We start from the raw sequence: 57,008 nt of genomic DNA, 5'->3' as shown, positions 1-57,008 counted from the left end.
CGCTGAACAGAAAACCCTGCACCTCGTTGCAGCCTTCGGCGCGCAGCCAGTCGAGCTGGTCCATGGTCTCGACGCCTTCCGCTGTCGTCGTGATGTTCAAGCTGCGCCCGAGGCCGGAGATAGCGCGTACGATCGCGACACAGTCGGTCCGCTGGGCGAGGTCTTTCACGAATGAGCGATCAATCTTGATCTTGTCGAATGGAAAACTCCGCAAGTAGCTCAGGCTCGAATAACCGGTGCCAAAATCGTCCATGGATATGCTGACGCCGAGCTCGCGAAGCTGATGCAGGATCGCAAGATTGGCTTCGGTCTCGGCCAAAAAGACCGACTCGGTGATTTCGAGTTCGAGCCGCCGCGGCGACAGACCTGAATGCGCCAGCGCCGAAATCACCGCCTGAACCAGGTTGCGGCTGCGGAACTGGACCGGCGACAGGTTGACGGCGACCTTGATGTCTTCCGGCCAGTTCGCAGCTTCGGAACAGGCCTCGCGCAGCACCCACTCGCCCAGCGCCACGATCAATCCGATATCCTCGGCGACCGGAATGAAATCGGCCGGCGAGATCATGCCCTTTTCCGGACTGCGCCAGCGCAACAGCGATTCGAAACCGCTGATACGGTTGGCGGCTATATCCACCAGCGGCTGATAGTGCAGTTCGAATTCGCCACTCGCGAAGGCGCGACGCAGGTCGCGCTCCATGTCGCGGCGCTTCTGTGCCTGGCGGTCCATCTCGCGCTCGAAGAAGCGATGAACGTTGCCGCCATCCGATTTCGCCCGATAGAGCGCCATGTCGGCGTTGCGCATCAATTCCTCGCAGCCTGCACCATCGCCGGGCGACAGCGCGATGCCGACGCTGGCACCGATGACGACCTCGATACCATCGAGGTCGTAGGGCGCGCTCAACACACCGATCAGTCGGTCGGCAAAGTCGCTCACCTCGTTCGGCGACACCTCCGAGACCATCACGATGGCGAACTCGTCGCCGCCGAGCCGGGCGACGAGATTGTCGCCACGAACCTCGGACTTCAGCCGCTCGGCTACCGCCTTCAACAGACGATCGCCCATTGGATGGCCGAATGAATCGTTGACGTTCTTGAACAGGTCGAGATCGACGCACAGCACCGCCACGCGCCTGTTGCCGGACGCCGCCCGTTCGAGCGCCCGGCGGAGGCGCTCCTGATAGAAGTCGCGGTTCGGCAGGTTGGTCAGGCCGTCGTGATGGGCCATGTGGGCGATCCGCGCCTCCGCCGCGCGGCGCTCTGTAATATCAACCGCGGCCACCAGATAGCCGTCGTGTCCGTCGAAGGCGACGCGCCGTCCGAACGTCAGCACGTGGATTTCGCTGCCGTCGGCCTTGAGATGCCGCCAGTCGCGGCTCGAATTGTAGATGTCGCCGAGCTGCCGCAGCGCCTGGCTGTGGCTGGCCCATTCGTCCTCCGGCCAGATCTGGCGAAGCTGCATCTGCAGGAACGTCTCGCGCGGGTAGCCGTAATGGCGCACGGCCGCGTCGTTGACATTCAAGAACCGGGTCGTTTCGGCGTCAAACACCCACATCGGCATCGGATTGTTGTCAAACAGCAGGCGGAACGAAACCTCGCGTCGCTTCAGCGCCGTGACGTCGGAGACCGTCAACGAAAGCATGTCGCCGAACGCCGTCACGCCCAGTCGCAGGCAGCGCTCCCCACCATCGATTTCGATCTGATCGCCATTGCCGCTGACGACGATGTCGCGCAGACGCTCGGTCACCTCCGGCGCGCATAACAGGTTTCCGCCCACGGCAAGCCGTCGCCATAACAACTCCGTCGACGGCTGCCGCAGCAGTCGCGCGGCGCCCTGATTAAGATGGACGATCTGGAAATCGGACGGCTGCCCGTCCGCATCGCGAACAGCCGCCAGCGATAGCACGCCCTCGTCGGTCGCTGAGAAGATCGTGTCCAGCAGATTGAATTGCGCATCGCGCTCGTTGACATAGGTCCCGATCAGGGTACCGCCCCAGCGCGACAACGTCGGCAGCGCCAGCACATCATAGGTCCGAACCAGACCGTCGCGCACGCAATGCGCCGTGGCGAGGTACGGGCGGCAGTTCTGCAGCGCGTTGGATGCCGCCTCGCCGAGCGCGGTCGCGCAATCCGGCGGCAATGCACTTAAGGAAATGTCCCAGCGATCATCATTCAGCCATTGCTGGACGTAGCGGCCGGTGTGCGAGACGGAGAGCGTGTCGTTGTCGTTCCGAAGCAGCACGACGTGATCCGCCAGCCGGCCGAGGCTGCCGAGCATGACGTCTTCATAGCGTGGCAGCTTCTCGCCCGGACGCAATGCAGCCTGCCATTTGCGCTTCAGGACCGGGACGTCGGCGAACATCTCGGTGTTGAATTTTTCTGACGACTTTTTCGATGATCTGTTGGCCGCAACCATAACCTGCCCCGCTACGCGCACTCAGTCCCAGGGCATCCAATGCAGCCGGGTTTAAGGCTATATAAAAATGGCGGCGGCGGTACGCCGATATGGCGATTATGACAGTTCTAAGTTGTGCGATGGTTAGTGCGCATTAGAGACTATGACAGCCAAATGCGCAGGCCTGCTTAACTGCCGCGTTTCTTCACGCGAACCGGAAATACCTTCGGATCAAGTCCGAGGGTATGCTTCGCTCGAAAAGGCTATGGTCTAGCGCGCCACGACCTCGACCTCGCCGTCGACGCCGTTGACGACGTTGAAGGAGCGCTCGAACACCTTGCCTTCGTTTTTGGCAATCGCCCGGTACTCGCCTTCGGACAGCACCACGCGCGGAAACGCGCCGATCGATTCCTTGATGACGTCGCCGCCTGGCGTGATCACCGACCATGCGGTGTTGGCGAGAGCCTCGCCGCCCCTGTCGCTGACCAGCTTCAGCGTAATCACCGCCGCGCGGTGGGAGACGGTCACGTCCGTCAGCTTGCTGGCCTGGACGCGGATGTCGGAACGCACCACCGAATTGGCATCGCCATAGTTGGAGATGATGTAGTAGGTGCCCTCCGGCAGCAGCGCGACGTCGCCCGCGGCGACGTTCGGAAGCAGTGGGGTGCGTTCGGAGCCTTCGAATTGGCTGCCCTTGTAGATCGCGAACGAGATCTGGTTCGGGGGAATCTTGCTGGTGCCGACGCGGCCTTCGATGCGCAGTCCGCCGGCCGGAAGCACGAAAGCCACGCGGGTCCGTCTCTGCTTTCAGGCTCACCGCCCGCACCGCGCTGACCAGGCCGAGAGCCACATGGACGACGTAATTGCCGGGCGGCAGCACGATGTTCGGAGTTGCGCCGCGCTCCTCGCGGATCAGCTTGAACGTGCCGGTATCGTCGGGCTTGTCGGCAAATACCCGCCACACCAGTCCGCCGTTGATGACAGGCAGATCCTTGCCGTAGCGCGCCGTCAGCGATAGCACCCCCTGACCTGCAGTGGCCGCACCCGGCGGCGGTACCACCGGCGGCACGGCGGTGACTTGTGGCTGAACGATGGTCGGCTGGTTCAGCGGAGCGGGAAGCGGTGGAATCGCCCCCGTCCCCGATGGCGGCGCCAGATTCATGGCAGGCCCGGTCTGAGTGTCCGGAACCACGGCGGGCGGCACCGGTGGCGGGCGGTCCGAGAACCACTGGGCCGAAACCGGGGCTGGAAGAAGCAAAGCAACCAGCGTGAAGGCGACGCCCAGCGCCGGAAAAGGCCATCTGCCCCGCCCGTATCCTGCGATACCGTTGCCGCCCGAAATCATCGCCATGCTTTTCACTGAAAACGCGGCAAATTCAAGCCTTCGTGGCCGAAGTTTGGCGAGGCGCTCGCTAGCGGAACCCGCACCGGCACCCGATGTTAATGCAGCGGTCGTGGTCCAGTCACATTCCCTGCCTAGGCCGGCATTCGCCGGGCATAAACCATGCATCCGGAATTGGAATGGACAATTCTGGCGCGGCAGCGCCGCGGCGGTTATCGTTGAAGCCGGAGGGCTTGCGTGTTGGATAGCTGGATGGGCCGCGGCCAAAAAGGCTCCGGTGCCGACGACAAGGTAGGGCTCGGCAGTATCCGCCGGCCGGTGATCGGACTGGCGCTGGGTGGCGGCGCCGCACGCGGCTTTGCCCATATCGGCATCGTCCGGACGCTGGTGGCTCACGGAATCATGCCCAACGTCGTGGTGGGAACCTCGATCGGGGCCGTAGTCGGCGGCGCTTTTGCTGCCGGACATCTCGACACGCTGGAAGAATGGGCACGCAGCCTGCAGCCGCGAACGGTCCTCTCCTATCTCGATATCCGCCTGAACGGTTCGGGCCTGATCGGCGGCGCCAAGCTTGCGGCCCAATTGGAGGCGGCGCTCGGCCAAAGCCTGATCGAGGATCTGCCGGTGAAATTTGCCACCGTCGCGACCGAAGTGCGCACCGGCCACGAAATCTGGCTGACCCATGGCCCAATGGTGGACGCGATGCGTGCCTCCTACGCGCTGCCGGGAATATTCTCGCCGATCCTGGTTGGCGACCGCTGGCTGGTTGACGGTGCCCTGGTCAATCCGGTGCCGGTGTCGGCGGCGCGCGCGCTCGGCGCGGAAATCGTGATCGCTGCCAATCTCTCCAGCGATGTCTTCGCGCACGCCACGACGATCTATTCCCACGGCCAGACGGCTGGCGTTTCGGTATCGGTGATGCCGGAAGCGCTGCCCGAACCCGGGCCGCGCAAACGCGGCATCGGAAAGTTCTTCTCCGCCGAGCGCACGATGAAGCGTGAATTCTTCGGTGGCGGCGGACGGCCGGGCATCTCCTCGGTCATGGTCGATGCTTTCAACATCATGCAGGACCGCATCACCCGCGCTCGGCTTGCCGGCGATCCGCCGGACCTCCTGATCTCGCCCCGCGTCGGCAAGATCGGCTGGTTCGATTTTCATCGCGCTGACGATCTAATCGCCCACGGCGTGAAAGCGGCCGAGCGGGCGATCGATTCGATCCAGGAGGCGATCCATATCCTCGCGCCGCCGCAGATCGAAGCCGAGAAGGCGCTCGAAAAGCCTGACAAGGAATAGCGTAGCGTTCTCAAGCGAAGCTTGCCCGCGGACGTGATCCGAGGGTCACGCCAACGCGTCAAAAAAGCTCACGCCGTCTTGATGTAGTCGCGTAGCGCTTCCTGCTCGGCCTCATATTCCTGGACACGGCGCTTGACGATGTCGCCGATCGATATCAGGCCAACCACCTTGCCGTCCTCGATAACGGGCAGATGCCTGAACTTACCGAGCGTCATCATTTCCATGATCCCCGCGACGGTGTCGGACTGCCGGCAACTCACGACCTTGCTCGTCATGACCTCGCTGACCGGCTCCTCGAGCACCCTGGCGCCGCGCTCGCCCAACACGCGGACAATGTCGCGCTCCGAAAGGATCCCCTCCACGCGTCCCTGGTTCATCACCAGCACGGCGCCGATCTTGCGTTCGCCAAGGATCTTGATCGCGGCCGAAAGCTTGGCATCCGGCTCGATGCTCGTGATCTGATGGCCCTTGGTGTCGAGAATTGAACGTACCGTCATTGTCGCCTCCCTGAATCCGTTCGTGCCCAAGGGGCCGGACTTGTTCGTGAGTCTTCAATCAACAGTTCCGCGCCGTTTCGTTTCAGGGCGCAGTTTGCAAGCGCGGCTGTCATCCATGGCAGCGGCATTGGCTTGCGTTACAACCAGTGCGGATGATGAATGAAATCGGCCCTCGCCGCAAGCGGCGATCAGACGCGGCCAGACTCGTCCGGCCATGAAGCATCCGCGGCATGCGGCGTCGCACGCGGTACCGGATCGAACAGCGAAAACAGCATCAAGCCGGCGAGAAATCCGCCGATATGCGCCTGCCAGGCAACGCTGGCGCCTTCGGCGCCGATCGAAATCGACCCAAGGCCGAAGATGATGTTGACGCCGAACCACACCGCCAGAAATCCGAGCACGCGCGCGTTGCGCAACGCCCGGGAAAGCGACAACGCCGGAACCTTCGCGGCGGCGTCCGCATCGCCCCGGTGGAACGAAAGAAAACTTCCCCGCACGAAGGCAAAGCGGATGGCGGCGGCCATCGCGCCGGATACCGAGGCCGAGGCGCCGATCATTGGCGCGATCGTGTGTTCATGGGTGACGAGATGCGCCAGGGCGCCCGCCGCGGCCGTCACCGCCATGAAGACGAAGAACCTGACGGCACCGAACCGGCGCGCCAGCGCGCTACCGAACGGCAACAGCCACAACAGGTTGAACCCGATATGGCTGAGATTGGCATGCAGCAGCGAATAGGTGACGAAGGTCCATATCTTGGCGCCGGCCCCGCCGGGAAAGGTGATGTTGAGTAAGGTGGAATCGTAGCGCTTCGGAATGAAGCCGAAGACGTCGATGGTCCAGTTCTCCAGTTCAACCGGCAGCAGCACCCGCAAATGAATCGCAGCGATCAGCGCGATATAGGCCGTGAGCGCGCCTGGTAGCGTCAAGATCGGCTCGTGCGGGGCGTCCGGCGGCCCGACCGGGGATGAGTAAGACTGGGATTCCAAGGGGTCCAGGACCTTAGCTGGCGGCTTCGAGTCGTATGGGCCCAGATAGGCGGCTTTGCCCGCCCTGTGCAAGTGCACAATCGCAGCTATCCGTGTCCCGGACGCGGCGCGGCGCCCCTCGGAGGTGCGACGCAGAGCCGGGACCCACCATGCAGTCTGTTTGGGTCCTGGCCCTGAGGCGCACCGCTAAAGGGGCGCTGCGTTGCGTCCGGGACACGAGACTGCAAAAAGAAAAAAGGGAGAGCTCTGAGAAAGCTCTCCCTTGTCTTGCTGGCCTTTTCGCGCCTGGAGCCGGGATCACATCCCCCGCCCCTCCCCGCGCGATGACCAAACTGTTTGATGCCACCTGTGTACCAACCGCGCCGAACAGATAAGTCGGCGCCGCCTGATGCGTTCCACATTACGCGCGCCGCAGCGCCACCGCCAACCTCATAGTTAATTTAACGTTAACAACGCAAAGCCGCGCCCCACGCGGCCGAATCGCGTCCCCGGCATGGACGCTGCACAGCCTGTCCTGCACAACGAACAAGGGAAGGCGTGTTGCGCAAAAGCGGGACAGATGTGTCCCGCCAAGGCAAGCCGGGGAAGGTAAGCATGAAACACCCATCGAGCCGCGAGTTCTTCGCCTATTGGGACGCGAAACGCGGCGACGCGCGGGCACCGGACCGTAGCGAGATCGAACCCGGCGCGGTGCGCGAGCTGCTCGGCGACATCTTCGTGCTGTCCTATGACAACGAGGCCGGCTATCCGTTTCGTGTCGCCGGAACACGGGTCTGCGCCCTGCTCGGCCGCGACATGAAGGACACGAGTTTCTCGGCGCTGTTCACTCCGGACAGCCGCCGCGAGATCGAGGACATCATCAGCTACGTCGCCGAAGAAATGCTGGCGGCCATTGCCGGCATCACCGCGACTTCGCAAGATGGTACGACGGCGCATCTGGAGTTGCTGCTACTGCCATTCAACAACCGCGCGCATGCGCCGATCAGCCTGACCGGATTGCTGGCGCCGTTCGAAAGCGATCTCGGCACGATCAGGGATTTCAAGGTGACGTCGTGGCGCTATCTGCATCGGCCGCAAAAATTCGTCCCGCGCGCCTTGCGCAAGCTCGCGATCGCGCGCGGCTTCATGGTGTATGAGGGCCTGCGGTAGTCACGAACCGTTGGGTATGTCGAACGCCGCAGCCCAACGCATGGTCGCGTGATCATGCTCGAAATCGACCCACAAAGAGCCTCCAAAAAAGCACGGCCAAGCATTGCCTAAATGCGAGGCGTCAGGCAGGGTCGAACCGCGACGTGGAGCCGGGCCACATCCGCTGAATGAGACGCACCGAGAGAAAATCTCGGAGGCGCGTCTTCGCCGTAACCTCGGAGATCCTAAGTATGCTGTTCAAGAGATTGATGCTTGCCGCAGCAATTGCCACTGCCGCGGTGGCGACGCAGGCCCATGCCGACGCTCTCGATTCGATCATGAAGTCCAAGGTGATCAAGATCGCTGTGCCGCAGGATTTTGCGCCGTTCGGCTCCGCCGGGCTCGATCTCAAGCCGCAGGGCTACGACATCGACATGGCCAATCTGATCGGCAAGGAACTCGGGGTGAAGACCGAAATCATTCCGGTGACCAGCGCCAACCGCATTCCATATTTGCAGACCAACAAGGCCGACCTGGTGATTTCCAGCGCTCGGCAAGAACGAGGAGCGCGAAAAGGTCATCGACTTCTCGATCGCCTATGCTCCGTTCTTCTCCGGCGTGTTCGGCACCAAGGCGATCGCGGTGACGAGCGCAGCCGACCTCAAGGGCAAGACCATCGGCGCCACCCGCGGCGCGATCGAGGAGCAGGCGCTGACCGCCTCGGCGCCGGATGCGACCGTCAAGCGTTTCGAGGACAACAACGCGACCATCGCGGCCTTCGTGTCCGGCCAGGTCGACCTGATTGCCACCGGCAACACGGTCGCGGCTGCGATCGCCGAGAAGGTCCCTGCCCGCGCACCGACGCTGAAATTCGTGATCAAGGACAGCCCCTGCTACGTCGGGCTCAACAAGAACGAGCCGGCGCTGCTCGCCAGGGTCAACGAGATCATCACCAAGGCGAAAGCATCGGGCGAGATCGGAAAACTGTCGGAGAAGTGGCTGAAGGCACCGCTGCCCCCCGGCTTCTAGGTGTAACGCTGGGACGCCCGCAGTGTCTTACAAGCTGCAATTCGCCGAGCTGCTGCCTTACTGGAACGTGCTTCTGTACGGGCTGGCCTTCACGATCGTACTGACGATCGTGTCGACGGTCGTCGGCATCGCGGTCGGCACTGCGGGCGCCGCGGCGCGCACCTTCGGTCCCGGCTGGCTGGGCCGTATCGTCGCTGTGTACGTGGAATTGATCCGCAACACGCCGTTCATCGTGCAGTTGTTCTTCATCTTCTTCGGCCTGCCGGCGCTCGGGCTGAAACTCAGCGAGACCACCGCCGCCTTCCTCGCCATGGTGATCAATCTCGGCGCCTACTCGACCGAGATCATCCGCGCCGGCATCGAGGCGGTTCCGAAAGGCCATATCGAGGCCGGCCTGAGCCTTGCGATGAGCAAATGGGAGGTGCTGCGCCACATCGTGCTGAACCAGGCGTTCCGAAAAATCTATCCGGCGCTGTCGTCGCAGATCATCATCGTGATGCTTGGCTCGGCGGTGGTGTCGCAGATCTCGGCGGAAGACCTCACCTATGCCGCGAACTACATCGCCTCGCGAAACTTCCGCAACTTTGAAGTCTACCTGTTCGTCGCGCTGGCCTACCTCCTGCTGGCGATGCTGACGCGCTCGCTCTTGCGGGCGCTCGGCCGCGTCATCTTCAAGGCGAGATGAACCATGCTGCAGTTCAGCTTCTGGGACATCCTCTCCAACCTCTTGATCGCCACGCAATGGACCATCGTGCTGTCGCTGATCGCCTTTTTCTGCGGCGGCATCGTCGGACTGGTGCTGCTGTTCATGCGCACCTCGCGGATCGCGCCGCTGGAATGGTTCACCAAGATCTACATCGAGTTTTTCCAGGGCACGCCGCTATTGATGCAGTTGTTCCTGTTCTTCTTCGGCATCGCGCTGTTTGGCGTCGAGGTTTCGCCGTGGATGGCCGCGACGCTGGCGCTGACGTTCTGGACCAGCGCGTTCCTGACCGAGATCTGGCGCGGCTGCGTCGAAGCGATCCCGAAGGGCCAATGGGAGGCTTCCTCCAGCCTCGCCCTTAGCTACATCGAACAGATGCGCTACGTCATCCTGCCACAGGCCTCGCGCATCGCGGTGGCGCCGACGGTCGGGTTTTCGGTACAGGTGATCAAGGGCACCGCGCTCGCTTCGATCATCGGTTTCGTCGAACTGACCAAGGCCGGCACCATGCTCAACAACGCGACCTTCCGCCCGTTCCTGGTCTACTCGCTGGTCGCGCTGATCTATTTCTGTCTGTGTTTCCCGCTGTCCTGGTGGGCGAAGAAAATCGAAGGCCGCCTCAATGTCGCTCGTTAGCATCCGTGACGTCAGGAAGAGTTTTGGCCCGAATGAGGTGCTGAAAGGCGTCTCGCTCGACATCGCCAAGGGCGACGTGGTGGCGATCATCGGGCGCTCCGGCTCCGGCAAGAGCACCCTGCTCCGCTGCATCAACGGCCTGGAGACCTATCAATCCGGCAGCATCGTCGCTGACGGCATCGAGGTCGCCGGCGCCAACACCAACCTGCGCGAACTGCGCCGCCATGTCGGCATGGTGTTCCAGCAGTTCAATCTGTTTCCGCACCTGACGGCCGCCGAGAACGTGATGCTGGCGCCCACCGTCGTCAATAAGGTATCGAAGGCCGAAGCGCGCGCCACCGCCGCCGAGGTGTTGGCGAAGGTGGGATTGTCGGAAAAGATGGACGCCTATCCGAGCGAGCTTTCCGGCGGCCAGCAGCAGCGCGTCGCGATCGCGCGATCGCTGGCGATGCGGCCGAAGGTGTTGCTGTGCGATGAGATCACGTCCGCCCTCGACCCCGAACTGGTCAACGAGGTGCTGCGCGTAGTCGAGCAATTGGCGCGCGAGGGTATGACGCTCATTCTGGTGACGCATGAGATGCGCTTCGCCCGCGACGTCGGCACCAAGCTCGTCTTCATGCATCACGGCAAGGTGCATGAGGAAGGCGTGCCGAAAGAGGTCTTCGCCGCCCCGCGAACCCCGGAACTGCAGCAGTTCGTCGGCCAGGTCGGTTGAGTTTCGGCCTCAGCGTCCGGTAAACACCGCCGCACGTTTCTCGAGGAAGGCCTTGCGCCCTTCCACCGCGTCCGCACTCAGGCGAATTTCCGCCTGCGTTTCGATCTCGCGGCGGAACTGGTCGGCATAGCTGGCGTGTTCGCTCTCGTCGATCAGGCGGCGCGTCGCGACCAGCGCCCGCGTCGGGCCATCAGCGAGCCGGCGCGCCAGCTCAAGCGCCCCGTCACGAAGCGCCGCATCGTCGAACACTTCGCGGACCAATCCCCATTCCTTTGCCAGGTCGGCAGACAGCGGCTCGTTGGTCATCATCAATTCGAGCGCACGTTGCCGGCCGACGAGGCGCGGCAACAGCCAGGTCGAACCGAGATCGGGGACCAGCGCGATGCGGCTGAACACCTGAATGAAGCGAGCTGAACGTGCGGCAACAATCATGTCGCCCGCCATCGCAAGGCTGAATCCGCCGCCCGCCGCCACGCCGTTGACCGCGACCACGACCGGCACGCGGCATTCGCGTAGCGCCTTGAACGCCGGCCAGTAATATTTCATCACGCCGGCCGCGATGTCGTCGCCCAGGATTTCCGCCGCCTTGAGGTTCTGGCCCGAGCAGAAGCCGCGCCCGGCGCCCGTCAGCACCAACGCCCTCACCTGCGAATCATCGTTGGCTTCACCAATGGCAACGGCGAGGTCCCCCAGGAGAGCGGGCGTCATCGCGTTCAGGGTGTCGGGCTCGTCCAGTATCAGCACGTGGACGTTGCCGTCGCGCTCTCGCTTCACTCCGGGCATCTATTCCTCCGCTGCTGACGTTTTGGGCCGGCCCGGCCGGGCGCGACGCGTGCCATAATCCAAACATCACTTTCCGCGCGCGCCAAGCGCGCCGCAGCGCGCCAAATTGTCCGCCCCTAAATCTTGAGCGCTTCATGCAACCGGCGCTAACACATCGTTAACCCTGTCGGCCTTAGGGTCTTCCTGACGCCGAAGGACCGGCTGTCTGGTGGCGAAGATGTCGTTTGCGCAAAAGAAAACTACCACTGTGCCGTCCGCGGAGGAGCGGCGGCGCTTTCAGCGCGTCAAGGTTCACTTGCTCGGCCGCTACATGCTGCCGGATCGCCGCGAATTTCCTTGCCAGATTATTAACATGTCACCGGGGGGACTGGCGCTGCTCGCGCCGGGCATCGGCAATGTCGGCGACCGCGTGATCGCCTATCTCGACCATATCGGCCGGGTCGAGGGCAAAATCACCCGCATCATCGACAACGGCTTTGCCATGACGGTCGGCGCCACCGCGCGCAAGCGCGACAAGCTCGCCGCCCAGCTCACCTGGCTCGCCAACCGCGATATCCTCAATCTGCCCGAAGACCGCCGCCACGACCGCATCGTGCCGCGCAACCCGATCGCGCTACTGACCCTCGAGGACGGCAGCAAGATGACTTGCCGCATCATCGACCTGTCACTGTCGGGCGCGGCGATCGCCGCGGAGAACCGCCCGCCGCTGAAGTCGCTGGTCATGCTCGGCAAGGTGCAGTCCCGCGTGGTGCGAAACCTCGAAGAAGGCTTTGCGCTCGAGTTCGTCCACGAGCAAGTCGCCGAGGCGCTCGAAGACGCGGTTACCGCGCGGTAAAGCGTCAGCCGCCAAAAATCCCTGATTTTTCAGCGTCCAAAGGCGGTATCCGGGTTGCCGGATGCCGGCTTTTCGCTGTCCGGCCCCCGCCAAAGTCGGTTAACGGGGGGCGCTTTTGCCCGCGCATTCCCCTGCTACTGCAGCGCCACAGACGTTAATCCGTACAATTTGAATCAATTGCAGTTGTTTCAAATTTTATTCGAAATCTATTCAAGTATAGATCGAATTCGCCGCTAGCTTTACTAGTATTCGCGTTAAATGTACTTGCCCGACTTAGCGCCGGCGCAAATCCTTCGTGCGAAACGTGGTCCCAACAAGAAACGGGGGCCACGATGTTGTTCAGGGGACAGGGGAAGGGACTGGCGGTGATCGCCGTCCTGATAGGGATGAACGCTTCGATGAGCGTCTCGGCGAAAGCCGGCGACGCGCTCTATGCCAGCCTGGGCGATACCGCGCGTTCGCCGATCGGCTGGGTCGAATTCTGCGCTGAAAACGTGGGCGAGTGCCGCGGCGGCGCTTCACAGCCGCGCGACATCGTGATGTCGCAGACGGCGTGGCGGGATCTGCTGCGGGTCAACAAGTGGGTCAACGAGACCGTCAAGCCGATCACCGACATGGATCATTGGGGCGTGATCGAGAAATGGTCGTTGCCGACGGACGGTTACGGTGACTGCGAGGACTATGTGCTTCTGAAGCGCAAGATGTTGATCGACGCCGGATGGCCGCGCGAGGCGCTGCTGATCACGGTGGTGCGCGACAAGAAGGGCGAAGGCCACGCAGTGCTGACGGTGAAGACCGACAAGGGTGAGTTCGTTCTCGACAACCAGAACGAAAACGTCCTGGCCTGGACCGAGACCGGCTACCGCTTCGTCAAGCGTCAGTCGCAGAGCGACGCGAACGTATGGGTCTCGCTCGGTGACAGCCGCCCGGCGGTCGCCACTGCCTCGTCACGCGATCGATAACGAGAGAAGGAATTTACCAACCCGCGACCCGGTCACATCCCCACCCCTCCCCGTCCCAGACCGGTTCGCGCGCGGCCACCCTTCCCCCAAAGGGTGGCCGCAACTTTTTTGCGGCCTTTCACTCGCAGCTTTGCACCTGATTCTAGTACTGGTCGCCGAGCAGCGCGCGATCATGCGAGTTGACGGTGTCGTAGCATTCGCAGGCCGCCTCCCGCAGCGCTTCCAGATCGAGGATATGGATTTTGCCGCGGGTGTATTTGATGATGCCATCCCACCATGGCGGCCTCGACGATCTCTCCGGTGGGCAGCGCGACGACCAGCGAAATGACGGCGCCCGTCGGAAAGTACACGGTGCAGATCGGGTCGCCCGCTCATGCAGGGTTTGCATTTGCTGCAGGCTGACTGGTTTCAACCGAGGCTCAAGCGCGGCAGCGGCGCCGCATGGGTATTTTGATAAGGGATGACCTTAGGCCTGCGGCTGCAAGTTGCGAGCATTTAAATCCCTTATATGACCACTGGCAGACAGACAGGACCGACGGCTTGTCGCTCAAATTGGTCCTCTATTTTCGTCGGCTTGGAGGCCCAAGATGATCCATGTGGACGACCGTACCGCGGCAAATCTGGATGTGGTTCTGGAAGAAGCCTGCAGGGGATTGAAACACGGTGGCGACCACGAAACCCGAAAAAAGATTGCCATGAAACTCATTCAAGCTGCCAGGAAAGGAAATACCACTCTTGGCGGCCTGAAGGCTGTGGCTGATCGCGTGCTGGCGGAGGTGGTCCACCGCAAATCGGCCTGACGGCGATTTCGACGGGGCGCAAATGAACGGCGACGGCCTTTAGGCCGCCGCGCATTGTCGTGTTTGATCTGACGACTACGCCGCCAGCGCCACGCGCGAGGTCGATTTTTGCCGCATCGGCTTGCCGCCGGGCGATCCCGGCGGTTTGCGGTCGAGCATCGAAAGCGCTTCGAGTACCTCATCGATGGTCACGAGGCGCCTCGTGCCCGCCAGCTCGCGCAGCGCGGGATTCGAAGTCAGGGCCGCCACATCCGACGCCCACGAGGCGAGGATCGCGCGCTTTTCGCTCAGCGAAAGTGTCGCGTCGGCGACCACATCGCGCGGATGGTCGAACACGGTCGCCGGATGCAGAACGGCATTCAGGTCAAAGACATTGTCCGTCTGACCGATCATCGGTTCATCCTCCCTAAAGGTAGAAGGCGCTTCTCGCCCGCAATGCTCGGCGGAAGCCTTTCCCTTCGCCGGGCGCGACGGCCTTAGGCCGCCTTCGCCTCGATCTGCTGGATGTTGCTCGGCGCCGCGCCGTTGATGGCGATGCGACGTGGCTTCATCGCTTCCGGGACCTCCCGGAACAGCTCAATCCGAAGCAAACCGTCCTCAAACGATGCGCTCTTCACCTGCACATGATCGGCAAGGCTGAACTGGCGCTTGAAGGGACGCGCGGAGATGCCCTGATAGAGATATTCGCGCTGGTCCTTCTCGGCCTTGCGGCCTTCGATCGTCACCGTGTTCTGCTCGGCGGTCACGGAGATCTCGTCGACTGCGAAGCCGGCGACGGCCAGCGAAATCTGATAGCGGTCTTCGCCCAGCCGCTCGATGTTGTAGGGAGGATAATTATCCTCGCCGGCGCGTTGCGCGGTTTCGACGAGATCGAAGAGGCGGTCGAAGCCGATGGTCGAGCGCCAAAGGGGTGAGAAATCGTATGTGCGCATAGCCAAATCCTCCATGGAGCAAGTTGGATACGAGCGGCACCGGACACGACCGGTGCCCGTCTCAAGGCCGGACCCATCAGGCGCCCGGACCGCCGCCCAGCGGCGGCAGCAAAAAAATTAGAAAACCGCCTTTTGGTTTCAATGCCGCCGACAAAAATTTTTAGGCGGCCTAGCTGCCGGGCCGTCCCGCCCTCAGCGGCCTTTTGCACCGCGCGACCGATGTGCGATGATGGCTCTGGCAGCGGGGAGAACGCACCTTGGCACACAGCCACGTCCTCCGCCCGGCTCAAACCGATTGGCTGGTCGGCGCACAGGAACGACTGACGTCTCACTTGCCCGCGCACGTTGCACCGGCCTAGCCCTCCGGCATCCAGAACGCGAGCATGCGTTTGGTTTCGCCGGTCTTTCGACGCCGTTGCCAATTTGGGTTGCGCGAGAGAAATTGAAACGGGTCCCTGTGCTCTCTCGCGGCCTCTTCGAGATAGGCCCGCCAGCGATAGTGACTGTAGGTCTGCATCGCGTTGATCGAATAGTGCATCGCGATCTCGCGATGGCCGCGAATGACCAGAAAATTCTCATCGTTCTTGCCGCTCGCAGCCTTCGAGAAATTGTGCGAGCCCGTGACGACGATGGGATCGTCGCCGAACGGGTCGATCACAATCATCTTTGAATGTGTAATGGCGTGGCCGATATTTGCCCGGAACTCTGCCGCCGTGCCCTCCACCGCCCATTCACCAACCGTCTTTCTGACTCCTGTTGCCTGCGCGGAATCGAGGAAGAAATCCTCGGGGTTCTGTTTCAGCAGCTTGAACTCCTCCGCGCCCGCGCCGGTGAATTGCGTCGCCACACCGCGGACGTACAAATTCTTTTCCTCCTGCATCCGAAGCAGCGTACGTACGGGCTCATTGCCCGGCTGGAACATCACGAAGAGCACACCTTGCTTTGCGTTCGTCACGAGATCGACGAGTTCCTCGATATCGATCTCTCCGCTCAATTTGGTGAACCAGCTATCGACTGTGGCGTCGCCGAGCGGGATTCCTCGTTTCGGCTGGTTGTTTGAGGCGAGCAGTTCGTTGGACACGACATCGCCCGCTTCTGCCAGTAGCTGGAACTGAGCCTCGAATCGCTCCGCCAGCTCTTCGTGAATCAGCATGATTCCGTTGTTGAGCTGAGTACAGAGACCGGTCGGCGTCCAATTGGTGCTGCCGGTCCAGACCTTTTCCGGCTTGAACCCGCCCGCTGTCCGGCGGCCCAGAACCACGAACTTGTTGTGCGCCAGGGCTTTCGGTGCGAGGAAACGATCGTGAACCACGGCGCCAGCGTCGTTCAGCCGGGTTCGGGCCTCTTCATTCTCGTCCTCTCCCTCCACCTCAACGCTGCCGTTGGCCAGCACGACATGCGCGCGCTCGCCTATCGCAACGAGACCATCCACCAGTTCCTCGTCGCTCAGCTCGTATAATGCGGCATGGAGTTCAAGCCCGTCATCATCCGCCACTTCGGCCATCATCTGCAGCATGGTCTCGCGCAGCGTTCCGCCGAGGAAGGCTCGGGCTTCGCGGTCAACCTCCTGGCTGACAATGACGGCCGTCTCTTTCAGCTCCGCAAGGGTGATGCCCTTGCGCTTCATGTAGCGCGCCATGAATTGCGACAGCACGTAACCACGGTTGAAGTGCACGCTCACGCCGTCGCCGCAGTCCGCGCTGAGGGTCAGCGTTCTCGACCATTCACTCGACGGCCCGTCATGCAGCTTGCCATCGGCGCCCACCACCCTGGCAACCACGCGATATGCGATCACATCCCCCAGATCGGCTGCGTGATCGGTCCAATCATAGCGCTGAAACGGCCATATCTGAGAAGAGCGTGAGGTAAACTGACTGCCGTCGCCGTCGACTTCCACATCGTCTTCGAAGCCGACGCGGTTCGACAGATATTTGGGCTCCGCGTCGCCCCGCCGGCATTCGATGGCGAACCCCCGGGCATCCCGGAATGTCATCCGCGTGCGTCCAGACAAGGTGCACGTCGTCGGCATTCGAAAACACTTTGAGATGGATCTCCGACATTCCCGCCCCCATTGAAGCAAATTGGCGCTGAAGGAATTCGCCTGACTTGCGATCCAGCTACATGGATTGGCTACTGTCATTCGCCTCCAGTGCATCTGTATCGCATACGGATACAACGGCTGGATGAAGGTTGTTTTGGAATGTATCACATCGCTTGCGTGTGTTATGCATGAAATAGGGATGCCGCCGCCATTTCGGGGGTTTCACGCGCGGCAAGTTCGGCTATCGCCTTTTGCGTTGCCGGGCCGGCGTGCGATGATGGCCGGCGCCCCGGGGAGAACGCACCTTGGCTCACAGCGAGATCGACGCCATCCGCGCATTGCTGGGTTCGAAGCCGCGGCCGGTCGGGTGGTCGGAGCGGCGGCAGCGGCTCGACGAAGTTGGATCGACCTGGCCGGTGGCATTCGACGTGGAATGCGAGGCGGTCGATTGCGACGGCGTTGCCGGCGAGTGGTCGATCGTGCCCGGCAGCGAGAAGTCACGTGTATTGCTGTACTTCCATGGCGGCGGATACTGCTCCGGCTCGATTGTCAGTCACCGCCGCCTGGTGACGGAAGCCGGGCGCGCCGCGGGCATGCGGACGCTTGCGATCGACTACCGGCTTGCCCCTGAACATCCCTACCCCGCCGCCAATGAAGACGCGCTGACGGCGTGGCGTTTCCTGCGCCGGCAAGGCATTGCGGTGACGAGCATCGCGGTCGGCGGCGACAGCGCCGGCGGCAACCTGACGCTCGGGCTGATCAACCGGCTGCGCGCGGCAGGAGAACCGCTGCCCGCCTGCGCCTGGCTGCTTTCGCCGTGGACTGATCTCACCATGTCCGGCGAAACGCTGGCCACCAAGGACGCCATCGATCCGCTGATTCACAAGGCCTATCTGGCTGAACTTGCGGACGCCTATGCGCCACCACCCATCGACCGCCGCGATCCACTGATCTCGCCGCTATTCGTCGATCTCACCGGCTTTCCCCCGGTCCTGATTCAGGTTGGATCGGCTGAGACGTTGCTGGCGGACGCCACGCGGCTTGCCGAGGCCGCGGGGGCGGCCGATGTCGATGCGACGCTGCAGATCTGGCCACACATGATCCACGCTTGGCCGGTCTGGAATGCCAAACTCGAAGACGGGCGCCGCGCGCTGGCCTGCGCCGGGCAATTCATCAAGTCGCACATCCGATAGCACTGAACATCCAGCTCCCGCTGGTCGACGCCAGAAGAGCCTGATTCTCAAGGACTTGGCCGGAATTCCTCACCGGCCCGGCAAATCCCGGGTTTGTACGGCAGCGCGGCTGTGCTATTTGGGGACTTTGAAATCACGTCCGGATTTGGAGTCGCATGCTCGAACTCGCCCCCCGGAGTGCCAGCCCCGTCGCGCGTTTCGGCGGTCAGCCGATTGCGATCGCCGCTGCGGCTCTCGTCATTGTCGTGCTTGGAGTAGGCTTTATCGCCCTGTGGCGCGCCTATACGGGCAGCGCCCCCGAGACCGATCGCGCGGCCGCGACCCGCCAATTACAGGCGCGCGCCGCGCAAGCGTCCGAGCAACTGGTCGAGAAGACCAAGGGCTTGGAAGCGACCCAGCAGGAATCGATCGACCAGTTGCAGGTGGTGCAGGACCAACTGCTCACCGTGCGCCGCCTGCTGGCCGCGCAGCAGGCCGATACCAGAAAGCTTTCCGAGCAGGTCGGAACGCTGACGGATGCGATCGACGGCTTGCGGCAATCCTTTGCCAGCGCGCAGGCCTCCGAACCCACCGCCGCTCCGGCGCCGCGCAAGCGATCAGCCAAGGCCAAGCCCCGCTCGAACAGGACGGCGAACCGCAGCCGCGCCAAAGGGCGCGGCTGATAGGACTGGACGACGGTTGGCGATGATGCCCCGCTCAGGGGGCTGATGCCAGCACGCCCTTGCCGGAACTTTTTTCCACCTTTGTGAACTGGTTCACATATCTCCGGGTGAATCCCGGGCATCCTGTAGCTCACCGGATGGCGTGAGCCGATTTCATATCCGGGGCTGGCAAGGTCGTTGACGGTATACTGCGTCGACGGCCTTGTTTTTTGTGCCCCCTTGAGCGGCCGCGGTTGCAAGCCCTCAATAGCTGACCGACGCCTGCAATGAGACGCGCCAGGATCCGGCCCGGCTGTGCAGCCCGTCGGTCAGCGCCCTCACCGCCAGCAGCTTGGAGTTGAAGTTCGATCCGGCCGCCAAGTCGAATCCGGCCCCGATTGACGACAGTGTGATGTCGCGCCGGAAAAACAGATCGCGCCCCCAGCCGACATCGGCCAGCAGGAACGGCGCCAGCGTGCCCGGCATCCAGGAGGGCATGCTGGGCATCGAGGCGTAGAGCGAATTGCGCAGGATCAGGGCCTGGTCGACAACGCCGTCTTCGGTCACATAACCGCGCACGGCGCTCATCCCGCCGAGTGCGATGCGTTCGGTATCCGGTAGCGGCCTGGACGAAGCGAGCACGGAGACTTCCGATTTCAGCGACAGGCCCTTCGGCAGCGGCGTCACGCGGCCATACTCGAGGGTCACGAGGTTGGTTTGCACATCGGTGACGCGTCCATTGGTGAAGGCGCTCCAGGCGCCCGAATTATTACCGGACAGAATGCCGCCGGGATTGAACTTGAAACGGACATCGAGATTGTTGGTGCCGAGATTGTCCGACCAGCGCCCATTCCATCCCACCACCAATTGCGCGACGTCGGCGCTGCCCTCGGCGACCGGTGTCCCATCGAAGATGGTGGTGCGTAGCTGATGTTTGAGTTCGACGCCGCCGAGTAGATCGCCGGTCGTCGGCGGCAGCAGATCGGACAGCGCGGTGCGAACGATCGCCGAGGCCTGGCTGGTTTGAGTCTTGATCCGGAACAGGTTGTTGGGCCGCTCATTGGTCAGCACATGGTCGCCGACGACTTCGAGACTCGTGCGCAATCCGAGCGGCGTGAACAGCCGCCCCGCCTGGCTGACATACTTGGCATCGTCGGGCCGGTTGAACAGCCCATCATTGACCCAGAAATTGCTGCTGCCGGTGAGCTGATAGGAGGCGAAGATATCGGCGGACGGTGCCCCGCTGGCGCCGACATAGTAGCGATTCCGGTCGGTCAGCAGCGTGCCGCTGTTGGCATAGCCGGAGTAAGCCTGCCAGGGCTTGCGATCCGTCACCTGGATGTTGACGTCGGTCATGCCGAGGTCCTTGCCGGGACCGAACACCGCTTCGACCTGCCGAAACGGATTGCGGTTGGCCCAGTCGAGATCGGTCTCGAGTTTGCGCGCATCAATTTCCTGTCCGGGCACGAGCCGGATGCGGCTTGGCGGATAGCTCTCGGGTGCGGCTCCTGTCACCTTGATGCTCGCGACCCTGAAGGCGATCACGCGCAACTGAAGTACGCCGGACGAGACTTCCTGCGGCGGCAGCGTGATCGATACGAACGGCCGCCCGGCCTCGCGATAGACCGTAGCCACTGCCGCTTGCACTTCGGCGATCAGCTTGCGGCTGAGCGGTCGATCGAGAAACGGCGTGAGTGGCTCGCGGACCGCGGCAGCGTCGATGCCGCTGACCTGATCGACATCGACACCCTTCGCGCTGGTCCGCGGCTTCACGCTGGCATTTGGGCCAATCAGGACGATGGCACGAACGTCCACGCCGAGCGGCGTTGCATCATCGCTCCTGAGCAGATCGTTGGTATCGAGCTTGATCGCCGGTGCGCGACGCGGCGGCTCCGGCGGCAGATTGCGCTCCACCACCTGCGCCTGCGCGACGCCGCCAGATGCAATTGCAAGAACGCAGACCATCAGCAGCGCGCAACGCCTGCCGACTCTGTGCTCATGACGCGCGGACGTTCGCACTTGTGTCGTGTGCGGCCCGAAATGTTTGGGGAGTGCCAGCTTCATGACGACCGGAGCCTGTCAGAGCTTCGGGATATCGACATGTAAGTTCGCATGAGGCTGCACGTTCCGACGTTCTGTCGCACACGGCGAACAATGAATAAGTCAACCAATATGGTTTATGGATTAAGGACGGTTTAAGGTTGAGTTCCACGTGTGGCAGAACTGCAGCGTGTACGGTTGAATCGACCGCGCCATCATCAACTTCCGCGTGTATCGACGCCGTCGAAGATGTGCAGCGTCGCGCGGCCCCACGCGATCAACATCAATTGTCGACGAAGGCAGGCAGGCGATCGCGATCTGCCATCGCGCCGACGAATCTGGCGCGTGCGCCAATCCGCCGGTTGTCGGGATGAGGAAGCTCGAGGCATCGCCTGGATTTGCAGATGATGGCGGGAGATGATGGCTCGGCGCTTACGGGCTCACGCATCTGCTCGGGCGGCTGCGGCGCCGGCAAAGATACGCGTGACTTCACATAGGAGCCGAGCTCTGCGGTCGGCACGCGAGCGGGCGCTGGCGTAGCGGCCGCCGGCGCAACCGTGAGGTTCGCGCCGACAAAGGCGAAGGCGTAGTTCGATGAGGCCGCCAGCGTTCCCTGCGTGATGCCGTAGACGCCAGCAGCGCTGGAAGTCGTCGCCGACGTTGCCAGTGCGCCCGATAGCGTATCGCCATTGACGAGGCCGAAGCCGCCGACCTGATAAGTGAGAACGGGATTGGCGTCGCCATAGACGCGGCTCTTGGCGTCGGCCGTGACCGTGATCGCGCGCGGCGCGACCGTCAACGTGCCGGGTGCATCGATAAAGCGATAGACCTGGCCGGAGACGCTCACGGCGCTGCCGCCACTTGCGCTGATCGCGTAGGTGCCGACACTCGAAGTCGCCGTCGCCGCCGTCGATACCGAGAGGCCGTTGACGATCGCGGCCGTATCGCCGGCATGGAAGCCGTAGATCGAATAGGTGAACGCCGGATTGGCTTCACCATAGACCCGCGACGCATTGGCCGGATCGACACGCAGCACATAGTTGACGCCGTAGAGCTGCGGATAATAGCCGGCGCTCGGCGCCGACCAGACGGTGGCGAAATCCCAGCCCACGTAGGTCGATGCATAGTTCGTCGGATTCTGCATCTGGCTGGTGGTAAGACCCGCAATGCCGGCGCTGGCGCCGCTGCCGACGCCATTCATCGTACCGGATGTGTCGGTGTCCCAGTAGGACGACGTGACGGCCCCGGTGCCGGTGACCGATCCGATCAGGCCGCCCATCACTGCGGTGCCAGAACCCGAGACGGCGCTCGTCGCAGCGCCGATCGCGTAGGTCTGTATGATGGTGCCCGAGCCGGCGTGATGGCCGATTAGTCCGCCCGCCATTGCGGTCCCGGCAGCGGCGGTGGCGGTGGCCGCGCCGGTTGCGTAGGACTGTCGAACGGTGGCTGCGCCGACGTTCCTGCCGATCAATCCACCCGCCGTTGACGTGCCGGAAACCGAGATCACGCTAACCGCGGCACCGGTTGCGTAGGACTGTGTGACTGTGCCTGTGCTGGAGTTGGTGCCGATCAACCCGCCGGCCGCTACCGTTGTAGCCGCGAGCGCGGACGTGGCGCTGACGGCCCCGGTCGCATGGGACCTAGTGACGGCTCCGGAGTTGCTGCCGATCAGTCCCCCGGCTGTCGATGCGGTGGCGGCCGCCGTGGCTGTGACCGTTCCAGTCGCGTAGGACTTGCTGACGGAAGCTCCCACGGTGTTGATGCCGACCAGTCCGCCTGCGAAAGCTGTGGCGGTCACGGCTCCGGTTGCATAGGACTCGACGATGGTTGCGGCCGGCGAGCCACTGCTGTTGTAGCCGACCAGGCCGCCGACTCCTTGGCTGCCACCGCTGACTGCCCCAGTGGCATAGCTCCTGAGGATGCTGCCGTTGTTGTTACCGGCGAGGCCGCCGGCGCGCGTGCCTGCGGTGCCCGCTGTCACGTTGCCGGTCGCGTAGCTGTCCTGGATGGTGCCGCCCGCGTTGTTCCATCCGATGAGGCCGCCCATCGACGAACTGGTGGTGGTTGTTCCAGCGACCGTAACGGCCGCCCAGCTACCGGCAACGCTACCCGAGGATTCGCCTGCCAGTCCGCCGCCGTAGCCTCTCGCCGTGACGGCACCGGTCGCCCAGGCATTGCTGATGGTCCCCCTCGACATGCCGGCCAGGATGCCGACGCGATCCTGTCCAATGATGGATGCGGCTTGCAAGCTGACATTGCTCAGCGCGGCTTCGGCTCCGGTATATCCGAAAAGTCCGACATAGTTGGTTGTTGGCAGGTTGATCGCGAGGTTCGAGATTACATGGTTCTGCCCGTCGAAACTCCCAGTGAACTGGCTGGACAAATCGCCGATCGGCGAGAAGCCGTTCGACGACCACATGCCGGGATATTTTCCGCCGACCGCCGCAAGCGCGGGACCAAGGTCGATGTCGCGGGCCAGCGTGTAGTTCGCGCCGAGATCCATCGCCATCAACTGGAGCTGATGCGCGTTGGTAATGGTGGTTTGGTATTCCCAGCGGCCGAACGGCCGGGTCCGGCCGTCGACCATGAACCAGCCGGTCGTGCCCGTACCCGGAAAGCTGAAGCTGCCGTAGGCGCTCTGCTTGAAGGCGTAATTGGCCGCGGCGGATTGCGCGGGGTCGCTGGTCACGGCCACTACGCTACCCGAACCGCTGCCGATGCCAAGCGTCTGCCGCTCGTGTAGCTGTCCCAGTAGGACGCCGTGACAGAGCCGCCGTTGAAGCCGACCAGCCCGCCGACATAGCTCGGGCCGCTTACGGCGCCCGTCGCATAGACCTGTGATATCGAGCCTGCGGTGAAGAGGCCGCCGCCGAGACTGGCGATATTGTTCAGCCCAATGGCACCGCCAACGTAGAGTGGTCCGCTCACGGTGCTGTTCGAATAGGCATTCGACACGGTCTGAAAGTTGTAGCCGACGAGACCGCCGGCGCCGGCTTCGATGGCGGTGACCGATCCGCTCGAATAGACATTCGAGATCGCCCCGTAGTTCGTGCCGGCGACCGCGCCGACAGCCGTCCTGCCGGTGACGGTCGCACCGATGATGCCGAGGTTGCTTACCGTGGCGCCGGTGCCGAGATAGCTGATCAGCCCGACGTTTTGGGTTATTCGATTGAGGAAGAGGCCGGAGATCGTGTGGCCCTGGCCGTCCAAGTTTCCGGTGAAGCTGGTCCCGGCGCCGATCGGCTCGAACCCGGCGCCGCTGTTCCAGGCGGACGTGATGCCGGCATCGATGTCGCGGCCGAGCGCATAGGTGCCGGCCTTGTTGTTGTTCATGTTCTGCAGGTCATAGACGGTGTTGACCAGCATGTACGTCTTGAGCGTGGCGCCGCCGGTGACGTTGCCGCTGAAATTCGCCTGCGTCGGTGCAGAGTATTTGGTAGCATTGATGGTCGAATTGCTGCCGGTCGGATTGTAGAAGATCGAGACCGTCCCCGCCGTCGATATCTGCCCGCCGCCGAACGTCACGGTGCCGGTGCCTGTGCCGGCATTGTCGGCGCGCAGCACGACACCGCCGCCGCCGGTGCTCGCGATATTGGCGTTGACCGCGATGTTGCGATAGGCGCTGAGCGTCAGCGTCGCATCGCTCGCCCAAGCTATGCCGCTTGCCACGGTGATATCGCCATAGCCGCCGCTGCCGGACGCGTTCGTCTCCTGGGTAACGTTGCTGCCCGCGTTGAGCGTGGTCGCGATGGTACCGGCAAGCGTCGCATCGATTGTCAGATCGACGGGATCGAGCAGCCAGGTGCCGCCTCGGCCGGCATTGATGCTGCCGCCATTGAAGTTGAGCGTATGCCCCGAGGTCTCGATGAAGCCGCCGCGCAGGCCCTGGGTGCTGATGGCGCCGGCAAACGACGTCGTGCCGTCCGACCACACCACCACATTGCCGCCGGCGCCCGATATGCCGTCGGCGGTAATCGTCGCACCTGCCTCGATCGTCGTGGTCTGCGCGTTGGCGATCGCCTGCGGCAGAAACTTCAGCGCGGCGTCCGATCCGCCGGCGCGATCGCCGCCGATCAACGCGGTGCCTCCCGACGTTCCGCTGGCGTCGATCCTTGCACCTGACGTCTGCGTGACGTCCTTTCCAGTCGCCACGACGGTGCCACCTGCACCGCCGCGGCCTTTTGCAGTGATGGCGCCGCCGACCACGACCTTGTCAGCGCTGACGATAACGTCGCCGCCGGTGAACGAGCGACGTGCGGCGACGCCTGCGCGCGCTGGTGCAGCGTCTGCCTGAATGCGCCGCGCTACCACCTTCTGCGTCAGGTTGACCGATCCGCCCTCGGCCGTAAGAAAGATTCGTCCGCCCTTGCTGGCAAAACCCGTTGCCGAGATCGCTCGCCCGGTGTTGCCCGCGAGCGCATAGATGTTGCCGCCATTGGCGCGCAATTCCACTTCCGCGGCGCGGATCGCGCCGCTGTTGCGGATCTCGCCATTCTGCGCCGGACGCCGCACCAGCACCTTGCCATTGCCGAGCGATCCGTCGCTCAGCACCACCTCGCTGCCGGCCGCCATCGCGGCGGTGCCGTTGCGCGCGGTCAGCGAGCCGTCGTTGCGAACCTGGCGCGCGACCAAAACGACGTCGCCGTTCGAAGCGCCGATCTTGCCGAGATTAACGACCGAGGCGTTGCTGTTGCCGCTGAAGGTCAGCGATCCGCCGGCGCGGAAGTCCGCGTCCCTGACATCGAGCGTCGAGGCGACGAAACTTCCGCCGGTCTTGACCACGCCCGTCGGTCCGACCACGATTCCCGACGGATTGACGAGATAGACCGAGCCGGTCGCAGACACCACGCCGTTAATCGACGACGGCACATTACCGGTCACACGGTTGAGTGTCGCGCCGCTACCGTTGTTGAATTGGACCTGGTTGCCCTGCCCGACCGAAAAGCTTGACCAGTTGACGATGCCGGTGCGGCTCGATTGGGTAACCGTCAGATTGGTCGGCGACGTCGAGCCGATCGCAATGTTCCCACTCACCACCGTTCCGCCGGCGGGCAGCGATTCCGCTATCGACGGCTGCGCGCAACCCAGGCCCCACAACAGTGCGATCGAGCAGGCGGAAGTTCGAAACTCTCCAGTGCACGATTTGATCGCCGGCGAGAGACACGACGTGGATGAGACGATCATGAACCAAACATCCGCTTACGGCCGGCCACATTTCAAAGCTGCTCGTCTCCACAAATTCTTTGTCAAACATGCGCGGGTTCCGCGCGCGGAACCGCAACGTGGCAGGGAACCACCTAAGGGTGTATCAAAGAACAAACGCCGTTTTTCGGAAAATTGCGCATAATGACGCCGCCGGCAGATTCCGGCTATTGCGCGGATCATGACCGTGCGCGGGTAGCGGGTCGCCTACCCGAACCAATCGCCCCTGCGATGTGGTCTCGGCATCCGACGCGGCCTGGACTTCATCTGTTCGATCTCCCAGAACATCCAGACGAAAGCTGCACCAAGAGCAGTCACGACAATCAAAAACATCAATGTCAACGCAGGTGCTGTGAGCATGTTCAACATCCCCGATGTGACGCGAACGGCATTCCTCCAAACAGCGATCTCGGTAACATCGCGGCGCAGCATTTCCCGCCGTGGCCTTGGCCTCGACGAAGTCGGCGCATTCGCCGCCGGACCCGCGAGGATCCGGCGTCAAGTCTAGATCGATTTCTCGGAGATGGCTTGAGCTATTTTGGGCTGTTTGCGCTCTTCCGTGAGCGAGCCGGAAAGCGATGTCAGCAGCCGCGGCAGATGCCCTTGAGCTTGCGGTCGACTTGCTTGTTCTCTTCATCGATCTCGGCGTCGCCGGTCGTCGTTCGTGATCTGCCCATGCCGGTCGTTGCGCCGCCGCCTGACGACTGCGCGGTGCCGGCACTGTTGGTGCCCGGCGGAGGCGGCGACGCGAGCCCGGAGGGGTTCGCCGTGCCACCTGGACCTTGACCGGCATTGGGAGCGGCAGGCCCGGGAACGCCGGTGGCACCTTGCGTGCCCGCACCGACCGAACCTGCGCTCGGCGAGCCCGCGGCGGCGCCGCCGCTGCTACCGGCTGATGACCCGCCGCCCGTGGATCCGCTCACGCTCTGAGCAAACGACGCGACCGGGGATACCAGGATTGTGATCGCCGCGACAGCGGCGGCTGCAGACGCCAGCTTCATCGGAAATCTCCTTTTTCAGAAGCAACGACAGCGCCCCGGCCTTGTTCCTGCCGGAACGATTCCACTGCCAGATCATTCATTCACATCCGCTCGACGGCCGGAGTGGCCACGCTTTGCGCAAATTGATCGCCTTCGACGATGACACGTTCGACAAGCTCAAACAGCTTGCACGTGACCGGATGGCGACCTTTCAGGAACTGGCTGACGAAGCCTTTGCGGACCTCTTGAAGAAGCACGGCATCCCCATCGACCTCAAGGACGCGCTGCGGAAAAGCGCAGCCGCTTCCAACGAAGCGACGCCAAAAAGATCGAAAACCCGAAAGGCGGCATCATGAATTCCGACCCCGACCCTTTCGAGCAAGGCCAGCGCGCCGCGCGCCAGCACATTCCGGCGGAAGCCAATCCATATCGGGATGGCAGCGAGGAGCATGCGCTCTGGGCCGCCGGCCATGAAAGGGTCGCCGGTCCCCCTCGCGAGGCGAACGAAAATGAAGGCGGCTGAGCCGCCTGCGATCGTTACGCCGCAGCTTCGGTCGGGGCCGCAACATCGGTCTGGCCGGTCCGGTCCTCGACCATGCTCACGAACAAATGGGATTTGCGTTCGGGCCCGCCGATCTGAAGCCGCCGCACCGCAATGGTGCGCCGGCCCTTGACGGGGTTATCGACGGTATCGACGATCGCTTCGAGCTGCTGCTTGCGCTCCAGCAACTGCCGATCGCGCCGTTCGATCAATTCGGCAGCCCACTCCGGAAACAGCTCGCGGGGTGTTTTCCCCATGATGAGCGCCCGAGACGAAACCAAAGAAGGCTGCCTTCAGCCGATCTTCTTCAGTCCGTTTTTGAATCGCGGCCCGTTGAGCGCGTAGAATTTCGCAGCACTCCCCATCGCCGTCACCTGCTCGGGCGACAAGGTGCGGACCACGCGCGCGGGCGAGCCGATGATCAGGGAATATTCGGGATATTCCTTGCCTTCTGTGATGACCGATCCCGCACCGACGATGCTGCCGCGTCGTATCTTCGCGCCGTTCATGACGATCGAGCCCATGCCGACCAGCGCGTCGTCTTCGAGCGTGCAGCCATGCAGGATGACATTGTGACCGACGGTGCAGTTCTTGCCGATCGTGAGCGGAAAGCCGCGGTCGGTATGGCAGGTGGAATTGTCCTGCACGTTGGAGCCCTCGCCGATCTCGATCCACTCATTGTCGCCGCGCAGCACCGCGCCGAACCATACGCTGGCCGAATTGAGAAGGCGCACCTTGCCGATCACGACGGCAGTGTCTGCGATGAAATAGTTTCCATTTGTGGGGAGTTCAGGCCCCTGTCCGTCGAGTTCGTAGATCGCCATAACAAAAGATCTCCGTTGGCGGAGACCTTGGCACAGCCCCAGGCAGCGGATCAAGCGAACAGGCCGCCAGCCTCAGGCCAGCACGCCCGCGGCTCGCAGCGTCATCAGGAAGAACGTGCCGGACATCATGCTCCAGAAGCCTGAAAGCACGGTCGCCATCATCACGAATTCGAAGCGACGGCGCTCGATCTTCGCGCCGCGTAACGTGTTGCGCATGATGATGAAGGGCGCGGCGAAAACCAGAAACGGCACGGCCGCAAATGTCTTCGGCGCCACGCCTTCCCCAAGCAGCCCGAATCCCGCCGGCCGCGCTGCCATCGCCTGATAGCCGCTGGCGAGCGCGCCTGCGAGCGCAAAGCCGATGCACAGGGAGAACAGGGAATTCAACGCATCGGGCGACATGACAACTTCTCGTACTCGACGAACCGTGCCCTGCTTTCGCAAAATTGGCCGGCCGCCGCCACAGTGTCCTTAAGGAAGGGTTAACAACGAACCGCAGGGACCTCGTTTGCGCATGGCTGCAGGGCCGGAACTCCCGTGAAATCATGCGGAAATCACGCTGCCCATGGCATATTCGCGGGATGATTCGCCTTAGCTCTCGGGATCGTGCCCGAGCCTTGAAACCCGACCGATGCCTCGTTCATGACCCTGCTTTCGACGGCCCAGCACCTCGCCCGCGACACCCGCAGGGATCCGCGCTCGCACATGATGCTCATCATGGTCGCGGTAACCATCACCGCGGGCGCCATTGCCCTCGTCGCTTATTTGCTGTGGCCAACCTGGGCGGCGCGGCCCGCCAGCGCTCCGGGCCGGTTGCCGGTCAGCGTCGGTGCCACGCTCTTCAACGTGCCGACAGCAGCGATCCGCCGCAAGATCCAGCGCCACTCCGGGCCGCAGGAACGGGTCGATCTCAGTTTCGTCTTCCCGTCGCTTGAACCGCCGGATGCGCCAAAGCACGTCAGCGCCGATACGATCGAGGAGAAGGTGCAGCCGATCGACCGGATATTCCTGTCGATATCGGCCCACCACGACTCGCTGCCGCCGGACACGCGGGTGCGTACGATCTATCCGCGCTACCTCGAACAGAAGGCAACACCGATCGACGACGGATTGACGATGCGCGCGTTCCGCGACGGCTCGCCCTACGCCAACGAGGACCTGCTCTCCGCCGGCGCACCGAGCCTCAACGCGCGCTGCACCCGCGACGGCCTGACTCCGGGCATGTGCCTGAGCGAGCGTCGCGTCGACGGCGCCGACCTGACGTTCCGCTTTCCGCGGAGCTGGCTGTCGCAATGGCGCGACGTTGCGAATGCGATGGATAGCCTGACGGCGCAAATGCGCGGACCGAAGACCTAGCGACCGGCACGTAGCCGTCTAGAGTGGGCAAAGCCACCGGGTCGCACGAATGCGCGCCCGATGACAGGCTCCGCGTGCCCACTAATTATCTTTCTTGTATTGTGAGTGGCAACGGTGGGCACGGCGCAATTGCGCCTTTGCCCACCCTACGACGTCGCGGCACGCGCCTCACCCGACGTCGGCCAGATCTTCCTCGAGGATCGCCATTTGAAACTGGAACGAGCGATCGTCGTCCTCGTCATCGACGAACAGCACACCGATGAACTCCTCGCCGATATAGACTTCGGCGGAGTCGTCTTTTTTCGGCCGCGGCACGACGCGGATCTTTGGATTGCCGAATACGCGCTTGAGATAGGCGTCGAGCTTCCTGACTTCCTGAACGTCCACGGCGGTCTCCAATCGGATTCTTTGAATTTCCGGGAGGTTTTTAGGACGAGACGGCGCAGACTACCAGCCGTAACTTCACAAATGCGGCTGCCAGAAAGTGTGGAAAATCAAAGCCCGATCGCGCCGAGCATCTGATCCATGGTGCGCGATGGCTCCGCGCAGCCCGCCTCGCCGACGATCTTCGCGGGAACGCCGGCGACCGTGACATTGTGCGGCACCGGCTTGACCACCACCGAGCCCGCGGCAATGCGCGCGCAATGGCCGATTTCGATATTGCCGAGAATTTTGGCGCCTGCCCCGATCAGCACGCCGCGCCTGATCTTCGGATGACGATCCTCGTTCTCCTTGCCGGTGCCTCCCAGCGTGACGCCGTGCAGGATCGAAACGTCGTCATCGATCACTGCGGTCTCGCCGCAGACGAAGCCGGTCGCGTGATCGAGGAAAATGCCGCGGCCGATTTTGGCGGCGGGGTTGATATCGGTCTGAAACACCGCCGACGAGCGGCTCTGCAGATAATAGGCAAAATCCTTGCGGCCCTTTTGATAGAGCCAGTGCGCCAGGCGATGGGTTTGCAGCGCGTGAAAACCCTTGAAGTAGAGCAACGGATCAATGAAGCGCGAGGTTGCGGGATCGCGGTCGTAGACCGCGACCAGATCGGCGCGGAACGCATTGCCGAGATCGGGCTCGTCACGCAGCGCCTCGTCATAGGTCTGCCGGATCAAGTCGCCCGATAGCGCCGAGTGATCGAGCCGCTCCGCGAGACGATGCACCACCGATTCCTCCAGGCGCTCGTGATGCAGCACGGTCGAGTAGAGGAAGGAAGCAAGCTCCGGCTCGCGGCGGACGATGTCCTCCGCCTCGCCCCGGATGCGGTCCCAGATCGGATCGAGTGCGGCGAGCTTCGACGCTTGCGGATTGACCTGATGCACTGCCATGATTGCTCTCGCAAATTCCCTGATTACGTTGCTACTATAGCACGGCGGGCGGACTTCTGTCCCGGGCAGGCGCAGGCTAGCGTAAACCGCCTCCGAATGCCGTGGGGGTCAGTTCAAGGTGGTCAGCGAAATCAGGAAATCAAGCCGGCGGGCCTGCGACTATTGGTGAATTTCGGCGGACCTGCCATTCGGCGGATGCTGCCCGGATGGGGGGAAGCCACATCAGCACGCAGATATTGCGGGCGCGTACCGCTGCGAATTCGCGCTCGGCCTGGATCGCCGCCATCGCCATCCCATTGATGTTGCTGGCGCCCGCCCTGTGGAATGGCTATCCCCTGCTCCAGTGGGACACCGGCGGCTATCTGGCCCGGTGGTACGAGGGCTACCTGGTCCCCAGCCGCTCCACCACGTTCGGCCTCTATCTTCATTTCGGCGAGGATTCGAGCTTCTGGATCAACCTCGGGATCAACGCACTGGCGACGCTGTGGATCCTGCAGCTAACGCTGCGCGTGCTCGGTATCTCCGAGCCGTTGCGGCTGCTGGCCATGAGCTTCGTGCTGGCCCTGACCACCTCGTTGCCTTTTCTTGCCAGCACGCTCCTGACCGACATTTTCGCCGGGTTGTCGGTGCTTTCGCTGTTCATCCTGGTCGTGCTTGGCGAGCGGACTTCGATCCCGGAAAAATGCCTGCTGTTCGGCCTCACCGCTTTCGCCGCGGCGACCCACAGCGCGACGCTCGCGGTGCTGCTCGGACTGTGCTGCATAGGCTGGATCGCGCGTCCCTTTCTGCGCGGGCGGATTTCCATTTCCGGACTGACGCAGGGCAGCCTGACCATCGTCGCGGGAGCTGCGCTGTTGCTGTCGACCAATTTCGCCTTATCCGGGAAGTTGGCGTGGACGCCGGGCGGTTACGGCGTGGCATTCGCACGGATGCTGCAGGACGGCATCGTCGCGCAGTATTTGCGCGATCATTGCCCGAAGCAGAATTTCAAGCTCTGCCCCTATCGAGACAATCTGCCGGCCACTGCCGACCAGTTTCTGTGGAGCAACAGCATGTTCAACACGCTTGGCCGCTTTCAGGGACTGAACGACGAGATGGGCTTTATCGTGTTGCATTCGCTGGCCGAGTATCCGGCCTGGCAGGCCAAGGCGGCGGCCATCGCCACTGCGCAGCAATTCGTCTACGTCGGGACCGGCGAAGGCACCGACGGCTGGCTCGGCCATACCTACGGCATCATCGAGCACTTTCTTCCCGCACAGGTGAAGCCGATGCGTGCGGCGCAACAGCAGCTCTGGCACTTCGACTTCACCGCGATCAACCGGATTCACATTCCCGTTGCGCTGACGTCGATGCTGCTGGCCGTCATCCTGTTCGGCCGCGGCGTGCTGCGCCGACCGTTCGACGATCTCACCTTGCTCGCCGGCACGGTCTCGTTCGCGCTGCTCGGCAATGCTTTCGTCTGCGCCGTGATATCCGGCCCGCACGATCGCTACGGCGCGCGGCTGGCGTGGCTTGCGACCACGGTGGTGCTGATCGCGGCTATCAGGCAATTCGCCGGTGAAGAAGCGCGCGACCGCTCATTGCCGTCGCGACAGGAAATCGATGACACCGACTTTGTAGACCTTGTCGCCGACCGCGCGCATATGATCGCGGTTCGGAATGTCGAGCACCTCGGCACCCGGAATGATCCTTCCGAGTGCCGCGGCTGAGCCGGCGATTTCATCCCTGGTGCCGACCGCAATCAGGACCGGCACGCGGATCTCGGCGGCTTCATCCGATGTCATCAGCCGCCGCGAGCCGCGCAGGCAGGCGGCAAGAGCGCGGTGGTCGGATCGGGTCTGATCGGCGAAGGCGCGAAAGGTGCGGCCGACCGGATCGGTGACGTCCTCCAGCGACGGCGCTTCCAGCGCGATCGCCACGTTCTCGCCGGGACCGCCGCCCTCGATCAGTCCGATCCCGATGCCGCCGAGAATCGCCGAGCGCAGCCGCTGCGGCTGCTCGCGCGCCAGGATCGCCGTCATGCGCGATCCCAGCGAATAGCCCATGATGTCGGCGCGCTCGATTCCCAGATGATCCAGCAGCGCAATGACGTCGCTTGCCATGATCGCAATTTCGTAAGCAGCGGAATCGTACAGCTTTTCGGAATCGCCATGGCCGCGATTGTCGAGCGCGATCACGCGGCGGCCGTCTTTCCTCAAATCGGAAACCCAGGTCGGATAAACCCAGTTCACGTTCTTGCTGGAGGCAAAGCCATGCACGAGGACGATCGGATCGCCCTCGCCTTCGTCGAGATAAGCAATTTCGACAGCGCCGTTGTGAAAGCTCGGCATCATCAGTTCCATTTTTCGGGGGATCGGAAATGGACGGCCTTGCAAGGACTGCAAGTCTAGCCGTGTGCGGCAGCGCCCGCCAGCACCGGGGCGGCCGGCAAGCATGCTGCCGCCGCCTCCTTTCTCAAGCGCCGCGCTTTCTTGCGGCGAAGCCACGCTTGGGTTGCCCGCTCGGTGGTCGCCTTGATCGACGACAGAAATCCGAACAGCGCCAATAGCGCACCGAACACCCACATCGTCAGATTGAAAGCGCCGGTTGCGAGCAGGAGCGCGCCGCGGCCGAGCACCTTCAGGATCGCGCGGGTCTGGCCGCCCTTGGATTCGGCAAGCCGCGCGGCGCGGGCGATGTCCTTCGGGCCTTGCGCAATACGCAATGCATCGAGCGCGCCACGCGTGCCGGCCTTTTCGCCGACGCGTCCGACATCTTTCGCCAGCCGCACCAGCGCGCCGGCTTTCTCGGCGCGGAACGCCGCCTTGATTGCGCTGATGGTCTGGCCGGGTCGCAGCACCGAACCCTTCGCGACCGCCTGCTGCAGGACCGGTGCATCGACGACCTCGCGCGCCGAGCGGCCTGCCCATTGCGTCAGCCCCTCGCCCAGCCGTCCGACCTTGCGGGCACTCTTGACCATGGAAAGGCCGGCGCGCAGCGGAGCAACACCCCCGACGGAGACGTAGGTCGCGGCGGTCACCGCGAGCCCGACCGTCGCCAGGCCCAGCACCAGCCGGTCCACGTCCTCGCCCGTCGCGAGGTGCTTGCCTTCGCGAACAACGTCCCTGATATCGCCGTAGACGAAGAGATCGCCGGCAACCGTACCCGACAGGCTTGCGACATCGTCGGCATTGCCGACCACGAAACCCGTGGCAAAGCGCTTGGCAAAATGCGACGCCGAACCTGCGTCGGCAACGGCATCGCTGACGCGCTTCGATAGTTCGTCGCTGACGGCAATGCCTTTGTCGCGGGCGAGTTCGACGAAGCTGTTGGCGAGATCGGAATCGCCCTCCGCGAGCGCTGCCTCGATATGGCTGGCGACCAGCGCCTGGTTGGCCCGCAACGCGGAGTTGATCTGGATGTCGGACAGTGTCGCGGGATCGTCCTGCGCGGCCAGAATGGCGCCGGCCTCGCGGGCGTGCGGCCACAACGCCGCGCACACCGCCGCGCTGAGCGCCAAGCATCCTAGCGCCCCTGCCAGAGCCGAACCGAACCGCAATCGCCTCATCCAAAAAAGTCCAATGTTTTCGTCTTTCTCAAGATGGTATGCCGTTTTTAAGACACAACTGCCCCGACGAAAGAAGGGCTTTTCTCCGACGACAGAATTGTGTCGAATTTGCATGAGCAAATGTGCGGCGGGGACATCCCGAATCGGCTCTAGGAATCATCGGCACCCCCCACTATGGTGCGCGGCATTTCGAAGCTGCCGCGTCGCGTTGATTGCGTGCGCTCATCGTTGAAATCCAAGGTGAAGCTGATGTCCGACCATGTCGTCCCGCATTTCCATAACGACGCCGGAGTCTCGGTAATCGAGATCGGCTCGCAGGAATTCATGTGCGTGGGCGCCAGGCCGCCGTTCGATCATCCCCACGTGTTTCTCGACCTTGGCAACGACAACGAAATCATCTGCCCCTATTGCTCGACGCTGTACCGCTTTGCCCCCGACCTCGCCGCAGGCGAAGCCCGCCCGCCCGAATGCGTCCTGAGGGACAAGGTCGCCTGACCTTTCGGTGGCCGCCGCGCGCACCATCATCGTTGCTGGTGCCGGGATCGGGGGACTGACGGCAGCGCTTTCGCTCGCAGCCAAAGGCTTTCGCGTCATCATTCTGGAAAAGGCCGAGCGGCTGGAGGAAGCCGGCGCCGGCCTGCAGCTTTCGCCCAACGCCAGCCGGATCCTGGTCGACCTTGGCCTGCGGTCACGGCTTGCGCCACGCGCCGTGACGCCTGAAGCCATTAGTATCGTGAGCGCGCGTGCGGGCGGTGAGATCGCCCGCCTGCCGCTCGGCGAGGCCGCCGGCCTTCGCGCCGGCGCGCCCTATTGGGTGATGCACCGCGCCGACCTGCAAGGCGCCCTGCAGGCGGCGGTCAACGACCATCCGGACATCGACCTGCGGCTTGGTTGCCAGTTCGAAGACGTGACCTCGCACGCCAAGGGGCTGACTGTCGTGCAGCGCCGCGGCAATGCACGCCAACAGGAGTTGGCGGTGGCGCTGGTCGGCGCCGACGGCATCTGGTCCGCGGTGCGGAACCATTTGTTCCCGGAGGTGCAACCGCAATTTTCCGGCCTGATCGCCTGGCGCGGGACCCTCGATGCGACCACGCTGCCGCGCGAATATACCGCTGCCCGGGTGCAGCTCTGGATGGGGCCTGGCGCACATCTGGTCGCCTACCCGATCTCGGCCGCGCGGCAGATCAACGTGGTCGCTATCGTGCCGGGAACCTGGAACAGGCCGGGCTGGAGCGCGCCTGGCGATGCCAATGAACTGAAAAACGCATTCGCCTCGCAGCGCTGGCCCGCGACTGCGCGGATGCTGATTGGGGCCGTCGACGAGTGGCGGCGCTGGGCGCTGTTCACCCTACCCGATGTCGGCGAATGGACCGACGGCGCAATCGCGCTGCTCGGCGACGCCGCGCATGCGATGCTGCCGTTTGCCGCGCAAGGCGCGGGAATGGCGATCGAGGACGCCGCCGTGCTCGGCAAATGCTTGAGCGAAAACCCGGGCGATTCTATCGCGGGCATCCCGGCGGCACTGAAGCGCTATGGCCGGCAGCGGCGCGGCCGCGTACTGCGGGTGCAGCGTGCGGCCCGACAACAGGGACGCATCTATCATCTCACCGGACCGCTGGCGCTGGCGCGCGACCTCGCGATCAAAGCCATGGGCCCGGAGCGGATGCTGGCGCGGCAGGATTGGATTTATAATTGGCGTCTGTAGAGCGAAGTTCGAGGCCGCACCCGACAACGTTCTAATTTGCCGGCCGGCTTGCCTTCGTACGACTCTTGGCAACGGGAGCTGGCGCGATCGATGGCGGGACCGGCGCCGGCCTGGCTTCCGGTTTCGGTTCCTGACACCTGTTCTTCTGCCAGGCTTCATCGGCCAGCTTCGACTGTCCGCGCAACGCGATGTAGTCGTTGCGATAGGCAAGCTCCGCCACCACGGGACCGGCGACGCCAGTTTCGGCCTTGGTCATCAGCCCCTGCAACTCCGCGGTGCGCGTCGCGAGGCTCTTGCGCTCGGTCTCGAGCTGCTTGCAATCGTAGAGATCGTATTTGGCGGGATCGGCAAAGGCCGGCGAAATGGTGTCGCTCATGCCGGCACATCCGGACAGGCCCGCACCGAGCGCAACCAGCGCCAACGCCGCGAGGCTGCGCGAGAGTAACCGGCGATGGGACAGCGAGTTGGGCATCGGACCTTCGTTACGTGGATTATCTTGAGATTGCCTAAAGCTCGCCGCAGGTAAACACCCCAAGTGTCCGCATTGAGGCTTTGCTTCTGCGCCGCGCTCACTTAAAGGTGGGGAGCGTTTGGGCCGGAGATTTATCCCAATTCCACTTCTCCGGAAAACACGCTAAGTATCTGATCTTCTGGTGAAAGCGGGCGTGGCGAAATGGTAGACGCAAGGGACTTAAACGCTTGAGTGCTCTTGGGGAAACCCAAGCTGTAGAACTGCTCAAATTCGGGGAAACCTTTCATATGGCAATCCCGAGCCAAGCGCCCGAACCTAACGGTTAGTGCGAAGGTGTAGAGACTAGACGGGCAGCACCTAAAGGCACGAACGCGCCAATGGTGAAGGTATAGTCCAGACCACAAACGAGCCAGCGCGGATGTCTGGCGAGGCGGCGAAAGCCGTAGCTGGTAAGAAAATCCCTCGGAGGGTGACCTCTGTGCCGGTTCGAGTCCGGCCGCCCGCACCAGCCTTCGCTCGCGAAGCGAGTGAGGGCTGCCGCGCCGAAGCCGACAGGCGAAGGCGGCCTTTGTGTCCGCGAGCTACGGCTTGGCAAGCCACCCTGGCGAGCGAAGCGAAAGCGTGGACCGATCAGGGGAGACTGGGGGATCACATTGCCGCAAATCCATCTGTTCGAAATGCGCCGGCTGGAGATGCTGAGCAACACCATCTTCGGCGTTGCGATGACGCTGCTCGCCTATGATTTGCCGAAGGCCTCCAGTTTCACGCAAGCGCCCGACTGGCACGACGTGCTTCGTGTTTATGCCCAGCCCGTCATCGCGCTGACGATCAGTTTTGTAGTCGCCGGCCTGTTCTGGTTCAGCCATCACCGGCGGCTGGCGGTGGCACCGGAAGCCGGGCGCGGCGTGGTGTTCCTCAATCTGTTCTTTCTGCTGTCGATCATCGTCCTGCCGGTGACCAACGGCCTCTACGGCGTCTACCGGCTCGATGGCGTCGTCGCGGTGATCTACGGCTTTCACCTGCTGGTGATCGCGGCGCTGAACGCGGTATTGTGGGTTCTGGCGCTGCGGGGCCGCCACGATCCGCAATTGCTGGCGACGGCGCTGTTTCCGGTTTTCGTTTTCGCGCTTGGGATCGTTGCGGCGTTCGCCGCGCCGCGGGTTGCGCAGTTTGTCTGGTGCCTGGCGTTTCTGGCGCCACTCGCGGGCTGGGTTGCCGCGCGTCGCTCCGCCTAGCGCACCTTCGCCTCGCTCAGCGTAAGCAGCCGGCTCGCCTCCTCCGCAATCATCCGCTCCATCTTTTCCTGAAATTCCTTGCGCGGCAGGCCCGGCGCGATCGGCGGCAGGAAGGACAGCGTGACGGTGCCGGAGTGCATGATCAGCGTCTTCTTGCCCCAGAACAGTCCGGAATTGCACGCCGCGGGAACGACTGATACTTCGAGGTTGGTGTAGAGCGCCGAGATGCCAGCGGACTGGAATCTCATCGGTTCATCGATCGCCTGGCGGGTGCCTTGCGGAAACAGCAAGACTTGACGGCCCTCGCCGGTCGCGCGCCTGGCTTCATCGACCATCTGGCGCAGCGCATGGCGGCCCGCCGAGCGATCGACCAGAATCATCGGATAGCGCTCCAGGAACCACCCGACGAACGGCACCTTGCGCAGCTCTTTCTTGGCGACGATGCTGGCGTCCGGGAAAAGCGCGCAAAGCGCCGCGGTTTCCCATAGCGACTGATGATTGCAGGCGATGATGCAGGGACCGTCGGGCACGTTCTCGCGCCCCTGCACGGTGTAATCGAGGCCTACGACATGCTTCATCAGAAACATGATGCCGTTGACCCAGACCTGCGAAACCGCACGCACCGTCGCGCCGCTGGCATTGAACAGCCACATCAGCGGCACCGTCAGCGACACGGCAAGCGTCAGGATTACCACCGCCGTATCGAAAATGATCGATCTCAAATAGTGCAACGATTGTCCCCTTGGGCATCCGGTCGCGCCTCCCAATACAGCACTTTTCAGCCGTTGCACAATTCCGTCATCGGCCGGCCGGAATTGGCTCGTTAGGTTCGCCGCATGCCGGCGTCAGAGCAAATCACCATCGCCCCGCATCTCATCTTCGACACCATCAGCGCCGGCACGCCCGGCGCGCCGCTGGTGCTGCTGCTGCACGGCTTTGCGGAATCGATGCATTGCTGGCGTGCGCAGGTGACGGCCCTCGGCGACATGGGCTATCGCGCGGTGGCGCCGAGCCAGCGCGGCTACTCGCCGGGCGCACGGCCCGATCCGCGGGAATTTTCGCACTACCTGATCGACCGCCTGATGGACGACGCCATGGCGATTGTGGCGGCTGCCGGCTATGGCAACGCGCGGTTTCATCTGGTCGGCCATGACTGGGGCGGCAGCATCGCCTGGGGCATCGCCGAGCGCCATCCCGAGCGGCTGGCGTCGCTCACCATTCTCTCGCGGCCGCACCCGAACGCGTTCAACCGCGCGCTGGCAACCGACGGCGAGCAGGCGCAGCGCTCAAAGCATCACAAGGCGTTTTTGGAGCCGGATGCCGCCGATATCGTGCTCGCGAACGATGCCAAATGGCTGCGCGAGCGTCTCGCCGCCAATGGCGTTCCCCCTGATGGGATCGAGAGGCATCTTGCCGTGCTTGGCAACAAGGACGCGATGGAAGCGGCGCTCGCCTGGTATCGCGCACGCGGCGCGATCCGCGGCCCGCTCGGTCCGATCCGCGTGCCGACACTCTATATCTGGGGCGACGCTGACGACACCGTCGGTCGCGCCGCCGCCGAAGGTACGGTGGATTTCATCGCTGCGCCCTATCGTTTCGAGGTGCTGTCCGGCGTCGGGCATTTTGCGGCGGATCAGGCGCCGGAACGGGTGGGCGAATTGCTGCTGGAACATCTGGCCGCGCATCCTGCGTGAGGAACGCAACGCCCGCAAAAATGTTGTCGTGCACAAAATGGAGTACGACAATATGACCAGTGAAAAAGATCGGGAAAAGGCTGCAGCCGAGCGCAAGCAAGCGCGGGATCAGCGCTCTCCGTCGCCGCCACCGCCGCAAGTCTCTCCGCCGCTTGAGAATGACGGCCCGGAACTGGTACGCGATACCCACTGCTGACGATGAAAACAAAAACGCGACGGAGGAACAGTCCTCCGTCGCGATTGCTTGATGTTCGACTTAAAGCGAACCGCCTACTCGCTCTTGTCAATATTCCAGAAGACCGGCGTCGCCGGGCCGTCGAGCACACCGTTGAGCGATTTGCGCCAGCCGCTCGCGATCAGATACTGGCCGAGCGGGATGTAGATCACCTGCTCATAGGCCTGCTTCTGGATTTCCGCAGCGATCTTCTTCTGCTCGTCCGGAGAGGCGGAGCGCGCAAACTTGTCGCGGAGCTCTTCGATCTTGGCGTCTTCGGCCCAACCGAACCAGCCGCCATTCTTGCCGCGGCCGCCGACCGAAGCATTGACCACGGGATTGGAGACATCGGCGGCGACCCAGTTGGTGAAGAACATGTTCCAGCCACCTTCCTTCGGCGGCTTCTGGCTGGCGCGGCGGGTCACCACGGTCTGCCAGTCGGTGGCCTGCACATCGACCTTGAATCCGGCTTCACGTAGCAACTGCGCCGCGACGATCGGCTGCGCCTTCAGCGTCACGACATCGCCGGGAGCCATGATCACGACAGGCGTGCCATCATAACCGGACTCGGCGAGCAGCTTCTTCGCCTCCGCCATGCCGTTGCCCTTCACCAAGGTCTCGGCGCCGACATCAGTCTCCAGCGGCGTGTGTTGCACACAAAGAGCGCGCCACAGATCTTTTGGTACTTGGGATTGCCGACCAGGGCATCGAGCACGTCCTTCTGCTTCATCGCCAGGAAGGCGGCTCGGCGAACCTTAACGTTATCAAATGGCGGATAGAGGAAGTTCATCCGCCCCAGCGTCTGGAAACCGAACTTGTTGAGGACGTCGACCTTGAGTTCCTTGTTCGCCTCCAGCACCGGCAGCAAGTCGAACGGCAGATTTTCCATGAAGTCGATATCGCCCGACTGCAGCGCGTTCACCGCGGTCTGCGCATCCGGCATCGTGATCCATTCGACGCGATCGACCTTCACCACCTTACCGCCTGCGGTCCAGCTCGGCGGCTCCTTGCGCGGCACGTAGTCGGCGTTCTTTTCATAGACCGCCTTCACGCCCGGCTGGAATTCAGCTTGCACGAACTTGAAGGGACCGGATCCCACCTGCTCCTTGATCTGCTGGCCGGCGGGCGTTTCCGCGAGCCGCTTCGGCATCATGAACGGCGTGTAGGACGACGGCTTGCCGATCGATTCCAGCACCAGGCCGTAGGGCTCCTTTAGTTTCAGCGCAAAGCTCTTGGCGTCGATCGGCTCGATGCTGGCGGTAAAGTCCATCAGCTTCTGGCCCATATTGTCGTTCTTGCCCCAGCGCTTCAGCGAGGCGACGCAATCCTCCGCCGTCACCGGCGTGCCGTCATGCCACTTCAGGCCGTCGCGCAAGGTGAAGGTGTAAGTCAGCTTGTCGTCTGAGACTTTCCAGTCCGCCATCTGCGGCTGGACCTTGAAATTGGAATCGGTCGCCAGCAGCGTGTCGTAGACCATGTAGCCATGATCGCGCGTGATGTAGGCGGTGGTGAAGCCGGGATCGATGACGCGCAGGTCCGAATGCATCACGGCGGTGATGGTCTTCTTGCTGGCGGCAGTGGCCTGCGAGGTCGGGCCTAGCGACGTCAGCGCCGCCGACAGCGCAAGCACCGACAAAGCAGTCGCTATCGTGGGACGTTTCCAACGCATGATGTGGAACATTCGATCTCTCCTGACGTGAAACTGTTCAATGTCCGCTGATTCATTATGCATGCGGTTCGTTATTTGGGCGAACTAACACGCTGTAAATCCTGACTATTTGAAGACTTGCATCAAGCGCGTGGCACGTCAATCCGCTTTGAGGCGGCTACCGCGCTGCGGATACCGCAGGACGCGCGTTCATGTTTCGCTTTACAAATCCGCGCGAGATCATTCTCGTACGCGGCGGGCCGGTACCCTATCGGTCGAAACCCAAAATTAAGAAAACCAAGAGAAGCCCATGAACCCAGCCAATCTTCCCTTTGATTCCGAGGCCATGCTGCAGGGGTTGCGCGGCTGGGTGGAGTGCGAAAGCCCGACCTGGGACAAGGCTGCGGTGGAACGCATGCTCGACCTCGCCGCGCGCGACATGGCCATTATGGGTGCGACCATCGAGCGCATCGCCGGCCGCCAGGGATTTGCCGGCTGTGTCCGCGCCCGCTTTCCGCATCCGAAGCAAGGCGAGCCCGGCATCCTGATCGCCGGCCACTTGGATACCGTCCATCCCGTCGGCACCATCGAAAAGCTGCGATGGCGGCGCGAAGGCAACAAATGCTTCGGTCCCGGCATCTTCGACATGAAGGGCGGCAATTACCTCTCGCTGGAAGCGATCCGGCAACTGGCCCGCGCCGCGTTCACGACGCCGCTGCCGATTACGGTGCTGTTCACCCCCGACGAGGAAGTCGGTACGCCCTCGACCCGCGACATCATCGAGGCAGAAGCCGCGCGCAACAAATACGTGCTGGTGCCGGAGCCCGGACGGCCCAACAATGGCGTCGTCACCGGACGCTATGCGATTGCGCGCTTCAATCTGGAGGCCGTCGGCAAGCCGAGCCATGCCGGCGCCACGCTTTCTTCCGGCCGTTCCGCGATCCGCGAAATGGCACGCCAGATTATCGCGATCGACGGCATGACGACCGAAGATTGTACGTTCTCGGTCGGCATCGTGCATGGCGGCCAGTGGGTCAATTGCGTCGCCACCACCTGCACCGGCGAAGCGCTGAGCATGGCCAAGCGCCAAGCCGATCTCGACCGCGGCGTCGAGCGCATGCTGGCGCTGTCAGGCACCAGCAACGACGTCACGTTCACGGTAACCCGCGGCGTCACCCGCCCGGTGTGGGAACCAGATGCCGGCACCATGGCGTTATACGAAAAGGTGCGCGGGATTGCCGCGCAGCTGGGCCTCGAACTGCCCCATGGCAGCGCCGGTGGCGGATCCGACGGCAACTTTACCGGCGCCATGGGCATCCCGACGCTGGACGGGCTAGGCGTCCGCGGCGCCGATGCGCATACGCTGAACGAGCATATCGAGGTCGACAGCCTCGCCGAACGCGGCCGCCTGATGGCGGGATTGCTGGCGACGCTGGAGTGATGGCGGCGGTCTCTCCGCCGTCATTGCGAGGAGCGAAGCGACGAAGCAATCCATACTTCCTCGCGGCCCGATGGATTGCTTCGCTTCGCTCGCAGTGACGACCACGGCTGCGGCTTTCCGAACCGATTAGCTGCATCGCAAAAAACGCAGGCGCAATGGCACGGGACTTGCTGAAATGCTACGCTGGTGGCGCGGAAACCAAGTCTAAGGGCGACGCTGCCCAGTTCACCTACAACTAACGGATCAAGATGCTCGGATATCTGCTTCGTCGCATTCTCGCCGCCATTCCCGTCATGGGCGTGGTGGCGCTGTTTGTGTTTCTTCTGCTGCGGCTGACGCCCGGCGATCCCGCCGCGATTCTCGCCGGCGACAATGCAACGCCCGAACAGCTCGAGCGCATCCGCACGTCGCTCGGCCTCAACGAGCCGCTCTACACCCAATTCTTCACCTGGATCGGCAAGCTGCTGCAAGGCGACCTCGGCGTCTCCTTGATCTCGAACGTGCCGGTCTTGAAGATGATCAGTCAGCGCGTCGAGCCGTCGATCTCGATTGCCCTTTCCACGATCATTCTGGCTATCGTCGTTGCGGTGCCGCTCGGCGTGATTGCGGCGTGGAAGCACGGCACCTGGATCGATCGCTTCGTAATGGGATTGTCGGTGGTCGGCTTCTCCGTGCCGGTATTCGTGATCGGCTACGTCCTGATCCAGATCTTTGCGATCGACCTGCGCTGGGTGCCGGTGCAGGGTTTCCGCAGCATCACGGCCGGCTTCGGTCCGTTCTTCGAGCGCATCATCCTGCCGACCTGCACGCTATCCTTTATCTATGTCGCGCTGATCGCGCGCATGACGCGGGCCGCAATGCTCGATGTGCTCGGCGAGGATTACGTCCGTACCGCGCGCGCCAAAGGCATCAGCGAGACCGGCGTGCTGCTGCGCCATGCCCTGCGCAACGCCGCCGTGCCCGTCATCACCGTGATAGGTACAGGATTCGCGCTGCTGATTTCCGGCGTCGTGGTCACCGAGAGCGTGTTCAACCTGCCCGGCATCGGCCGCCTCACGGTCGATGCGGTGCTGGCGCGCGATTATCCCGTCATCCAGGCGATGATCCTGCTGACGTCGCTGATCTATGTCACCGTCAATCTCCTGATCGACGTCGCCTACACCCTGCTTGATCCCAGAATTCGTTATTGAGGCTGGCTACTGATGGCGATCGAAACCCTTCCCGGACCGTCAATCCCTGTCACCACGCCGTTCCGGCCGCGACTTGGATTCCTCACGGCGACGCCGATCATCGCGACCGCGACCGTCTGCCTCGCACTCGTCATCGCGATGGCGATCGCAGCCCCCCTGCTCGCGCCCCACGATCCGCAATTGCTGGCGCCGGCACAGCGGCTGAAACCATCAAGCGCGCAGTTCCTGCTCGGCACCGACGCGTACGGCCGCGACGTGCTCTCGCGCATCATCTATGGCGGGCGGATTTCGCTCCTGATCGGCCTGGGTGCTGCGGTCTTCTCGATCGGCATCGGCCTCGTGATCGGCCTCGTCTCCGGCTTCTTCAAATGGGTCGACGCCGTGATGATGCGGGTGATGGACGGCTTGATGGCGATCCCTTCCATCCTGCTCGCGATTGCCGTGGTGTCGCTGTCGGGCGCCAGCCTGATGACCGTGCTGGTCGCGATCACGATTCCCGAAATTCCGCGCGTGGCGCGGCTGGTGCGCTCGGTCGTGCTGTCGGCGCGCGAAGAGCCTTATGTGGAGGCCGCGATCTCGGTCGGCACCAGCCTGCCCAAGATCATGTGGCGGCATTTGATGCCGAACACCATTGCACCGCTGATCGTGCAAGGCACCTACGTCTGCGCCTCCGCCATTCTCACCGAGGCGATCCTGTCGTTCCTCGGCGCCGGCATCAGCCCGGAAACGCCGACCTGGGGCAACATCATGGCCGAGGGCCGCGCCTACTTCCAGGTCAAGCCGTCGCTGATCTTCTGGCCGGGGCTATTGCTGTCGATCGCGATCCTCAGCGTCAACCTGATCGGCGACGCCGCCCGCGACGCGCTCGATCCGCGCATGAAACAACGGGAGGCGGGGAAGTGACGAAGACCTCACCCCGTCATTGCGAGCGAAGCGAAGCAATCCATCTCGCCGCGCAAAGGAGGAATGGATTGCTTCGTCGCGGAGCCTGTCATCGGGCGCGCATTCGCGCGGCCCGTTGGCTCCTCGCAATGACGGCTGAAAGACCTGCATGACCAACATCATCCTCGATATCGACAACCTTGTCGTCGGCCTCGGCAAAAATCCTTCCGGCCAGCGCATCATTGACGGCGTCTCGCTGCAGGTGCACGAAGGCGAAACCCTCTGCGTTGTCGGCGAAAGCGGCTCCGGCAAATCGGTGACGTCGCTGACCGTGATGGGGCTGTTGCAGAAAGGCGCGCTGGTGCCCTCCGGCGGCAGCGTCAAGCTGGTCGGCGAGGAACTGCTCACCGCCACCGACAAGCGCCTGCGACAGTTGCGCGCCACGAGGATGGCGATGATCTTTCAGGAGCCGATGACGGCGCTCAATCCGGTGGTGCCGGTCGGCCGCCAGATCGACGAAGTCTTGCGCGCCCACACCGATCTCGACGCCCGCGCCCGCCGCCAGAAGATTTTGGCAATGATGGAGCATGTCCGGTTGCCCGACGTGGAGCGCATCTTTGCCTCCTACCCGCACCGGCTGTCGGGCGGACAGCGCCAGCGCATCATGATCGCGATGGCGCTGGTACTGGAACCGAAACTTCTGATCGCGGATGAGCCGACGACGGCGCTCGATGTCACCACGCAGAAGCAGATCCTCACCCTCATCCGCGACCTGCAGCGCGATCACGGCACCGCCGTGCTGTTCATCACCCATGACATGGGCGTGGTCGCCGAGATCGCTGATCGCGTCGCGGTGATGCGCTACGGCCGGCTCGTCGAGACTGGCACGCTCGACAGCATTTTGCGCACGCCGACCATGGAGTACACCCGCAACCTGCTCTCCTCGGTGCCGAGCCTGGTGCCGCGGGCGCCCCGCGTGGAGACCGACGAACCGGTGGTGCTGGAAGCCAATGAGCTGGGCAAGGTCTATCGCGAGCGTTCCTTCCTCGGAAAGGCGCGCGAAGTCGCCGCCGCCAGGGACGTCACCCTCATTTTGCGCAAGGGCCGCACGCTCGGCATCGTCGGCGAAAGCGGCTCCGGGAAGTCAACGGTGGCGCGCTGCATCGTCCGCCTGATCGATCCGACTTCCGGCGGCGTGCGGCTCGCGGGCCGCGAAATCTCCGAGCTGTCGCGCCGGCTCTTGCAGCCACACCGCAAGAAGATCCAGATCATCTTCCAGGACCCCTACCGCTCGCTCAATCCGCGCGTGACCGTCGGCGAAACCATTGCCGAGGGTCCGATCAATTACGGCATGCCGCGTGCGGAAGCGCTGGCAAAGGCGCGCGATCTGCTCGAACTGGTCGATCTGCCGGCCGATGCAGTGTCGCGCTACCCGCATCAGTTCTCCGGCGGACAGCGTCAGCGCATCGCGATTGCGCGCGCGCTCGCGCTCGACCCCGACGTGCTGGTTGCGGACGAAGCGGTCTCGGCGCTCGACGTCTCCGTGCAGGCGCAGGTGCTCGAACTGCTCGACGAGATCCAGAAGCGGCTCGGCATTGCGTTGTTGTTCATCACCCATGATCTTCGCGTCGCGGCGCAAATCTGCGACGACGTCGCTGTGATGCAGCATGGCCGGATCGTCGAACAGGGCCCGGCCGCGCAGGTGCTGACCCACCCGCAGCAGGCCTATACCAGGGCATTGCTCGATGCCGCCCCCGGCCGCGGCTGGGATTTTGCCAATTTCCGGCCTGTGGAAGTGGCGGCGGAGTAGCGACGGCCCCTCCCCGTCATTGCGAGGAGCGAAAGCGACGACTTGTCCGCCGTAGCTCGAAGAGCGAAGGCGGAAGCAATCCATCCCTCCGCACGCGGTGAAATGGATTGCTTCCGCCCTTCGCTCGCAATGACGGTGGGGCGGCATGCAAAACGGAATTGCTTCACTCCTTGCGCTGGCCACGATGTCCCGCTTAACGTCCCCCAAAACACTTGCTGAGGCACTATGACACGCATCGCCGTCGGCGGCTTTCTGCACGAGACCAACACTTTCGCGCCGACCAAGGCGACCTATGCTGATTTTGTTCATGGCGGCGGTTGGCCGGCGATGGCGCATGGGCCTGATGTCCTCAAGGTCATGCGCAAGATCAATGTCGGCCTTGCCGGCTTCGTCGAAGCGGCCGAGGCCAATGGCTGGGAGCTGGTCCCGACCATCTCCGCAGCCGCCAGCCCGTCGGCGCATGTCACGACCGATGCCTTCGAGCGCGTCATGAAGGAGATGGTCGACGGCATCGCCAAAGCCGGGCCGATCGATGCCGTCTATCTCGATCTGCACGGCGCCATGGTGACCGAGCAGCATGACGATGGCGAAGGTGAAATCCTCGCGCGCGTGCGCAAGGTGATCGGCCCCGATCTACCGCTGGTCGCAAGCCTCGATCTCCATGCCAACGTCTCGCCTGAGATGATCGCGCATGCCGATGCGCTGATTGCCTACCGCACCTATCCCCACGTCGATATGGCCGCCACCGGCCGCGCCTGTGCCAAACACCTCGCGCTGCTGCTGAAGACCGGGCAGCGCCTTGCAAAAGCGTTCCGGCAACTGCCATTCCTGATTCCGATCTCCTGGCAATGCACCAACGACCAGCCGACCAGGAGTATTTACGAACAGCTCGCAGCGTTCGAAAGCGACGCGGTGCCGACGCTGTCCTTTGCACCGGGTTTCCCGGCTGCGGATTTTCCCCATTGCGGGCCGAGCGTGTTCGCCTATGGAAGGACGCAGGCCGACGCGGACGCCGCCGCCGACAGGATCGTCGCGCTCGTCGAGAGCCATGAAGACGATTTCGACGGCCGCATCTATTCGCCCGATGACGGCGTGCGCCTCGCCATCGAGCTTGCGAAAACGGCGAAGAAGCCGATCATCATCGCCGACACCCAGGACAATCCCGGCGCCGGCGGCGATTCCGACACCACCGGCATGCTGCGCGCCCTGGTGCGCAACAACGCGTCCGGCGCCGCCACCGGCGTGATCTACGATCCGGAGTCGGCCAAGGCGGCGCATGCGGCGGGCGTCGGCGCCACCGTGATGCTGGCGCTCGGCGGCAAATCGGGCATCCCGGGCGATGCGCCATACAAGGAAACGTTCGTCGTCGAAAAATTGTCGGACGGAAAATTCGTGGCGCCAGGCCCCTATTACGGCGGCCGCGACATGGACATGGGCCCCTCGGCCTGCCTGCGCATCGGTGATGTCAGGGTCGTCGTCGGCTCCTACAAGGCGCAGCTCGCCGATCAAGCGATGTATCGCTATGTCGGCATCGAGCCGACCGAACAGAAAATCCTCGTCAACAAGAGTTCGGTGCATTTCCGCGCCGATTTCGAACCGATCGCCGAAGAGCTTTTGATCTGCGCCGCCCCAGGCGCGATGCCGGCGGACACCACAGCGCTGCCCTGGACGCGGCTGCGTCCGGGCATCCGCCTCAAGCCGAACGGCCCCGCCTTTGTCCCATTCGCTCCCTCACGCTCAAAATCCTCAGTCACGGGATAACCGACATGCCCATCATCGAACGCATCGGCGGCTATGCCGAGGAACTCACCGCCATCCGCCGCGATCTGCATGCCCATCCCGAGATCGGCTTCGAGGAAGTGCGCACCTCGGGCATCGTCGCCGAGAAGCTGAAGGGTTGGGGCATCGAGGTCCATCGCGGCCTCGGCGGTACCGGCGTGATCGGCGTGCTCAAGGGCAAGGGCGATGGCGGCAAGCGCATCGGCCTGCGCGCCGACATGGACGCGCTGCCGATGGAAGAAAATACCAACCTGAAATGGCGCTCGACCATTCCGGGCCGCTTTCATGGCTGCGGCCATGACGGTCATACCACGATACTGCTCGGCACCGCGCGCTATCTGGCCGAGACGAAGAATTTTGACGGCACCGTGCATTTCATCTTCCAGCCCGCCGAGGAAGGCCTCGGCGGCGCGCGCGCCATGATCAAGGATGGGCTGTTCGAAAAGTTTCCCTGCGACGAGGTCTATGGCCTGCACAACGCGCCGGATCTCAATCACGGCGAGATCGCGATCCTGCCCGGACCGGCGATGGCAGGCGCCGATTTCTTCGACATCACGATCCAGGGCTATGGCGCGCATGGCGCGATGCCGGAGCGCTCCAAGGATGCGGTGGTGATCGCGACCACGCTGGCGCAGGCCCTGCAGACCATCGTCAGCCGCAACGTCGATCCCTTGAAGTCTGCGGTGCTGTCGGTCACGCAGATCCATGCCGGCTCCGCCAACAACGTGATCCCCGGCGAGGCGAAGCTCGGCGGCACGGTGCGCGCCTTCGACGACGGCGTGCGCGCGCTGATCCGCGATCGCATGCGCAAGATCTGCGCCGGCGTTGCCACCACGTTCGAGTGCGAGATCACGGTCGACATTCGCGACACGTTCAGCGTCCTCGTCAACGAGGAAGAACAATCCAGGGTCGTCGAAGCGGTGGCGAAGACCGTGGTCGATCCGTCCAAGGTGCTCACGCGCTCGCAGCCGAAGATGGGGAGCGAGGATTTCGCCGACATGATGCACGTGGTGCCCGGCGCCTATTTCTGGATCGGCCACGACGGCTCGGTGCCCGTGCACAATGCCGGCTATGTCCTCGACGACAAGATCCTGCCGATCGGCGCCAGCATGTTCGCCCGCATCATCGAAACGCGACTCCCGGTAGGTTAGCATGCATAAACCAGCCCCCGAGGAAGAGGTCACCTCGCTGCATGACCTCTCCGCCACCGACCTGATCGCCGGCTATCGCGCCAGGCAGTTCTCGCCGTCGGAAGTGCTGGACGAAGTGATCGAGCATGTCGCGGCGTGGGAGCCGCACATCAAGGCGCTCTATTTGTTCGATCCCGACGGCGCCCGCGCTGCCGCGAAGGCTTCGACCGACCGCTGGCAGAGGGAAGAGCCCGCAGGCGCGCTCGACGGCGTGCCTGTTACCATCAAGGACAATATCGCGACCAAGGGCCAGCCGATCCCGCTGGGCGCCGCCAGTGTCAGGTTGGTACCGGCAGAGAAGGATGCGCCGCCCGCCGCGCGGTTGCGTGAATCCGGCGCCATCATATTCTCCAAGACGACGATGCCGGACTACGGCATGCTGTCGTCGGGCCTCTCCAGCTTCCACCCCCTCACCCGCAACCCCTGGGATATCAGCAAGAACCCGGGCGGCTCTTCTTCCGGCGCGGGCGCGGCGGGCGCGGCCGGCTACGGCCCGCTGCATCTGGGCACCGACATTGGCGGCTCGGTGCGGCTGCCGGCCTGTTGGTGCGGTCTTGTCGCGCTGAAGCCGAGCCTCGGGCGCGTTCCGATCGATCCACCCTATGTCGGCCGGGTCGCAGGTCCCATCACCCGCACCGTCGATGACGCCGCGCTGATGATGTGCGTGTTGGCGAAGCCGGATCGCCGCGACGGCATGAGTCTGCCGGCTGACAGCAGCATCCACTGGAAGACGCTCGACAAGTCGCCGCGCAAGCTGCGCATCGGCCTGATGCTCGATCCCGGCGCCGGCCAGCCGCTTGAGCAGGAAGTGCGTGACGCAGCCGTCAACGCCGCCAAGGCGCTCGAATCCGCCGGCGCGATCGTCACCGAGGTCGAAGGCATCCTGACGCGCGAGATGGTCGACGGGCTCGATAATTTCTGGCGGGCCCGGTTGTGGGACGATCTCTCAAAGCTTTCGCCCGAGGAGCGCGGCAAGACGCTGCCTTACATCCACAAATGGGCAGAAGCCGGCGCAAAGCTTTCCGGCGTCGACGTCGTCAGGGGTTTTAACGCCACCATGGCGATCCGCGCCGCGGCAGCTAAGCTATTCCACGAACTCGACTACGTGATCTCCCCGGTGTCGCCGGTGGTGAACTTCCCGGCCGAGTTCGCAGCACCGATCAACGACCCCGACAGACCGTTCGAGCACATCTGCTTTACCGTGCCGTGGAATATGGCGGAAAACCCGGCGCTCTCGATCAATGGCGGATATGACGCCAAGGGCTTCCCGATCGGCGTGCAGATCATCGGCCGCCGCTTCGACGATCTCGGCGTGCTCGGCCTGGCCAAGGCATTCGAGGGCCTGCGCGGTGCGCAGCGGCCGTGGCCGTCGCCGCCGGGCAAGTAACTTGCCGCCGCGCGCCGATCGTCGTGCGCGGGCCTGACCCGCGCATCCATCTTCTTCAAGAGGATGGATTGCCGGGTCAAGCCCGGCAATGACGAGATGGAATTCAAGAACAAGCATTGCAGGAAGGAACACCCAATGGCGTATGAGACCATCAAGTATGAGGTCGACGATCAGATTCTCACCATCACGCTGAACCGGCCCGACAAGCTCAACGCCTTCAATGGCACCATGCAGCAGGAGCTGATCGACGCCTTCGACGCCGCCGACAAGGACGACAATGTCCGCGCTATCATCGTCACCGGCGCAGGCCGCGGCTTCTGCGCCGGTGCCGATCTTTCTTCCGGCGCCAACACGTTCGACCGCGACGCGCGGCGTGGCCCGGTGAAGCGGCTAGCGGGCGGCGCGGTCGATTACAGCGATCCCATGGTGCGCGATGGTGGCGGCCAAGTGACGCTGCGCATCTTCAAGTGCTTAAAACCGGTGATCGCGGCGGTGAACGGGCCCGCGGTCGGCATCGGCGTCACCATGCAGCTCGCGATGGACATTCGCATCGCGTCGGAGGCCGCGCGCTTCGGCTTCGTGTTCTCCCAACGCGGCATCGTGCCGGAGGCGGCCTCAAGCTGGTTCCTGCCGCGCATCGTCGGCATCTCGCAGGCGCTGGAATGGTGCTACTCGGGACGCGTGTTCCCGGCGCAGGAAGCGCTCGCCGGCCGTCTCGTCAGCAAGGTGGTGCCGCCAGACGATCTGCTGCCGACCGCCCGCGCGCTCGCCAAGGAATTCGCTGCCAAGACCGCGCCGGTCTCGGTGGCGCTGATCCGGCAGATGATGTGGCGCATGCTGGGCGCCGACGATCCGATGGAAGCCCACAAGGTCGACAGCCGCGGCATCTACGCCCGCGGCCGCTCGGAAGACGTCAAGGAAGGCGTCGTGTCATTCTTGGAAAAGCGCCCAGCGCAATTCAAGAACAAGGTATCGAGCGACATGCCCGACTATTTCCCGTGGTGGCAGGAGCGCGAATATAAGTGAGCGACCGGCCGGCTTCGGTCGACGCGACGCGAGACGGCGTCATCCTGCTGCATGGCATCAGCAGGACGGCGCGATCGTTTCGAAGAATGCAGACGGCAATCGAGGCTGCCGGGCTGACGGCGCTTAACCTGGACTATGCGAGCCGCCGAAGGGCGCTGGACGCGCTGGCGGAGGACATCCATCCTTCCATCCAGCGCTTTGCCGATTGCGTCGCCGGTTCCGTCCATTTCGTCTGCCATTCCATGGGTGGACTGCTGGCACGCGTCTACATCGCCCGTCACCGGCCGCAACGTCTGGGCCGCGTTGTAATGATCGGCACGCCGAACAGCGGCAGCGAGATCGCCGACCGCCTGAAGAACTTCGGACCCTACCGCTCCTTCTTCGGACCGGCAGGACAGCAACTCGGCACCCAGCGCGACGCCGCCATCGAAGCGCTGTTTCCGCCGGTCGATTATCCCGTCGGCATCATCGCCGGAAACCGCTCGATCTATCCGATCGCCTCGGCATTCTTGCCGAAGCCGCATGACGGACGGGTGTCGGTGGCGAATACCAGGCTCGACGGCATGACAGGTCACATCGTGATCGGTGCGTCGCATCCCTGGCTGGTGGTGCGACCGATATCGGCAACGCACAGGATGCAGCCTGCGGTCAGATCGAAGGAACGTGCTTGCGATATGCCGAAGCGCGGTGAGAAAACCTCCGTTGTCATCCCATGGTGAGCGCCACCCTGCCGATCGCCTTGCGGTCGATCAACAGCCGCATCGCTTTCGCGTACTCCTCCAGCGGCAGCCGATGCGAGACGTTGGGGCGGATTTTTCCGGCCTCCGCCCATTCCGTAAGCGCCTTGATCCTGATCTCGCCAAGCGCAGGATTTCGCCGCACTGCTTCGCCGGCACGGATGCCGAGCACGCTCGCGCCCTTGATCATCAACAGATTGGTCTTGGCAAGCCCGATGCCGCCGGTAAAGCCGATGACCAACAGCCGCGCACCCCAGTTGATGCAGCGCATCGAGTTCTCGAACACCTCGCCGCCGACGGGATCGAACACCACGTCGGCGCCCTGCCCGTCGGTGATGCGCTTGACGGCATCGCGGAACGGCTCCTGGTCGTAGCGCACGAGATGATCGGCGCCCCTCGCTTTGGCGATCGCGAGTTTCTCGTCGCTTGACGCGGTCGCAATCACGGTGGCACCGAGCATCTTGCCGATTTCGACGGCGGCAAGGCCAACGCCGCCGCCGGCGCCGTGCACCAGCAGTACCTCACCCGGTTGAAGCCGGCCGCGATCGATCAGCGCGTGATAGGCAGTACCATGGCCGGCCAGGAACGTCGCGCCTTCGGCGTAGTCGAACGTCGATGGCAGCGGCACGAGCTGCGAGGGTGTGGCGATCGCTTCATCGGAATAAGCACCGTGCCGCATCTTCACGATCACCCGGTCGCCCGCCGCAACTCCCGTAGCGCCGTTGATCTCGACGATATCGCCGGCGGCTTCGACGCCCGGCGTGAACGGCAGTGGCGGCTTGAGCTGATATTCGCCCGCCGCCATCAAAATATCCGGGAAATTGATCCCGGCGGCACGAATAGCGACGCGTATCTGTCCCGGCGCCAGCGGTGCGGAGGCAAAGGTTTCCAGGCGCAGCTTCTCGGGCGGGCCGAGCTCACGGCAGACGACGGCTTTCGGCATCAGGCCGCCCGCGCTTTCAGCCGCAGCAGCGCCTCGCGGATCAGCGGCATCCGGTCGTTGCCGAAATACATGTCGGTCTTGCCGACGAAGATCGTCGGTGAACCGAATCCGCCGCGCGCCATCACCTCGTCCGTGTTGGCCTTGAGTTGATCCTTGATCGCCTGCCGGCCGATACACTCGAAGAATCTGACGGGATCGACGCCGACGCTCTCGCAGATATCCGTCAGCACCGAATCCTTTGAGATGTCCCTGTCATCGCCCCAATAGGCCTCGAACACGGCGCGCGCGAACGGCACCATGCGTTCGCCAGATTCCTGTGCAACCCAGATACAGCCGCGCATCGCCTTGACGCTGTTCACCGGAAACACCGTCGGCGGCATCTTGATCGCAAGGCCTGCGGAGCGCGCCCAGTCGGCAAGGTCCTTCTTCATGTAGCGCGCCTTCAACGGCACCGGCGTTTCGCGCTGCGCATAGACGCTCGGATTGACGGTGTTGAAGATGCCGCCGACCAGGATAGGCCGCCAGGTGATCTCGACGCCGAGCTCCTTGGCGAGCGGCTGGATGTTATGAAAGGCGAGATAGGTCCAGGGGCTGGAGCAATCGAAGAAGAATTCGAGCATGGGGTTTCCTTTTGTTGATTCTCGAGCCTCATCCTGAGGAGCGCGGAACGCGCGTCTCGAAGGATGAGGGCGCTGGAGGGGCCTCTACTCCGCGGCGGCTGCCTCGCGGCCGACCGGAAGCCCCAGTTCCTCTCCAGTATGATCGAGATTTTCCAGGCAATGGCGACTTTTGTTGTTCTGTACCTCGACCATAAGTCATGGCAGACAGGCGCTCAATCAGAACCCATCGGGAGGCTCCCATGCTGTTTCCAACCACGATCGCAGGCTCCTTGCCGAAGCCGGAATGGCTGGCCGAGCCCAACACGCTGTGGGCACCCTGGAAATCGAGGGGTGACGAGCTCGCCCGCGCCAAGCGCGATGCCACCATGCTGGCGGTGAAGCTGCAGGAGGATGCTGGCGTTGATATCGTCACCGAGGGCGAGCAGGCCCGCCAGCACTTCGTCCACGGCTTTTTGGAGAAGGTCGAGGGCATTGATTTCGCCCACAAGGTCGAAATGGGCATCCGCAAGGACCGCTACAAGGCGATGGTGCCGCAGGTGACAGCACCGCTCACGCTCAAGGGGCGTGTCCATGCGGACGAGGCCCGAGTCGCCCGCACCCATACCACGCGCAAGCTGAAATTCACCCTGCCCGGTCCGATGACCATCGCAGACACCGTCGCCGACCGGTATTACGGCGACAAGGTCAAGATGGCGTTCGCCTTTGCCGAGCTGCTCAACAGCGAGGCCAAGGCGTTGCAGGCGGATGGCGTCGACGTGATCCAGTTTGACGAGCCCGCCTTCAACGTCTTCATGGACGAGGTCTCCGACTGGGGCATCAAGGCATTGGAGCGGGCGGCCGAAGGGCTGACCTGCACCACCGCCGTTCACATCTGCTACGGCTATGGCATCAAGGCCAACACCGACTGGAAGCAGACGCTGGGCAGCGAGTGGCGGCAGTACGAGGATATTTTCCCGGCGATCGCCAAGAGCCCGATCCAGCAGGTCGCGATCGAGTGCCGCAACTCGAAAGTGCCGCTGGATCTGCTGGCGCTGCTGCCCGGCAAGGTCATCCAGGCCGGCGTGATCGACGTCGCCAGCGACACGGTGGAGACCGCGGAAGACGTCGTTCAGGTGATCGAGGCGGTGTCGAAATTCGTGCCGCTCAGCAACATCGTCGCTACCACCAATTGCGGCATGGCGCCGATGCGGAGAGATATCGCGGAGGCGAAGCTCGCGGCGCTCGGCGCGGGCGCAAGGCTGGCGCGGGAACGGTTGGGCTAACCCCGTCATTGCGAGCGAAGCGAAGCAATCCACCTCTCTACACGGGGATAGATGGATTGCTTCGTCGCTTCGCTCCTCGCAATGACGGGGATAGTCTTTATCCCATCGCGCTCGGATGCAGCACCGGTCGATATCCGGCGCCGAATGCACGCAACGTCGACGGCGGCGTCAATAGCATCGCGACGTCGAGCGCATCGACCGCCTCGCGATATCCCGCCATCGACCATTGCAGCGCCCTGCCCTGCACGATCAATAAAGACTCTTCGCCCCGCTGCACCATCGCGCCGTCAGGCAACTGCGCCACCGGCACTGGCGGCGGATGCAGCCGCTTTTTGCCGCGCTCCAGCCGCTCACCATGCAGCGCGGCATCGATCTCCCGCGCACGAATGTCCTTCGCACCATTGCCCACTTCCCACGCCGCGCGAAAGCGGTTGGCGTCGTCGCGGCGGCAGAAGAAGCATGGGCGGTGCCCGGCGGCGAAGGCGGTCGCCTCGTCGAGAAAGAACAACTCGGTCCAGCTCCGCCGGCCCATCACGGGCCGCCGCCACCCTCTGAACTCGCAGACGCAGGTGATCCAGGCCGGGCTCGACCAGCGCTTCTTCAATAAAGTTTTGGTCGCGGGATCGTGGATGATGCCGCGGTTACCGGTGAACATGCCGCGATACGGGGTCGCGATGATGTCGCCTGTGGGCGTGACGCGGTTTTGAAGGGGCATGTGACGCTCAAAAGCCTATCACCGTCATTGCGAGCGCAGCGAAGCAATCCATCTCTCCTCGCGCGCGGAAGCATGGATTGCTTCGTCGCTATCGCTCCTCGCAATGACGGCCAGACCACGGCATGCCATCACGGACGGATCGGCGGCTGGAACGACAGCGCAGTGTCCCAGGGAAAATGGATCCAGGTATCCTGCGATACTTCAGTGATGAAAGTATCGACCAGCGGCTTGCCTTTCGGCTTGGCGTAGACGGTGGCGAAATGTGCATCGGGGAGCATCTGGCGCACCAGCCGTCCGGTGGTACCGGTATCGACGAGGTCGTCGACGATCAACAGCCC

General features: G+C 63.4%; 52 protein-coding genes and 5 pseudogenes (2 of these 57 cut by a window edge). 30 read left to right on the top strand and 27 right to left on the bottom strand.

Going from position 1 to position 57,008, the window contains the following annotated elements; genetic code table 11:
• Both V1278_RS17750 and V1278_RS17745 read right to left on the bottom strand, forming a co-directional pair.
• Positions 1-2,413, bottom strand: partial view of a putative bifunctional diguanylate cyclase/phosphodiesterase gene (locus V1278_RS17750; RefSeq protein ID WP_334381708.1) — the 5' portion only. It extends 71 nt beyond the left edge of the window; 2,413 of the gene's 2,484 nt are visible here — the first part of the coding sequence; the start codon lies at positions 2,411-2,413; its stop codon lies off the left edge, out of view.
• Between the two features lie 249 nt (positions 2,414-2,662).
• Positions 2,663-3,737 (bottom strand): annotated as a pseudogene (locus tag V1278_RS17745) (hypothetical protein).
• 234 nt (positions 3,738-3,971) lie between these two features.
• Here V1278_RS17745 and V1278_RS17740 point away from each other — a divergent pair.
• Positions 3,972-5,027, top strand: a complete 1,056-nt coding sequence (locus V1278_RS17740; RefSeq protein ID WP_334363458.1) for a patatin-like phospholipase family protein — start codon at positions 3,972-3,974, stop codon at positions 5,025-5,027.
• A gap of 68 nt (positions 5,028-5,095) precedes the next feature.
• Here the strand turns inward: V1278_RS17740 and V1278_RS17735 are convergent, their stop codons facing one another.
• Both V1278_RS17735 and V1278_RS17730 read right to left on the bottom strand, forming a co-directional pair.
• Complete coding sequence (locus tag V1278_RS17735; RefSeq protein ID WP_213289447.1) at positions 5,096-5,524, bottom strand: CBS domain-containing protein; 429 nt, start codon at positions 5,522-5,524, stop codon at positions 5,096-5,098.
• Between the two features lie 188 nt (positions 5,525-5,712).
• Positions 5,713-6,510, bottom strand: a complete 798-nt coding sequence (locus V1278_RS17730) for a rhomboid family intramembrane serine protease (RefSeq protein ID WP_334381707.1) — start codon at positions 6,508-6,510, stop codon at positions 5,713-5,715.
• Between the two features lie 594 nt (positions 6,511-7,104).
• Here V1278_RS17730 and V1278_RS17725 point away from each other — a divergent pair.
• The 5 genes and pseudogenes from V1278_RS17725 to V1278_RS17705 all read left to right on the top strand — a co-directional run bounded on the left by V1278_RS17725 (position 7,105) and on the right by V1278_RS17705 (position 10,721).
• Positions 7,105-7,659: a PAS domain-containing protein gene (locus V1278_RS17725; protein ID WP_334363461.1), complete on the top strand. Its 555-nt coding sequence runs from the start codon at positions 7,105-7,107 to the stop codon at positions 7,657-7,659.
• Positions 7,660-7,889: 230 nt separating this feature from the next.
• A pseudogene (locus V1278_RS17720) lies at positions 7,890-8,667 on the top strand (transporter substrate-binding domain-containing protein).
• A 22-nt stretch (positions 8,668-8,689) separates the two neighbouring features.
• On the top strand, positions 8,690-9,352 hold the full coding sequence (locus V1278_RS17715) for an amino acid ABC transporter permease (protein WP_334363465.1): 663 nt from the start codon (positions 8,690-8,692) through the stop codon (positions 9,350-9,352).
• A 3-nt stretch (positions 9,353-9,355) separates the two neighbouring features.
• On the top strand, positions 9,356-10,006 hold the full coding sequence (locus V1278_RS17710) for an amino acid ABC transporter permease (protein WP_028349152.1): 651 nt from the start codon (positions 9,356-9,358) through the stop codon (positions 10,004-10,006).
• Positions 9,993-10,721 carry an amino acid ABC transporter ATP-binding protein gene (locus V1278_RS17705; protein ID WP_065748040.1) on the top strand — a complete coding sequence of 243 codons (729 nt, stop codon included), beginning with the start codon at positions 9,993-9,995 and terminating at the stop codon, positions 10,719-10,721. The genes V1278_RS17710 and V1278_RS17705 overlap by 14 nt, the downstream gene beginning before the upstream one ends.
• 9 nt (positions 10,722-10,730) lie before the next feature.
• Here the strand turns inward: V1278_RS17705 and V1278_RS17700 are convergent, their stop codons facing one another.
• Positions 10,731-11,504 (bottom strand): enoyl-CoA hydratase-related protein, encoded by a 774-nt coding sequence (locus V1278_RS17700; RefSeq protein WP_334381705.1) that lies wholly within the window; start codon positions 11,502-11,504, stop codon positions 10,731-10,733.
• Positions 11,505-11,721: 217 nt separating this feature from the next.
• Between V1278_RS17700 and V1278_RS17695 the strand changes: the two genes are divergently transcribed.
• A complete protein-coding gene (locus V1278_RS17695; RefSeq protein ID WP_247513120.1) occupies positions 11,722-12,339 on the top strand; it encodes a PilZ domain-containing protein in 618 nt (205 codons plus the stop codon).
• A 332-nt stretch (positions 12,340-12,671) separates the two neighbouring features.
• The gene (locus tag V1278_RS17690; protein WP_334363468.1) at positions 12,672-13,301 is read left to right on the top strand and encodes a transglutaminase-like cysteine peptidase; all 630 of its coding nucleotides are present in this window, start codon (positions 12,672-12,674) and stop codon (positions 13,299-13,301) included.
• Between the two features lie 142 nt (positions 13,302-13,443).
• Here the strand turns inward: V1278_RS17690 and V1278_RS17685 are convergent, their stop codons facing one another.
• Positions 13,444-13,713, bottom strand: coding sequence for a hypothetical protein (locus V1278_RS17685; protein WP_334363469.1), 270 nt, complete (start codon positions 13,711-13,713; stop codon positions 13,444-13,446).
• A gap of 175 nt (positions 13,714-13,888) precedes the next feature.
• On the opposite strand from V1278_RS17685, the gene V1278_RS17680 reads away from it, so the two are divergent.
• On the top strand, positions 13,889-14,101 hold the full coding sequence (locus tag V1278_RS17680) for a hypothetical protein (RefSeq protein ID WP_334363470.1): 213 nt from the start codon (positions 13,889-13,891) through the stop codon (positions 14,099-14,101).
• 75 nt (positions 14,102-14,176) lie between these two features.
• Here the strand turns inward: V1278_RS17680 and V1278_RS17675 are convergent, their stop codons facing one another.
• The 3 genes from V1278_RS17675 to V1278_RS17665 form a co-directional block, all read right to left on the bottom strand.
• Complete coding sequence (locus V1278_RS17675; RefSeq protein ID WP_334381704.1) at positions 14,177-14,494, bottom strand: hypothetical protein; 318 nt, start codon at positions 14,492-14,494, stop codon at positions 14,177-14,179.
• 83 nt (positions 14,495-14,577) lie between these two features.
• On the bottom strand, positions 14,578-15,033 hold the full coding sequence (locus V1278_RS17670; RefSeq protein WP_334381703.1) for an Hsp20 family protein: 456 nt from the start codon (positions 15,031-15,033) through the stop codon (positions 14,578-14,580).
• A 355-nt stretch (positions 15,034-15,388) separates the two neighbouring features.
• Positions 15,389-17,026, bottom strand: a complete 1,638-nt coding sequence (locus V1278_RS17665) for a phospholipase D-like domain-containing protein (protein ID WP_334381702.1) — start codon at positions 17,024-17,026, stop codon at positions 15,389-15,391.
• A 353-nt stretch (positions 17,027-17,379) separates the two neighbouring features.
• Between V1278_RS17665 and V1278_RS17660 the strand changes: the two genes are divergently transcribed.
• Together V1278_RS17660 and V1278_RS17655 are read left to right on the top strand one after the other, a co-directional pair.
• Positions 17,380-18,267: an alpha/beta hydrolase gene (locus V1278_RS17660; RefSeq protein WP_334381701.1), complete on the top strand. Its 888-nt coding sequence runs from the start codon at positions 17,380-17,382 to the stop codon at positions 18,265-18,267.
• Positions 18,268-18,422: 155 nt separating this feature from the next.
• Entirely contained in the window at positions 18,423-18,929 is a 507-nt protein-coding gene (locus tag V1278_RS17655) for a hypothetical protein (protein ID WP_334363476.1), read from the top strand.
• 243 nt (positions 18,930-19,172) lie between these two features.
• On the opposite strand, the gene V1278_RS17650 is transcribed toward V1278_RS17655, so the two are convergent.
• From V1278_RS17650 to V1278_RS17635, 4 genes are all read right to left on the bottom strand, one after another.
• Positions 19,173-20,873: a ShlB/FhaC/HecB family hemolysin secretion/activation protein gene (locus tag V1278_RS17650; RefSeq protein WP_334381699.1), complete on the bottom strand. Its 1,701-nt coding sequence runs from the start codon at positions 20,871-20,873 to the stop codon at positions 19,173-19,175.
• A gap of 358 nt (positions 20,874-21,231) precedes the next feature.
• Positions 21,232-23,643, bottom strand: coding sequence for an MBG domain-containing protein (locus tag V1278_RS17645; protein WP_334381698.1), 2,412 nt, complete (start codon positions 23,641-23,643; stop codon positions 21,232-21,234).
• A complete protein-coding gene (locus V1278_RS17640; RefSeq protein WP_334381697.1) occupies positions 23,643-26,132 on the bottom strand; it encodes a beta strand repeat-containing protein in 2,490 nt (829 codons plus the stop codon). Before V1278_RS17640 ends, V1278_RS17645 begins: the two co-directional genes overlap by 1 nt.
• Positions 26,133-26,731: 599 nt before the next feature.
• On the bottom strand, positions 26,732-27,151 hold the full coding sequence (locus V1278_RS17635; protein ID WP_334381696.1) for a hypothetical protein: 420 nt from the start codon (positions 27,149-27,151) through the stop codon (positions 26,732-26,734).
• A 113-nt stretch (positions 27,152-27,264) separates the two neighbouring features.
• On the opposite strand from V1278_RS17635, the gene V1278_RS17630 reads away from it, so the two are divergent.
• Both V1278_RS17630 and V1278_RS17625 read left to right on the top strand, forming a co-directional pair.
• Positions 27,265-27,486, top strand: coding sequence for a hypothetical protein (locus tag V1278_RS17630; protein WP_334363480.1), 222 nt, complete (start codon positions 27,265-27,267; stop codon positions 27,484-27,486).
• A complete protein-coding gene (locus tag V1278_RS17625) occupies positions 27,483-27,653 on the top strand; it encodes a hypothetical protein (RefSeq protein ID WP_334363481.1) in 171 nt (56 codons plus the stop codon). Before V1278_RS17630 ends, V1278_RS17625 begins: the two co-directional genes overlap by 4 nt.
• Positions 27,654-27,667: 14 nt before the next feature.
• Here V1278_RS17625 and V1278_RS17620 read toward each other — a convergent pair whose 3' ends face one another.
• The 3 genes from V1278_RS17620 to V1278_RS17610 form a co-directional block, all read right to left on the bottom strand.
• Positions 27,668-27,928, bottom strand: a complete 261-nt coding sequence (locus V1278_RS17620) for a hypothetical protein (protein WP_334381695.1) — start codon at positions 27,926-27,928, stop codon at positions 27,668-27,670.
• A 36-nt stretch (positions 27,929-27,964) separates the two neighbouring features.
• Positions 27,965-28,495 carry a gamma carbonic anhydrase family protein gene (locus tag V1278_RS17615; RefSeq protein ID WP_334381694.1) on the bottom strand — a complete coding sequence of 177 codons (531 nt, stop codon included), beginning with the start codon at positions 28,493-28,495 and terminating at the stop codon, positions 27,965-27,967.
• A gap of 72 nt (positions 28,496-28,567) precedes the next feature.
• On the bottom strand, positions 28,568-28,897 hold the full coding sequence (locus V1278_RS17610; RefSeq protein ID WP_028349167.1) for a DUF6949 family protein: 330 nt from the start codon (positions 28,895-28,897) through the stop codon (positions 28,568-28,570).
• A gap of 240 nt (positions 28,898-29,137) precedes the next feature.
• Between V1278_RS17610 and V1278_RS17605 the strand changes: the two genes are divergently transcribed.
• Positions 29,138-29,851, top strand: coding sequence for a hypothetical protein (locus V1278_RS17605; RefSeq protein WP_334381693.1), 714 nt, complete (start codon positions 29,138-29,140; stop codon positions 29,849-29,851).
• A gap of 168 nt (positions 29,852-30,019) precedes the next feature.
• Here the strand turns inward: V1278_RS17605 and V1278_RS17600 are convergent, their stop codons facing one another.
• Complete coding sequence (locus tag V1278_RS17600) at positions 30,020-30,238, bottom strand: DUF3126 family protein (protein ID WP_025590201.1); 219 nt, start codon at positions 30,236-30,238, stop codon at positions 30,020-30,022.
• A 107-nt stretch (positions 30,239-30,345) separates the two neighbouring features.
• Positions 30,346-31,173: a serine O-acetyltransferase gene (gene cysE, locus V1278_RS17595; RefSeq protein WP_213289429.1), complete on the bottom strand. Its 828-nt coding sequence runs from the start codon at positions 31,171-31,173 to the stop codon at positions 30,346-30,348.
• 206 nt (positions 31,174-31,379) lie between these two features.
• Here cysE and V1278_RS17590 point away from each other — a divergent pair.
• Positions 31,380-32,747, top strand: a pseudogene (locus V1278_RS17590) (hypothetical protein); the annotation flags it as partial.
• Positions 32,748-32,750: 3 nt separating this feature from the next.
• Here V1278_RS17590 and V1278_RS17585 read toward each other — a convergent pair.
• On the bottom strand, positions 32,751-33,503 hold the full coding sequence (locus V1278_RS17585; RefSeq protein WP_334374452.1) for an alpha/beta fold hydrolase: 753 nt from the start codon (positions 33,501-33,503) through the stop codon (positions 32,751-32,753).
• A gap of 56 nt (positions 33,504-33,559) precedes the next feature.
• Positions 33,560-34,720 (bottom strand): hypothetical protein, encoded by a 1,161-nt coding sequence (locus V1278_RS17580; protein ID WP_334381692.1) that lies wholly within the window; start codon positions 34,718-34,720, stop codon positions 33,560-33,562.
• 249 nt (positions 34,721-34,969) lie between these two features.
• Between V1278_RS17580 and V1278_RS17575 the strand changes: the two genes are divergently transcribed.
• The gene (locus tag V1278_RS17575; protein ID WP_334363487.1) at positions 34,970-35,215 is read left to right on the top strand and encodes a zinc-finger domain-containing protein; all 246 of its coding nucleotides are present in this window, start codon (positions 34,970-34,972) and stop codon (positions 35,213-35,215) included.
• Positions 35,216-35,222: 7 nt separating this feature from the next.
• On the top strand, positions 35,223-36,425 hold the full coding sequence (locus V1278_RS17570; RefSeq protein WP_334381691.1) for an FAD-dependent monooxygenase: 1,203 nt from the start codon (positions 35,223-35,225) through the stop codon (positions 36,423-36,425).
• Between the two features lie 31 nt (positions 36,426-36,456).
• Here V1278_RS17570 and V1278_RS17565 read toward each other — a convergent pair whose 3' ends face one another.
• Positions 36,457-36,897, bottom strand: coding sequence for a twin-arginine translocation pathway signal (locus tag V1278_RS17565; RefSeq protein ID WP_334381690.1), 441 nt, complete (start codon positions 36,895-36,897; stop codon positions 36,457-36,459).
• A gap of 414 nt (positions 36,898-37,311) precedes the next feature.
• Here V1278_RS17565 and V1278_RS17560 point away from each other — a divergent pair.
• Positions 37,312-37,405, top strand: a pseudogene (locus tag V1278_RS17560).
• Positions 37,406-37,544: 139 nt separating this feature from the next.
• Positions 37,545-38,132 carry a TMEM175 family protein gene (locus tag V1278_RS17555; protein ID WP_334384203.1) on the top strand — a complete coding sequence of 196 codons (588 nt, stop codon included), beginning with the start codon at positions 37,545-37,547 and terminating at the stop codon, positions 38,130-38,132.
• On the opposite strand, the gene V1278_RS17550 is transcribed toward V1278_RS17555, so the two are convergent.
• Positions 38,129-38,863: a lysophospholipid acyltransferase family protein gene (locus V1278_RS17550; protein WP_334363490.1), complete on the bottom strand. Its 735-nt coding sequence runs from the start codon at positions 38,861-38,863 to the stop codon at positions 38,129-38,131. The two genes, V1278_RS17555 and V1278_RS17550, sit on opposite strands and share 4 nt — an antisense overlap.
• A 105-nt stretch (positions 38,864-38,968) precedes the next feature.
• Between V1278_RS17550 and V1278_RS17545 the strand changes: the two genes are divergently transcribed.
• Positions 38,969-39,826, top strand: coding sequence for an alpha/beta fold hydrolase (locus V1278_RS17545; RefSeq protein WP_334363491.1), 858 nt, complete (start codon positions 38,969-38,971; stop codon positions 39,824-39,826).
• A 270-nt stretch (positions 39,827-40,096) separates the two neighbouring features.
• On the opposite strand, the pseudogene V1278_RS17540 reads toward V1278_RS17545, so the two are convergent.
• A pseudogene (locus V1278_RS17540) lies at positions 40,097-41,721 on the bottom strand (ABC transporter substrate-binding protein).
• 277 nt (positions 41,722-41,998) lie between these two features.
• On the opposite strand from V1278_RS17540, the gene V1278_RS17535 reads away from it, so the two are divergent.
• The 9 genes from V1278_RS17535 (at position 41,999) to V1278_RS17495 (ending at position 53,112) form a co-directional block, all read left to right on the top strand.
• Positions 41,999-43,129, top strand: coding sequence for a M20/M25/M40 family metallo-hydrolase (locus V1278_RS17535; protein WP_334381689.1), 1,131 nt, complete (start codon positions 41,999-42,001; stop codon positions 43,127-43,129).
• A gap of 248 nt (positions 43,130-43,377) precedes the next feature.
• Positions 43,378-44,319 carry an ABC transporter permease gene (locus V1278_RS17530; protein WP_065748014.1) on the top strand — a complete coding sequence of 314 codons (942 nt, stop codon included), beginning with the start codon at positions 43,378-43,380 and terminating at the stop codon, positions 44,317-44,319.
• Between the two features lie 12 nt (positions 44,320-44,331).
• Entirely contained in the window at positions 44,332-45,222 is an 891-nt protein-coding gene (locus V1278_RS17525; protein ID WP_334363494.1) for an ABC transporter permease, read from the top strand.
• 148 nt (positions 45,223-45,370) lie between these two features.
• Positions 45,371-47,011, top strand: a complete 1,641-nt coding sequence (locus V1278_RS17520) for an ABC transporter ATP-binding protein (protein WP_334381688.1) — start codon at positions 45,371-45,373, stop codon at positions 47,009-47,011.
• 225 nt (positions 47,012-47,236) lie between these two features.
• The gene (locus tag V1278_RS17515) at positions 47,237-48,772 is read left to right on the top strand and encodes a M81 family metallopeptidase (protein WP_334381687.1); all 1,536 of its coding nucleotides are present in this window, start codon (positions 47,237-47,239) and stop codon (positions 48,770-48,772) included.
• 5 nt (positions 48,773-48,777) lie between these two features.
• The gene (locus tag V1278_RS17510) at positions 48,778-49,941 is read left to right on the top strand and encodes a M20 aminoacylase family protein (protein WP_334381686.1); all 1,164 of its coding nucleotides are present in this window, start codon (positions 48,778-48,780) and stop codon (positions 49,939-49,941) included.
• Between the two features lies 1 nt (position 49,942).
• Positions 49,943-51,367 (top strand): amidase, encoded by a 1,425-nt coding sequence (locus V1278_RS17505; RefSeq protein ID WP_334381685.1) that lies wholly within the window; start codon positions 49,943-49,945, stop codon positions 51,365-51,367.
• Between the two features lie 135 nt (positions 51,368-51,502).
• On the top strand, positions 51,503-52,393 hold the full coding sequence (locus V1278_RS17500) for a crotonase/enoyl-CoA hydratase family protein (RefSeq protein ID WP_334381683.1): 891 nt from the start codon (positions 51,503-51,505) through the stop codon (positions 52,391-52,393).
• Positions 52,390-53,112, top strand: a complete 723-nt coding sequence (locus tag V1278_RS17495) for an esterase/lipase family protein (protein WP_334381682.1) — start codon at positions 52,390-52,392, stop codon at positions 53,110-53,112. Before V1278_RS17500 ends, V1278_RS17495 begins: the two co-directional genes overlap by 4 nt.
• Here the strand turns inward: V1278_RS17495 and V1278_RS17490 are convergent.
• Together V1278_RS17490 and V1278_RS17485 are read right to left on the bottom strand one after the other, a co-directional pair.
• Positions 53,099-54,073, bottom strand: a complete 975-nt coding sequence (locus V1278_RS17490; protein WP_334381681.1) for an NADPH:quinone oxidoreductase family protein — start codon at positions 54,071-54,073, stop codon at positions 53,099-53,101. The two genes, V1278_RS17495 and V1278_RS17490, sit on opposite strands and share 14 nt — an antisense overlap.
• The gene (locus tag V1278_RS17485; protein WP_334381680.1) at positions 54,073-54,693 is read right to left on the bottom strand and encodes a 2-hydroxychromene-2-carboxylate isomerase; all 621 of its coding nucleotides are present in this window, start codon (positions 54,691-54,693) and stop codon (positions 54,073-54,075) included. The genes V1278_RS17490 and V1278_RS17485 overlap by 1 nt, the downstream gene beginning before the upstream one ends.
• 239 nt (positions 54,694-54,932) lie before the next feature.
• Here V1278_RS17485 and V1278_RS17480 point away from each other — a divergent pair, with 239 nt between their 5' ends.
• Positions 54,933-55,955, top strand: coding sequence for a methionine synthase (locus V1278_RS17480; RefSeq protein WP_334363506.1), 1,023 nt, complete (start codon positions 54,933-54,935; stop codon positions 55,953-55,955).
• A gap of 97 nt (positions 55,956-56,052) precedes the next feature.
• Here V1278_RS17480 and V1278_RS17475 read toward each other — a convergent pair whose 3' ends face one another.
• Positions 56,053-56,670, bottom strand: a complete 618-nt coding sequence (locus tag V1278_RS17475) for a hypothetical protein (RefSeq protein ID WP_334363507.1) — start codon at positions 56,668-56,670, stop codon at positions 56,053-56,055.
• Positions 56,671-56,798: 128 nt separating this feature from the next.
• On the bottom strand, positions 56,799-57,008 hold the 3' end of the coding sequence (gene gpt / locus V1278_RS17470) for a xanthine phosphoribosyltransferase (RefSeq protein ID WP_334363508.1). 309 nt of this gene lie beyond the right edge of the window; only the last 210 of its 519 coding nucleotides appear in the window; its start codon lies beyond the right edge, outside the window — the gene reads right to left on this strand; the stop codon is at positions 56,799-56,801.

The sequence above is a fragment of the Bradyrhizobium sp. AZCC 1577 genome (genome assembly GCF_036924575.1).
In the GTDB taxonomy this organism is placed as follows: domain Bacteria; phylum Pseudomonadota; class Alphaproteobacteria; order Rhizobiales; family Xanthobacteraceae; genus Bradyrhizobium.
The sequence above is the reverse complement of the archived record's forward strand: the minus strand, read 5'-3'. Positions and strand labels throughout refer to the sequence as shown.

Excerpts from the sequence above, each read along its gene's own strand:
- V1278_RS17735 (WP_213289447.1), bottom strand. The coding sequence starts at position 5,524 with ATGACGGTACGTTCAATTCTCGACACCAAGGGCCATCAGATCACGAGC.
- V1278_RS17725 (WP_334363461.1), top strand. The coding sequence starts at position 7,105 with ATGAAACACCCATCGAGCCGCGAGTTCTTCGCCTATTGGGACGCGAAA.
- V1278_RS17710 (WP_028349152.1), top strand. The coding sequence starts at position 9,356 with ATGCTGCAGTTCAGCTTCTGGGACATCCTCTCCAACCTCTTGATCGCC.
- V1278_RS17705 (WP_065748040.1), top strand. The coding sequence starts at position 9,993 with ATGTCGCTCGTTAGCATCCGTGACGTCAGGAAGAGTTTTGGCCCGAAT.
- V1278_RS17700 (WP_334381705.1), bottom strand. The coding sequence starts at position 11,504 with ATGCCCGGAGTGAAGCGAGAGCGCGACGGCAACGTCCACGTGCTGATA.
- V1278_RS17695 (WP_247513120.1), top strand. The coding sequence starts at position 11,722 with ATGTCGTTTGCGCAAAAGAAAACTACCACTGTGCCGTCCGCGGAGGAG.
- V1278_RS17690 (WP_334363468.1), top strand. The coding sequence starts at position 12,672 with ATGTTGTTCAGGGGACAGGGGAAGGGACTGGCGGTGATCGCCGTCCTG.
- V1278_RS17680 (WP_334363470.1), top strand. The coding sequence starts at position 13,889 with ATGATCCATGTGGACGACCGTACCGCGGCAAATCTGGATGTGGTTCTG.
- V1278_RS17675 (WP_334381704.1), bottom strand. The coding sequence starts at position 14,494 with ATGATCGGTCAGACGGACAATGTCTTTGACCTGAATGCCGTTCTGCAT.
- V1278_RS17670 (WP_334381703.1), bottom strand. The coding sequence starts at position 15,033 with ATGCGCACATACGATTTCTCACCCCTTTGGCGCTCGACCATCGGCTTC.
- V1278_RS17665 (WP_334381702.1), bottom strand. The coding sequence starts at position 17,026 with ATGACATTCCGGGATGCCCGGGGGTTCGCCATCGAATGCCGGCGGGGC.
- V1278_RS17655 (WP_334363476.1), top strand. The coding sequence starts at position 18,423 with ATGCTCGAACTCGCCCCCCGGAGTGCCAGCCCCGTCGCGCGTTTCGGC.
- V1278_RS17650 (WP_334381699.1), bottom strand. The coding sequence starts at position 20,873 with ATGGTCTGCGTTCTTGCAATTGCATCTGGCGGCGTCGCGCAGGCGCAG.
- V1278_RS17640 (WP_334381697.1), bottom strand. The coding sequence starts at position 26,132 with ATGATCGTCTCATCCACGTCGTGTCTCTCGCCGGCGATCAAATCGTGC.
- V1278_RS17635 (WP_334381696.1), bottom strand. The coding sequence starts at position 27,151 with ATGAAGCTGGCGTCTGCAGCCGCCGCTGTCGCGGCGATCACAATCCTG.
- V1278_RS17625 (WP_334363481.1), top strand. The coding sequence starts at position 27,483 with ATGAATTCCGACCCCGACCCTTTCGAGCAAGGCCAGCGCGCCGCGCGC.
- V1278_RS17620 (WP_334381695.1), bottom strand. The coding sequence starts at position 27,928 with ATGGGGAAAACACCCCGCGAGCTGTTTCCGGAGTGGGCTGCCGAATTG.
- V1278_RS17615 (WP_334381694.1), bottom strand. The coding sequence starts at position 28,495 with ATGGCGATCTACGAACTCGACGGACAGGGGCCTGAACTCCCCACAAAT.
- V1278_RS17610 (WP_028349167.1), bottom strand. The coding sequence starts at position 28,897 with ATGTCGCCCGATGCGTTGAATTCCCTGTTCTCCCTGTGCATCGGCTTT.
- V1278_RS17605 (WP_334381693.1), top strand. The coding sequence starts at position 29,138 with ATGACCCTGCTTTCGACGGCCCAGCACCTCGCCCGCGACACCCGCAGG.
- cysE (WP_213289429.1), bottom strand. The coding sequence starts at position 31,173 with ATGGCAGTGCATCAGGTCAATCCGCAAGCGTCGAAGCTCGCCGCACTC.
- V1278_RS17585 (WP_334374452.1), bottom strand. The coding sequence starts at position 33,503 with ATGCCGAGCTTTCACAACGGCGCTGTCGAAATTGCTTATCTCGACGAA.
- V1278_RS17580 (WP_334381692.1), bottom strand. The coding sequence starts at position 34,720 with ATGAGGCGATTGCGGTTCGGTTCGGCTCTGGCAGGGGCGCTAGGATGC.
- V1278_RS17575 (WP_334363487.1), top strand. The coding sequence starts at position 34,970 with ATGTCCGACCATGTCGTCCCGCATTTCCATAACGACGCCGGAGTCTCG.
- V1278_RS17565 (WP_334381690.1), bottom strand. The coding sequence starts at position 36,897 with ATGCCCAACTCGCTGTCCCATCGCCGGTTACTCTCGCGCAGCCTCGCG.
- V1278_RS17545 (WP_334363491.1), top strand. The coding sequence starts at position 38,969 with ATGCCGGCGTCAGAGCAAATCACCATCGCCCCGCATCTCATCTTCGAC.
- V1278_RS17535 (WP_334381689.1), top strand. The coding sequence starts at position 41,999 with ATGAACCCAGCCAATCTTCCCTTTGATTCCGAGGCCATGCTGCAGGGG.
- V1278_RS17530 (WP_065748014.1), top strand. The coding sequence starts at position 43,378 with ATGCTCGGATATCTGCTTCGTCGCATTCTCGCCGCCATTCCCGTCATG.
- V1278_RS17525 (WP_334363494.1), top strand. The coding sequence starts at position 44,332 with ATGGCGATCGAAACCCTTCCCGGACCGTCAATCCCTGTCACCACGCCG.
- V1278_RS17520 (WP_334381688.1), top strand. The coding sequence starts at position 45,371 with ATGACCAACATCATCCTCGATATCGACAACCTTGTCGTCGGCCTCGGC.
- V1278_RS17515 (WP_334381687.1), top strand. The coding sequence starts at position 47,237 with ATGACACGCATCGCCGTCGGCGGCTTTCTGCACGAGACCAACACTTTC.
- V1278_RS17510 (WP_334381686.1), top strand. The coding sequence starts at position 48,778 with ATGCCCATCATCGAACGCATCGGCGGCTATGCCGAGGAACTCACCGCC.
- V1278_RS17505 (WP_334381685.1), top strand. The coding sequence starts at position 49,943 with ATGCATAAACCAGCCCCCGAGGAAGAGGTCACCTCGCTGCATGACCTC.
- V1278_RS17500 (WP_334381683.1), top strand. The coding sequence starts at position 51,503 with ATGGCGTATGAGACCATCAAGTATGAGGTCGACGATCAGATTCTCACC.
- V1278_RS17490 (WP_334381681.1), bottom strand. The coding sequence starts at position 54,073 with ATGCCGAAAGCCGTCGTCTGCCGTGAGCTCGGCCCGCCCGAGAAGCTG.
- V1278_RS17485 (WP_334381680.1), bottom strand. The coding sequence starts at position 54,693 with ATGCTCGAATTCTTCTTCGATTGCTCCAGCCCCTGGACCTATCTCGCC.
- V1278_RS17480 (WP_334363506.1), top strand. The coding sequence starts at position 54,933 with ATGCTGTTTCCAACCACGATCGCAGGCTCCTTGCCGAAGCCGGAATGG.
- V1278_RS17475 (WP_334363507.1), bottom strand. The coding sequence starts at position 56,670 with ATGCCCCTTCAAAACCGCGTCACGCCCACAGGCGACATCATCGCGACC.